This is a genomic window from Pseudomonas sp. GM50 (assembly GCF_000282375.1).
Lineage (GTDB): Bacteria > Pseudomonadota > Gammaproteobacteria > Pseudomonadales > Pseudomonadaceae > Aquipseudomonas.
Window position 1 is genome coordinate 55,867 of record NZ_AKJK01000041.1, and the last position, 55,287, is coordinate 111,153.

A 55,287-nucleotide genomic window follows, 5' to 3' on the forward strand; every position below is an offset into this window, starting at 1 on the left:
ATCGGGCTGAAACCCGAATATACGCCGTAGGCCAGGCCACGTTTCTCGCGCACTTCGCTCATCAATCGGGTGCCAAAGCCACCGCCGCCAAGGATCTGATTGCCCAGCGACAGCGCTGCGTAATCCGGATCGTCACGGTCGATGCCCAGTTGCGCGATCATCAGGTTGGTTTGCTTGGACGGAAACTCGATGTGGCCGATGCTGGACTTGGGGTCGGTCGGTTGTTCGATTTTCGCCAGGGCCGGCCCTTTGGGCAGGTCGGCGGACACTTGTGCGGCAACCGCTTCGGCCTCGGCGCGCGACAAGTCGCCCACCAGTGCAATCACCACGTTGCCAGCAGCGTAGGCTTTCTGATGGAAGGCCCGCAACTGCGCCAGGGTGATCGGTGGAATGCTTTTCGCCGTGCCATCGCTGGAATGCGCGTACGGGTGATCGCCATACAAGCGGTTCATCAGCTCCAGGCTGGCAAGTTTGCCGGGGTTCTGTTTCTGGTATTCGAAGCCGGCCAGCATCTGGTTCTTGATGCGGGCAAACGAGTCGGCGGGGAAGGTCGGTTTGCCGACGACTTCAGCGAACAGCTTCAAGGCAGGCTCGCGTTTGTCCGCGGCACTGAGGCTGCGCAGCGAGGCAATCGCCATGTCTTTATAGGCGCCGTTACCGAAGTCGGCCCCCAGGCCTTCGAAGCCCTGAGCGATAGCGCTGACATCTTTACCGGCCACACCTTCGTTGAGCATTGCGTTGGTCAACAGTGCCAGGCCGGATGCATCGCCGTCCTGGCTGCTGCCTGCGGCGAAGATCAGGCGCATATCGAACATCGGCAGCTCACGGGCTTCGACGAACAGCACCTTGGCGCCTTCGGCGGTGTTCCAGGTCTGCACGTTCAGTGAGCGATGGCTTGGGGCCTTGCCGTCGAGTTCCGCCAACGATTGCAGTTTCTGGCTCGCCTTGGCTTTGTCGAGGGCTTCGCTGGCACTGGTTTCGTCAGACTTGGACAAATAGAAGGCGGCAGCCCCGAGCAGTGCAATGACGACCAGACCGATCAGGGCCAGGCGCGGTTTTTTACGCTCACTCATGAGTCGTCTCCTCTGGCAGTACATGGGCGACGCTGAGACGTGCGCGGGTGAAATACAGCTTGGCGGCCTTCTGGATGTCTTGCGGGGTCACGTTTTCCAGTTCGGCGAGTTCGGTGTCCATCAGTTTCCAGGACAGCCCGACGGTTTCCAGTTGGCCGATGGCGGTGGCCTGGCTGGTGATCGAGTCACGCTCGTAGACCAGGCCGGCAATGACCTGCGCTCGCACGCGCTCCAGCTCTTCAGTGGACGGCGCGGTGGTTTTCAGCTGTTCGAGCAGTTTCCACAGGCCGGCTTCCGCCTGGGCCATGGTTTTTTTCTTCTGGGTGTTCGGCGTGGCCGACAAAGTGAACAGGCTGTCACCACGGGTGTAGGCGTCGTAGCTCGACGAACCGCCAGACACCAGCTCTTCGCCGCGTTCCAGTTGCGTCGGGATCCGGCCGCTGTAGCCGCCGTCGAGCAGTGCGGAGATCAGGCGCAGAGCGTTCACCGAGCGCTTGTCTTCGGCGGTAGCGATGCTCGGCACGTTGAAGGCCAGCATCAGGCTCGGCAATTGGGTCTGCACATGCAGGGTGATCTTCCGTTCGCCGGGCTCGGCCAGCTCCAGCGGGATTTTCGCGGGTGGCACGTCACGCTTGGCGATAGGGCCGAAGTAACGCTGGGCCAGGGTTTTGACTTCGTCCGGGGTCACGTCACCGACCACCACCAGGGTGGCGTTGTTCGGCACATACCAGGATTGATACCAGTGGCGCAGTTCTTCGACCTTCATGCGGTCGAGGTCCGCCATCCAGCCGATGGTCGGCGTGTGATAGCCGCTGGCGGGGTAGGCCATGGCCATGAAGCGTTCGTAAGCCTTGGACATCGGCTTGTCGTCGGTGCGCAGGCGACGTTCTTCCTTGATCACCTCGATCTCGCGGGTGAATTCGTCGGCTGGCAGGCGCAGATTGGCCATGCGGTCGGCTTCCAGTTCGAAGGCCACGCCCAGGCGATCACGGGCCAGCACTTGGTAATACGCGGTGAAGTCGTCGCTGGTGAAGGCGTTCTCTTCGGCACCGAGGTCGCGCAGGATCAGCGACGCTTCGCCGGGGCCGACTTTCTTGCTGCCCTTGAACATCATGTGTTCCAGCGCGTGGGACAGCCCGGTCTGGCCCGGGGTCTCATAGCTTGAGCCGACCTTGTACCAGACCTGGGAAACGACGACCGGCGCACGATGGTCTTCGCGCACAACGACCTTCAGGCCATTGTCGAGGGTGAATTCGTGGGTGGGTTGTGGATCGGCAGCCAGGGCTGAAAGTGGCAGACAAACTGTGCTGAACAGCAGGCCTGCAGCGCGGCGGGCTAGAGCATTCATTCGTTTTTAAACCTGTTGGGCTGCCCGCTTGGTCTTAGCGTCGGCGGGCGAGAGGGTGCTAGGATACTGATCCGTTTTACTGGCGGCCACGCCTATCAGGCCTTTGATCGGTCAGTAGGTTGTTTGGGTTTGCGGCTTGGGCTTTGAGTTTGTCGGCTAAACTCTGCGTTTTCGCCGACGATGCCGTTCCAGTCCTTCGTATTAATCAACCTTTGAGGTGCCGTTGGTACCTCGACAAAATGTTGCGCGTGAACAAGCTGGATGAATCGCAGTCTGTTCTGCATCGAATTATTTATTGCCGAGGCGCCCTTTGGCGCGTCGCTACCGTGAGATAGCCGTCCTCCATGTTTGGTTCCAACGACGACAAGAAGACCCCAGCTGCGGCTGGCGAGAAGAAAAGCCTGTTCGGATGGCTGCGCAAAAAGCCGCAGGAACCCGTTGTCGAACAGCCACAGCCACTTCCTGAGCCAACACCTGCGCCGGTCATGGAGCAAGAGCCTGCGCCGGTTGTCCTGCCGATCGCCGAGCCGGTGCTGCAACCCGCGGCCGAGCCTGCGCCTGAGCCTGAAACCGTAGTCGTGGCCCCGTTGCCGCTGACACCAGCCGCCGAGCCGTGGCTGACGTTGCCGGTGGCGGAAGAGCCGGTGGCGTTGGTCGAAGATGAGCAAGCGCCGCACATTACCCCACCGATTCCAGCCCCGACCGCGTTTGCTCCTGAGCCGGTTCGCGCACCAGTGGTTGAACCGGTCGTTGAACCTGTGTTTGTGGCCGAGCCTGTGCTGGTTGCTCCAGAGCCTGAAGTGCCGGCATTGGTTGCTCCGGTTGCTCAAGTGCCAGAGCGTGCACCTGCACCTGCACCTGCACCTGCACCTGCACCTGCACCTGCACCTGCACCTGCACCTGCACCTGCACCTGCACCGGTTATCGCTCCTGTCGCCACCACGCCCATTGCTCCCGTTGAAACACCGGTCGAGCCTGTGCGTACCGAGGAGACCAAAGCCGGCTTCTTCGCTCGTCTCAAACAAGGCTTGTCCAAGACCAGCGCCAGCATTGGCGAGGGCATGGCCAGCCTGTTCCTCGGCAAGAAAATCATTGATGACGAGTTGCTCGAAGACATCGAAACCCGTCTGCTGACCGCCGATGTCGGCGTCGAAGCGACCTCGGTGATCATTCAGCGCCTGACTCAGAAAGTCGCCCGCAAAGAGCTGGCCGATGCCGACGCGTTGTACAAATCCCTGCAAGCCGAGCTGGCAGCGATGCTCAAGCCCGTCGAGCAACCGCTGAAAATCACCTCGCAGAACAAGCCGTTCGTGATTCTGGTGGTGGGCGTCAACGGCGCCGGCAAGACCACCACCATCGGCAAACTGGCGAAGAAACTGCAGCTGGAAGGCAAGAAAGTCATGCTTGCCGCCGGTGACACCTTCCGCGCCGCCGCGGTGGAGCAATTGCAGGTCTGGGGTGAGCGCAACAAGATCCCGGTGATCGCCCAGCACACCGGCGCCGACTCGGCTTCGGTCATCTTCGATGCCGTGCAGGCCGCCAAGGCCCGTGGTATTGACGTGCTGATCGCCGACACCGCCGGTCGTTTGCACACCAAAGACAACCTGATGGAAGAACTGAAAAAGGTTCGCCGGGTGATCGGCAAGCTCGACGCCGATGCGCCGCACGAAGTGCTGTTGGTGCTCGACGCCGGTACCGGCCAGAACGCCATCAACCAGGCCAAGCAATTCAACCAGACCGTCGAATTGACCGGCCTGGCGCTGACCAAGCTCGACGGCACCGCCAAGGGCGGGGTGATTTTCGCCCTGGCCAAGCAGTTTGGCTTGCCGATTCGTTACATCGGTGTCGGCGAAGGCATCGACGATTTGCGTACTTTTGAAGCAGAACCCTTTGTCCAGGCATTGTTTGCCGAGCGGGAGCGTTCATGATTCGTTTCGAGCAGGTCGGTAAACGCTACCCGAATGGTCACGTCGGCTTGCATGAGCTGAGCTTTCGAGTCCGTCGGGGCGAATTCTTGTTTGTTACCGGCCATTCTGGCGCCGGTAAAAGCACCTTGTTGCGCCTGCTGCTGGCGATGGAGCGTCCGACCACCGGCAAATTGCTGCTGGCAGGGCAAGACCTGAGCACCATCAGCAATGCACAAATCCCCTTCCTGCGGCGGCAAATCGGCGTGGTGTTTCAGAACCACCAGCTGCTGTTCGATCGCACGGTGTTCAACAACGTCGCGTTGCCGCTGCAGATCCTTGGCCTGTCGAAGGCCGAAGTCGCCAAGCGCGTGGACTCGGCCCTGGAGCGCGTGGCGCTCTCGGACAAAACCGATCTCTACCCCGGCGACCTGTCCACCGGCCAGCAACAACGCGTCGGTATCGCTCGCGCCATCGTTCACCGTCCAGCCTTGCTGCTGGCGGACGAACCCACCGGTAACCTTGATCCGCGTCTGGCGGCAGAAATCATGGGTGTGTTCGAAGACATCAATCGTCTGGGCACCAGCGTGCTGATCGCCAGTCACGATCTGGCACTGATTGCCCGCATGCGTCATCGCATGCTCACCCTGCAGCGTGGCCGATTGATCGGCGACGGGGAGGCTGGCGTATGAGTGCAACACGTAGCCCCAAGGTTTCCGAGCGCGTGGCCCCGAAAGCCGCCGATCCGCAACCGCAGTCGCAGAAGAAAAAGCGCGACGATGACGATGGCCCGGATTTCCCTACGCTGTTCCGCGCCTGGATCGAAAGCCATCGCGCCAGTCTGCTGGACAGCTTGCGCCGCTTGGGCAAGCACCCGATTGGCAGCTTTTTCACCTGCATGGTGATGGCTGTAGCCCTGAGTTTGCCGATGGGCCTGTCACTTTTGCTAAGTAACGTCGAGCGTCTCGGCGGTTCCTGGCAGCGTGCGGCGCAGATTTCCCTGTACCTGCAACTCGATGCCAGCCCTGAACAGGGCGAGTCGTTGCGCGAACAGATCAAGGGCATACCGGGCGTGGCCGACGCCGAATACGTGGGTCGCGATCAGGCGCTGGAAGAGTTCCAGCAGCAGTCCGGGCTGGGCGAAGCGCTCAAGGAACTCCCGGAAAACCCGCTGCCGGGCGTGGTCCTGGTGACCCCGAACGAGGTCGACAAGCCCGCGCTTGAAGCATTGAGACAAAAACTTTCCGAATTACCGAAGGTACAACAGGCGCAACTTGATCTAGTCTGGGTCGAGCGTCTGGCAGCCATCCTCAAGCTGGGCGACCGATTTGTCTTCGGTCTGACCGTGCTTTTGGTTTCTGCATTACTTTTGGTGATAGGCAATACCATTCGTCTTCATATTGAAAACCGCCGCACAGAGATAGAAGTGATTAAACTCGTCGGCGGCACTGACAGCTATGTGCGCAGGCCCTTTCTGTATATGGGTGCGCTTTATGGCTTTGGTGCGGGGATTCTTTCCTGGGGTGTATTGGCGTTCGGCCTGAACTGGCTGAACGACGCGGTGGTTGGACTGGCCGGTTTGTACGGCAGTGATTTTGCGCTGGCCGGAGTGCCAGTTGCCGACGGTCTATCGCTCTTGCTTGGCGCGGTGCTGTTGGGGTATATCGGTGCATGGATTGCAGTCGCACGCCACCTGCGGGAGCTTGCGCCAAAGTAATATCATTTTGCTCGTATTGACCTTTCAGCGTTTATGGGAACTTGTTTTTTGGTTTCCGGTCAATTTTCGCAGTGCTGAACTGCACGAGTTATGTAAGTCGGAGGTTTTTTCGTATGACCAATTCTTTGCAGCCTGCATATGCTCTGGTCCCGGGTGCGAACCTGGAGGCCTATGTGCACACGGTGAACAGCATTCCATTGCTGACACCGGAGCAGGAGCGTGAACTGGCCGAGAGTCTCTATTATGAGCAGGATTTGGGGGCGGCTCGGCAGATGGTGCTCGCCCACCTGCGTTTTGTCGTACACATTGCCCGTAGCTATTCCGGCTACGGCCTGGCCCAGGCTGACCTGATCCAGGAAGGCAACGTCGGCCTGATGAAAGCGGTCAAGCGTTTCAACCCGGAAATGGGTGTACGCCTGGTGTCCTTTGCGGTGCACTGGATCAAGGCGGAAATCCACGAGTTCATCCTGCGCAACTGGCGGATCGTGAAAGTCGCGACCACCAAGGCCCAGCGCAAGCTGTTCTTCAACCTGCGCAGCCAGAAGAAACGTCTGGCCTGGCTGAACAACGAGGAAGTCCATCGCGTGGCGGAAAGCCTCGGCGTAGAGCCGCGGGAAGTGCGCGAGATGGAAAGTCGCCTGACCGGCCATGACATGGCTTTCGACCCGGCCGCGGAAGCGGACGACGACAGTGCATTCCAGTCGCCGGCCAACTATCTGGAAGACCACCGGTACGATCCGGCCCGTCAACTGGAAGACGCCGACTGGAGCGACAACTCCAACCACAACCTGCATGAAGCGCTTGAAGTGCTGGACGACCGCAGCCGCGACATCCTCTACCAGCGCTGGCTGGCAGAAGAAAAAGCCACGCTGCACGACCTGGCGCAGAAGTACAACGTGTCGGCCGAGCGTATTCGTCAGCTCGAGAAGAGCGCGATGAACAAGCTCAAGTTGTCGATCGCTGCGTAACCTGCGCGCCGGCAATAAAAAACGCCCCGATCATTGATCGGGGCGTTTTTGTTGGTGCCCGCTTACACCGACCCCTTGTAGGAGCGAGGCTTGCCCGCGAAGGCGGTGTGTCAGACACATCACTGCTGAATGACACACCGCCTTCGCGGGCAAGCCTCGCTCCTACAGGTTCTGCGTCGAGTTACTGAGACCAAGGTGCCCGGCGCGAATCGTTGAGCCCGAGCAGATAGCTATCCCCGCCCAATTGACTCATCTGCTGGCGAATCCACCCGGCCCGTCTTGCAACGTAAGAGGTTGGATGACTGGCGCTCCACACCCGCGGGTTCGGCAGTACCGCAGCCAGCAAACTTGCCTGCTGTCGGGATATCGAGCGAGCGCCCACACCAAAGTGATGCCGAGCCGCCGCTTCGGCGCCAAACACCCCTTCATCCCACTCGACGCTGTTGAGGTACACCTCAAGAATCCGCTGCTTGGGCCAGAACACCTCGATCAGCCCGGTAAACCAGACCTCCAGGCCTTTGCGCAGCCAGCTGCGGCCAGACCACAGAAACAGGTTCTTCGACACCTGCTGGCTCAGGGTGCTGGCGCCACGAATCGAGCCACCGCGTTCGTTATGCGCAAACGCCGCCTGAATCGCGCCGATATCAAAGCCCCAATGCTCGGGAAACTTCTGATCTTCGCCGGCAATCACTGCGACTTTCAGGTCGTCGGAGATTTCATCCCAGGGTTTCCAGGTGCGTTGCAGGTCAATGGGTTCGCCGTCGAACCAGGATTCGACCTTGCGCTCGACCATCAACGCGGTCCCCGGTGGCGGTATCACGCGAAAGATCAGCACCAGCAATACGCTGCCACCCGCGAACCAGAGCAGGGCCTTCGTGAAACGACGGAAAATTAACTGCAACATAGAGAGCTTGGCCGAACCCGTTGAGCCGGCCATTATACAGACCCTGTTGATCGAGTCTGACTGGAGTTCTTCATGTTGCGTGGCTTCCTGATGCTGGCTGCTTTTTTCGGCTTCACCGGTGTTGCCTTGGGCGCATTCGCCGCCCATGGCCTGAAAAGCCGCCTGAGCGCTGAGTACCTGGCGATTTTCCATACGGGCGTCACCTATCAACTGGTGCACACCCTGGCGTTGCTGGGTGTAGCGCTGCTGGCCACGCAGATTCCCGGTCGACTGATCACCTGGGCCGGCGCATCCTTTGCTATCGGCATTCTGTTGTTTTCCGGCAGCCTGTACCTGCTGACGGTGACAGGTATCAGCAAGCTCGGGATCGTTACGCCCTTCGGTGGCCTGGCGTTCCTGGTCGGCTGGGTTTGCCTGGGGCTTGCCGCCTGGCGGGCGTAGGAGCGAGGCTTGCCCGCGAAGGCGGTGTGTCATTCGGAAATGATGTCGACTGACACACCGCCTTCGCGGGCAAGTCGGATCGCCGCATCGCTCGCTCCTACGGGATCTGGTTTCAAGACGAATGGCTTGGGTCGGCCTGACTGATCGGGCTAGAATGCCAGCCCCTAAAAATGATGGCGGCATTCGGTATGCGCATTCAATTGAACGGCGAATCCCTTGAACTGCCCGACGGTGAAACCGTTGCGGCCCTGCTGACCCGTCTGGAACTGACCGGGCGCCGGGTGGCGGTCGAGCTCAATCTGGATATCGTCCCGCGCAGCCAGCACGCTGAAACCACGCTGAACGACGGCGATTCCGTTGAAGTGGTACACGCCATCGGCGGCGGCTAGTCGCCCGGCCCTGATGGGCACAGAATTCTGCAAGAACCTCACCCCTACAGAGGATTTCCCATGAGCATCGTTCGTAGCGACAAGCCTTTCGTCCTGGCCGGTCGTACTTACCAGTCGCGTTTGCTGGTAGGTACTGGCAAGTACCGCGACATGGAAGAAACCCGCCTGGCCATCGAAGCCTCGGGTGCCGAGATCGTCACCTTCGCCGTGCGCCGCACCAACCTCGGCCAGAACCCGGGCGAACCAAACCTGCTCGAAGTCCTGTCGCCGGATCGCTACACCTTCCTGCCTAACACCGCCGGCTGCTTCGACGCTACCGAGGCTGTGCGCACCTGCCGCCTGGCCCGTGAGCTGCTCGGCGGCCACAACCTGGTGAAGCTGGAAGTGCTGGCGGACCAGAAAACCCTGTTCCCCAACGTGATCGAAACCCTCAAGGCCGCCGAAGTGCTGGTCAAGGAAGGTTTCGACGTGATGGTTTACACCAGCGATGATCCGATCATTGCCCGTCAACTGGCGGAAATCGGTTGCATCGCGGTGATGCCGCTGGCCGGTTTGATCGGCACGGGCCTGGGGATCTGCAACCCGTACAACCTGCAGATCATCCTCGAAGAAGCCAAGATCCCGGTGTTGGTAGATGCCGGTGTCGGTACCGCCTCCGACGCCACCATTGCCATGGAACTGGGTTGCGAAGCGGTGCTGATGAATTCGGCCATCGCCCATGCCCAGCAGCCGATCATGATGGCTGAAGCCATGAAACACGCCATCGTTGCAGGTCGCTTGGCCTACCTCGCCGGCCGCATGCCGAAAAAACTCTATGCCAGCGCCTCCTCGCCGCTGGATGGTCTGATCAAGTAAGAGCCATTGATGACTGAATCAAACGACACGCCAATCCAGACGGAAGAAGGCGACGAGCGTCAACACCGCCGCATTAAGAGTTTCGTGATGCGCGCCGGGCGCATGACTGAAGGCCAGCAACGTGGTCTGGACCAAGGTACGCCGCTGTTCGTACTGCCTTTGGCCGATGCGCCGGTGGACTTCGATCAGGTGTTCGGTCGCTCAGCGCCGCGCTCGCTGGAAATCGGCTTCGGCATGGGTCATTCGCTGCTGGAAATGGCCGCGGCCTCGCCGGAGCAGGATTTCATTGGCGTTGAGGTTCACCGTCCGGGTGTCGGTGCGCTGCTCAATGGCGTGCTGACTCAGGGCCTGACCAACCTGCGCGTCTACGATTGCGATGCGATCGAAGTGCTCAACCGTTGCATCGCCGACAACAGCCTCGATCGCCTGATGCTGTTTTTCCCGGACCCTTGGCACAAGAGCCGTCACCACAAGCGTCGTATCGTTCAGGCATCGTTCGCTGAGCTGGTGCGTAGCAAGTTGAAGGTCGGCGGTGTGTTGCACATGGCCACCGACTGGGAACCGTACGCCGAGTACATGCTGGAAGTGATGAGCGTCGCGCCGGGTTACCGCAACCTCGCCGAAGACGGCAAATGCGTCCCGCGCCCGACCGAACGCCCGATCACCAAGTTTGAACGCCGCGGCGAACGCCTTGGGCATGGCGTGTGGGATCTGAAGTTCGAAAAACAGTCTTAAGTACAACGCTGTAAAAACTGTGGGAGCGAGCCTGCTCGCGATAGCGGTCTGACAGTCAACAAAGATGTTGAATGTTATGACGCCATCGCGAGCAGGCTCGCTCCCACAGTTGTTTTCGGTTGTAACTGAGATCAGCGGCGGTCTGCCACAACCCCGATCAACACCAGCACCACCAACAACACCGGCGCCAGGCTGTAGTTGTTGAACTGGCTCAGGCCTTTGATGATCCATGGCGTTGCATAGATCAGCGCCACGCCGCTGCCGACCATGCACAGCAGGGCCATCAGCGGGACGCGCAAGGCGCCGGCGATGCTGCCCAGGCGTTGGTCGACCCAACCTTTGATGTCGGCGCCAAACAGCACCAGCAAGCAGCCCACCAGTGCCAGAGAGATTTCCGACAGATTGCTACGGCTCCAGCGGGACACGGTGGCGAGCAGGTCGAGTACCAGATCCATTCGATTTCCTTATGTCAGAAATTTTTGCAGCAAGTCATTGAGAAAGAGTTGTCCGCGCATCGTGGCCGCCAGACGTGACGGTTCGACCTGCAACAAGCCACTTTGTTCGGCCTCGCGGCGAGCTTCGGCGAGGCTTTCCAGGGGCAGCCCGGTGCGCTCTGGGTACAACCGCGCTTCGACGCCCTCGGTCAGGCGCAAGGCGTTCATCAGGAACTCGAACGGCAGCTCTTCGTTGGTCAGGGCTTTCTCGCCGGCCTGGAAGCTTTTGGCCGGGTTGAGATAGTCCTTTGGCAGACGGGTCTTCCAGGTACGGACGATGCGCCCGTCCGGATGGCTGAGCTTGCCGTGAGCCCCGGCACCGATGCCGATGAAGTCGCCGAAACTCCAGTAATTGAGGTTATGCCGAGCCGGACGACCGGGCAGGGCATAGGCCGAGACTTCGTATTGTGCGTAACCGTGTTCGGCCAACAGCGCCTGACCGGCCTCTTGAATGTCCCACAGGGTGTCGTCTTCCGGCAGCGTTGGCGGCTGGTTCCAGAACACCGTGTTCGGTTCCAGCGTCAGCTGATACCAGGACAGGTGCGTCGGCTTCAGGGCAATGGCCTGGCGCAGGTCGTTCAGGGCGTCGTCCAGGGACTGATCGGGCAAACCATGCATCAGGTCCAGATTGAAGTTGTCGAAGCCGGCCTGACGGGCCATGCCGGCGGCACGCACGGCTTCATCACCGTTGTGAATCCGCCCCAGGGCCTTGAGTTTCTCTTCCTGAAAGCTCTGGATGCCGATCGACAGGCGATTGATGCCCAGCGCCCGGTAGGCACGGAATTTCTCCTGCTCGAAGGTTCCGGGGTTGGCTTCCAGGGTGATTTCGATGTCGCTGGCAAACGGAATTCGTTGCTCGACGCCCTTGAGCAGGCGACCCAGGGCCTCGGCACTGAACAGACTCGGCGTACCGCCACCGAAGAAGATCGAGCTCAGCTCGCGGCCATAGACTGCATGCAGGTCTTGATCGAGGTCGGCCAGCAAGGCATCCACATACTCTTCTTCCGGCAACACCGGGCTGGCGGTGTGGGAGTTGAAGTCGCAATAAGGGCATTTGCGTACACACCACGGGATGTGGATGTACAGCGCCAGGGGCGGCAGCACGGGCAGGGCCGCTCGAGGCGATTGGGCGGCGCCGCCGAAGATCAGCGGCGACGCGGAGGAGTCATGGATCATTTCAGGCCCAGACGCTGGCGCAGCAGATCCATTGCACGGGCGCGGTGACTGATCTGGTTCTTGTCGCTGGGCTTAAGCTCGGCGCTGGAGCATTCACGCTCCGGGACCCAGAACAGCGGGTCGTAGCCAAAACCGTGTTCGCCGCTGGCCTGGGTCAGGATGCGCCCATGCCACAGGCCTTCGCAGAGAATCGGCAACGGATCGTCGGCATGACGCACCAGCGCCAGCACACAGACGAATTGCGCGCCGCGCTCGGCTTGCGGCACGTCTTTCAAGACGTCGAGCAGTTTGGCGTTGTTCGCCGCATCGCCTTTACCGTCGGCGTAACGGGCCGAATAAATGCCCGGCGCACCGCCGAGGAAATCCACCGCCAGCCCCGAATCGTCGGCCAAGGCTGGCAGCCCGGAAATGCGCGAGGCATTGCGGGCCTTGAGAATGGCGTTCTCGACGAACGACAGGCCGGTTTCTTCAGGCTCGACGCTGCTGAACTCGCCGATCGAGCGCAAGTGCACTGATTCGCCGAGCATGGCCTGGAGTTCCTTGAGTTTGCCGGCGTTGTGGCTGGCCAGTACGAGTTGGGTGAAATTCATCATTGGCCGGGGAAAAGCTCTTGTTGGAAACTGATGGTGTTGGTTTTGTCGCCAGTCTGCACCTTGATGTCAAAGGTGCGGATTTCCTGCTGATCCACCGGGAACTGGGCGATGTAGTACACCGCGCCTGTTTCAGTGATCTGTTTGAACTTCAACGGGATGCTTTGGCTGGTCAGGTCTTTGACCGTGCCGCTGACGTTGGAGACCAGCGGTTTGCCGTCCTTGATCACCGAGACATTGATCACGCCCTGATTCTTGCTGCGGGTCAGCTCGGCCGCCTTGGCGATCTCCGGCGTCAGGAAAGTGGAGTTGAAGGTGTTGTAATGCACCGTCACGTCGCCAAAGGTTTCCTTGCGCTCGCCCTTGATGACATCGGCGGCCATGGCGGTGACGCTCAGGCAGGCAGTAAGTAAAAACAGCGCTAGACGACCCATGATCGTTCTCCTCGAAATGTCGTGATTCAGACCGCGACCTTGTGGTCCTGCAGCCCGGGGCTGCTGACTCGGTAAATACCGATTTCACCTAACAGATTAGGCCATAGCTTACTGGCCCACCCGTGCCGATGCTGTTGATCCACGGCAAGCCGATCAATGACCTTGGCTTCACGTTCGCGACACAGCGCTTCAAAGTCTTCGAAAGTGCAGAAGTGGATGTTCGGCGTGTTGTACCAGGTGTACGGCAGAAAATCCGAAACCGGCATCCGGCCCTTGCTCGCCAGGTACCAGCGGCAGCGCCAGTGACCGAAGTTGGGGAAGGTGATGATGCACTGGCGACCGACCCGCAGCATTTCGTCGAGGATCTTGTCCGGGTAGTGCACGGCTTGCAGGGCCTGGGTCATGACCACGATGTCGAAGCTGTTACTGGCGAAGTTGCCCAGACCCTTGTCCAGATCTTGCTCGATGACGTTGATGCCCTTGGCCACGCACTCGGCAATGTTGTCCGGGTCGTTTTCCAGGCCATAGCCGGTGACCTGTTTGTGGTCGCGCAGCCAGGTCAGCAACTCGCCGTCACCGCAACCGAGGTCGAGCACGCGGCTGCCGGCGGGGATCCATTCCTGGATGATTTCCAGATCGGCTCTCATGTCTTCCTCAAAGCGCTATACGGTTCATGTAATTGCTGAAGGCCTGCAAGTAACGCGGGATCGGAATCAGGAAGGCGTCGTGGCCTTGCGGAGCATCGATCTCCAGGTAGCAGACGTCTTTCCTGGCCGCCATCAGCGCGTCCACCAGTTCCCGCGAGCGGGCAGGGGAGAAGCGCCAATCGGTGGTGAAGGACATCACGCAGAACCTGGCCTGGGCATTGGCGAAGGTTTTCGCCAGGTCATCGTCGAAGTTTGCCGCCGGGTCGAAGTAGTCCAGTGCCTTGGTCATCAGCAGGTAGGTGTTGGCGTCGAAACGTCCGGAAAACTCTTCGCCCTGATAGCGCAGGTAGCTTTCGACCTGAAACTCGACGCTGTGGAAGTCGTAGTTGAGCTTTTCGCTCTTCAGGCCGCGACCGAATTTCTCGCCCATGGAGTCGTCGGACAGGTACGTGATGTGTCCGACCATCCGCGCCAGCATCAGCCCGCGTTTGGGGATCACGCCCGCTTCCTGGAACGAGCCGCCGTGGAACTCAGGGTCGGTGAGGATCGCCTGGCGTGCGACTTCGTTGAACGCGATGTTCTGCGCCGACAGCTTCGGGGCCGAGGCGATGGCCAGGCAGTGCCGCACGCGGTCCGGGTAAGTGATGGTCCACTGCAAGGCCTGCATGCCGCCGAGGCTGCCGCCGATTACCGCCGCCCATTGGCGGATGCCGAGCAGGTCGGCGAGGCGTGCCTGGCTGTGGACCCAGTCTTCCACGGTCAGTACCGGGAAATCGGCGCCGAATGGCTTACCGGTTTCCGGATTGACGCTGCTGGGGCCGGTGGAGCCGTTGCAACCGCCGAGGTTGTTGAGGCTGACCACGAAGAACTTGTTGGTGTCGATCGGCTTGCCGGGGCCGATGCAGCTGTCCCACCAACCGGGTTTGCGGTCGTCGGGGCTGTGGAAACCGGCGGCGTGATGGTGACCGGACAAGGCGTGGCAGATCAGCACGGCGTTGCTCGCCGTGGCGTTCAGCGCGCCGTAGGTTTCGTAGATCAGGTCATAAGCGGGCAGCGAGCGTCCGCAGGCCAAGGCCAGGGGTTCACTGAAGTGCGCCAGTTGCGGCGTCACCAGACCAACAGAATCGGGGGGGAAGGCAGCTGGCATCGACCCTGCTCTCATTGAAATGAGGCGTAAGTCTAAAGACCGCTGTGGCTAGCGGCAAGCAAAGGCCGGGCCTGATTTTTTCCTGTGAGACCGAGGCGTGACCATCGCGGGCAAGCCACGCTCCCACATTGGAATGCGTACCCCTGTGGGAGCGTGGCTTGCCCGCGATGAACGATGACACGGTTAGCCCGCCGGGCGAAGCAGATCCGGCAAATCCGGCAGCTTCTTCGGCGAACAGATCCGCACCCGCTTCTGCCGGTTCAGCTCCCCGCTGATCAAACTCACCTGACTCTTGGAAACCCCGAATGCCTTGGCCAGAAACGCCATCAAATACGCATTGGCCTTGCCTTCAACCGGCGGTGCGGTCAGGCGGATCTTCAGGCGATCGCCATGCAACCCGCAGAAATCATCGCTGCGGGCCGCAGGTTGCAGGTGACATTCCAGAATCAGGTCATCACCGTCCCAGCGAAAGTAGCTCATCAGCTCAGGCCGAGCAGCCCCATCGGCATGAGGGCGAAGTTCGCAAGGCGCGGGATCAGCCAGCTTTGCAGTAACTGGATCACGATGAACGCGAAGATCGGCGAGATATCGAGGCCGCCCAGGTTCGGAATGATCCGACGGAACGGGGCGAGTACCGGTTCAGTGATCTGAGCAACCAGCTCTGCACCCGGGTTATGGCTCCCCGGGGCGACCCAGGACAGAATCACGCTGATGATCATCGCCCAGAAAATAATATTCAAAAACAGCGAGAAGAGCGCGATCAGCGCCCACGGCACCAGGAACAGCCAGTCGACCATGAAGCCTTTGAGCAGCAGGATCACCCCAATCAGCAGCATCTGAATGATCAGCGCCAGTACCAGTGATGACATGTCCAGCCCGAACATGCTCGGGATGACCCGGCGCAGCGGCTTGAGCAGCGGTTGAGTGGCTTTCACGGCGAACTGGCAGAGCGGGTTGTAGAAGTTCGCCCGCACCAGTTGCAGGATGAAGCGCATGAGCACGATCAGCAGGTACAAGCTGCCCAGGGTTTTAATTATGAAAATGGCAGCGTCATTGAGTCCAAGCATCATTGATTCCTTTGTAAGAGCTGATTAGCGGCCAAGTTGCTCAGCCATCTCAGCCGAGCGGTGCGCAGCGGCGCCGAGGGCTTTTTCGACCAGCGCTTCGAAGCCGCCGGCCTGGAACGACTTGATTGCAGCTTCGGTGGTGCCCGCAGGCGACGTCACGCGACGACGCAATTCTGCTGCGTCGACATCGCTGGCAACCGCCATGTGCGCGGCGCCCAGCGCGGTTTGCACCGTCAGTTGGGCGGCGATGTCCGCAGGCAGGCCAAGCTTCACACCGGCAGCGGTCATGGCTTCGATCAGCAGGAAGAAGTACGCCGGGCCGGAGCCGGAAACGGCGGTGACCGCGTCCAGTTGCTGCTCTTCGTTCAGCCACAGGGCAATGCCGACGGCCGACAACAGCTCTTCAGCTTGCTGGCGCTGTTCAGCATTCACTTCGTTCGTGGCAAACAACCCGCTCACGCCCTGACGCAGCAGCGCCGGGGTGTTGGGCATGCAGCGCACGATAGGCTGGGCGCCAAGCCAGTTGTTCATGCTGGCGCAGGTGATGCCGGCCGCAATCGAAACCACCAGTTGATTCGGCGCAAGGCTTGGGCGCAGGGCTTCGCAAACGACTTTCATCGCCTGGGGTTTGACTGCCAGCACGATCACGTCCACGCCCTGGATGGCTTCGGCGTTGTCGGCGAACATTTCGATGCCGTGTTCGGCGCTTACGCGGGCACGGGTTTCTTCACCCGGATCACTGGCGCGGATCTGCGCGGCGTCCAGACCTTTGGCGCGCAGGCCGCCGATCAGGCTGGCGGCCATGTTGCCGGCTCCGATAAAGGCAATACGAGTCTTGCTCATGTCAGGTCCTTATAAAGAGAGGTGTCAGCCATTGTTTCAAGACTGGCCGTAGTCGCGGGCACCAAACAGGGCCGTACCGATACGGACCCAAGTGGCGCCCTGGGCGATGGCCGACTCAAGGTCGTGGCTCATGCCCATGGAAAGTGTGTCGAGCGGCAGGTTCAGGCTGGCTTGCAGGCTCTGCACGGCAGCAAAAGCGGCATCCTGGGCGGCGCGATCTTCAGTCGGCTCGGGAATCGCCATCAACCCGCGCAATTTCAGGCGCGGCAAAACACTAATGGCGTTGGCCAGTGCGGGCAGGTCGGCCGGGGTGCAGCCGGACTTGCTGGCTTCACCACTGACGTTGACCTGAATGCAGATGTTCAATGGAGGCAAATCGGCAGGGCGTTGTTCGGACAGGCGTTGTGCGATTTTCAAGCGATCCACGGAATGCACCCAGTCGAAATGCTCGGCGATAGCACGAGTCTTGTTCGATTGAATGGGGCCGATGAAGTGCCAGATCAAGGGCAGGTCGGCCAATTCGAGCTGTTTGCTCAGCGCTTCCTGCAAGTAGTTTTCGCCAAAATCGCGCAGGCCGGCGGCATACGCTTCACGCAGGGCTTCGGCGGGTTTGGTCTTGCTCACGGCCAGCAGCTGGATGCTGTTCTCATCGCGGTGGGCAGCTTTGGCTGCTGCCTGGATGCGTGAACTAACCTGAGCAATGTTGTCTGCTATCGTGGACATCAAGAGGCGCCAGCGGTCTGAAGGTTCGCGGCATTCTACTGGAATTGAGGAGCGCTATGGATATCACTGAACTGCTGGCTTTCAGCGCCAAACAGGGAGCGTCCGACCTGCACCTGTCCGCTGGCCTGCCGCCAATGATCCGTGTCGACGGCGATGTGCGACGCATCAACCTGCCGGCCCTGGACCATAAGGAAGTGCATGACCTGATCTACGACATCATGAACGACCTCCAGCGGGTGGACTTCGAGAAGCATCTTGAAACCGACTTTTCCTTCGAAGTGCCCGGCGTGGCGCGTTTTCGGGTCAATGCCTTCAACCAGAATCGTGGTGCGGGCGCGGTATTCCGGACCATCCCTTCCAAGGTCCTGAGCATGGATGACCTGGAGATGGGGGAAGTGTTTCGCAAGATTACCGAAGCGCCCCGGGGCCTGGTGCTGGTGACCGGCCCGACCGGTTCCGGCAAGTCCACCACGTTGGCGGCGATGATCGATTACCTGAACAACCATCGCCATCACCACATCCTCACCATCGAAGACCCGATCGAATTCGTCCATGAATCGCGCAAATGCCTGATCAATCAGCGCGAAGTCCATCGTGATACCCGCAGTTTCGCCACGGCGTTGCGCTCGGCCCTGCGCGAAGACCCGGACGTGATTCTGGTAGGGGAAATGCGTGATCTGGAGACTATTCGGCTGGCGTTGACTGCCGCCGAAACGGGTCACCTGGTATTCGGCACGCTGCACACCACGTCGGCGGCGAAAACCATCGACCGGGTGGTGGATGTGTTTCCGGGCGACGAGAAATCGATGGTGCGTTCAATGCTCTCCGAGTCATTGCTGGCGGTGGTGTCGCAGACATTGATCAAGAAAATCGGCGGCGGGCGAATTGCCGCCCACGAAATCATGCTCGGCACTTCGGCGATCCGTAACCTGATCCGCGAAGACAAGGTGGCGCAGATGTACTCGTCGATTCAGACCGGAGGGTCGCTGGGGATGCAGACGCTGGATATGTGCCTGAAGGAGTTGGTGGCCAAGGGCGTGATCAGTCGCGAGCATGCGCGGGAGAAGGCGCGCTCGCCAGATAATTTTTGAGGAGAGCAGCGCGGGACCTGTGGCGAGGGGGCTTGCCCCCGTTCGACTGCGAAGCAGTCGCAAGCTCGGGCAATGCGGTCTTTCTGATAAAACTTGGTAGCGGGTATTGGGGCCGCTTCGCAGCCCAACGGGGGCAAGCCCCCTCGCCACAATCAAATCAGCGCTGAACAACCCGCAATTCGTTCTGTTCTTTCGGCAGAACCCGCTTGGCAACCACGTAGTGGCTTTCCCAGTACGGTTTCTTCAGGGTGTCGATGGTCACCGACTTGCCACGGCGTGGTGCGTGGATGAAGCGGTCGTTGCCCAGGTATATGGCAACATGATTGACCCGACGGCTCTTGATGTTGAAGAAAATCAGGTCGCCTGGCTTCAGATCGTTGCGATCGACCTTCTCGCCATGACCGCTGGCCATGGCGTTGGATGTGCGTGGCAGGTCAAACGTGGCATCGTTGAACGCGTATTTCACCAGACCGCTGCAATCGAACCCTTTACTTGGGCTGCTGCCACCCCAACGATAAGGCGTACCGAGTACGTTTACCGCGCGGCTCAGCACGTTGCTGCTTTCCTTGGTCGCCATCGGCGGGACCAGCTTGCTGTTTACGCTGCTCAGTTGGCTGGAGCGTTTTACGGTCTGTTTGTTTTTGCTCGAAGGAGCAGAAACATGGGATTTTGGGGTGTAACCATTAACGTTAGGAAGACGTTGCTCACGATTGGTGGCGTGGGCGGCCAGGGGCAATAATAGGCAAATGGTTAGCCATGTCTTGAAAAATGGACGCATTAGGCAGGGCTCATATGGGTGAACGCGCAACTTTATAACAGCTTTTTTGGCCCTTCCGAGGCCGTTGGTCGATTCAGGCGGCGGGCCACGGAACTAAAAAAGCGGCAAAATTGACGCAGTTGTCGGACAAAAGTCAGGTATTACAAGGCTTTGGCAGGAATGAAGTTAGCATTTGCCGTATGTCGGCCGCCTGTAAAAAAGTCACAAAGAATTCAAGAATATTTCTCTATCGTGTGAGTCGAGGTCATCCATGAACACCTATCAACACCCCGTTTCAGAGCAAGACACACACAGCAAAGTGATTGGTTACCTGTTGTGGATTTTCGGTTTTACCGGGGCTCACCGCTTCTATTACGGCAAGCCGGTGACCGGGACAATCTGGTTTTTCACCTTCGGTTTGCTGGGTATCGGCTGGCTGATCGACGTGTTTCTGATTCCGGCCATGGATCGTGAAGCGGACCTGCGCTTTACCGCTGGCCCCATCGAATACAACGTTGCGTGGATTCTGCTGACGTTTCTGGGGGTGTTCGGTGTGCACCGGATGTATCAGGGGAAGTGGATCAGCGGGTTGCTGTACCTGGTGACGGGTGGGGTGTTCTTTCTGGGGGTGTTGTATGACTTCTGGACGTTGAATGACCAGGTGTCTATTCGCAACGCGCAGAACCGCTGATTAATTGTGGCGAGGGGGCTTGTCGGAACGCCGCACCGCCCCGTTCGGCTGCGTAGCAGTCGCAAATCAGCAATGGAGTTCTGTCTGAAGGAATCCGGTTGCCAATAATGGGGCCGCTTCGCAGCCCAACGGGGGCAAGCCCCCTCGCCACAGGTGTTAAGCCTGGTGGCTGATCCGCCCATCCACCAGGGTGTAACGCACCACGCCCGGCAGGCTGTGGCCAATGAACGGGCAGTTTTCGCCCTTCGACAGCCAGGTTTCACCGGCCACGGTCGAGGCCGCGGGGTCGAACAGCACGATATCTGCCGGCCCACCTACCGCCAGCTTGCCCGCCGGCAGACGCAATGCTTCGGCAGGGCCTGCGCCCAAGCGTGCGAGCAGCGTTGGCAGATCCAGCAAACCGTCTTCCACCAATGTCATCGCCAGCGGCAGCAGCAGTTCAACACTGCTGATGCCCGGCTCGGTGGCACCGAACGGTGCCAGTTTGGCATCGCGCTCATGGGGCTGGTGATGGCTGGAGATGGCCGAGACCACCCCCGACTTCACCGCTGCCCGCAGGCCGTCGCGGTCGGCGCGGGTGCGCAGTGGCGGCTGGACGTGATAGAGGCTGCTGAAGTCGATCAGCGCTTCGTCGGTGAGGATCAGCTGATACAACGCCACGTCCGCCGTGACCTTCAGGCCACGGGCCTGGGCTTGGGCGATCAGCGCCACGCCGCGGGCGCTGGTGAGCTGGCTGAAGTGCGCACGCACGCCGCTTTGCTCGACCAGCAGCAGATCGCGGGCCAGGGCTACGGTTTCAGCGGTTTCCGGAATGCCCGGCAAACCGAGGAAACTCGCAGTCGGGCCTTCGTGAGCCAAGCCACCTTCGGCCAGATCATGGTCCTGCGAGTTGAAAATCACCGTCAGGTCGAACGTCGCCGCGTATTCCAGCGCCCGGCACAGGGTGCGGGTGTTGCGGAAGCTCTCCAGACCGTTGCCGAAGGCCACGCAACCGGCATCGCGCAGCGCAACGAGTTCGGCCAGCTGTTCGCCATCCAGGCCTTTGCTCAGGGCGCCGATCGGGAAGACTTTGGTGTTGCCGGCTTCGCGGGCACGGTCGAGGATCAGTTCGGCCACGGCCGAGGTGTCCAACACCGGTTTGGTTTTCGGTGGGCAGCACAGGCTGGTCACGCCACCGGCAGCCGCTGCGCGGGTTTCGCTGGCGATCGAGCCTTTGCGGCTGTAGCCCGGCTCGCGCAGGGCAACGTTCAGGTCAACCAGGCCGGGGGCGGCCACCAGACCTTTGGCGTCGATGGTGTCTACTGCAACGAAACCCGCCGGAGCGGCGCCAAGGGCGACGATCTTGCAGGCTTCAACGTGGATATCAGTCACTTGATCCAGGCCGCTGGCCGGATCGATAACGCGTGCGCCGAGAATGCTGAGCTTCACTGGGCGTTCTCCTGCTCGAATTGGCGCTGGGCTGTTTGCCCGCTCATGGCCATGGACAGCACGGCCATACGAATCGCGATGCCGTAGGTTACCTGGTTGAGGATCACCGAGTGCGGGCCGTCGGCCACCGCTGACTCAATTTCCACCCCACGATTGATCGGCCCCGGGTGCATGACGATGCAATCCGGTTTGGCCCCGGCCAGGCGCGCGGTGGTCAGGCCGAACAGACGGTAGAACTCGCCTTCGCTCGGCAGCAGGCCGCCGGTCATGCGTTCACGCTGCAGGCGCAGCATGATCACCACGTCGACGTCTTTCAGGCCTTCGGTCATGTCGGTGTAGACCTTCACGCCGTATTGCTCGATGCCGATCGGCAGCAGGGTTTTCGGCGCGATCACGCGGATGTCCGGGCAGCCAAGGGTTTTCAGGGCCAGCATGTTCGAGCGCGCTACCCGCGAGTGCAGGATGTCGCCGACGATGGCCACCGAAAGGTTTTCGAAGCCGCCCTTGTGCCGACGGATAGTGAGCATGTCGAGCATGCCCTGGGTCGGGTGGGCGTGACGGCCGTCGCCACCGTTGATGATCGCCACTTGCGGGCAGACATGCTCGGCGATGAAGTGCGCCGCGCCGGAATCACCGTGACGCACGACGAACATGTCGGCGGCCATGGCTTCCAGGTTGCGCAGGGTGTCGAGCAGGGTTTCGCCCTTGCTCGCCGACGACGTCGACACGTTCAGGGTGATCACGTCGGCCGACAGCCGTTGGGCCGCCAGTTCGAAGGTGGTGCGGGTGCGGGTGGAGTTCTCGAAGAACACGTTGCACACGGTCTTGCCGCGCAGCAGCGGGACTTTCTTCACCGCCCGGGCGCCAACCTCGAGGAACGAGTCAGCGGTGTCGAGGATTTCCGTCAGCAGCTCGCGGCGCAAACCGTCGAGCGAGAGGAAGTGGCGCAGCTGGCCCTGATCATTGAGCTGCAGCGGGCGCTTGGTTTCTAGAGGCGTCATCGCGAGGGGGACTCTCAATAGGGCGAAATTAAAGGGCGAGGTCTTGAAGTTCGAGCTTGAGTTCCGGGCCGGACAGTTTCACTCGTTCGTGGGCCGCCAGCGACAGTGTCGCGCCAACCACGTTCGGGCGGATCGGCAGCTCACCGGCGTCCAGGTCCAGCAGGCATACCAGCGTCACACTGGCCGGACGGCCATAGTCGAAGAGTTCGTTCATCGCGGCGCGAATGGTCCGACCGCTCATCAGCACGTCATCGATCAGCACCAGGTGCTGGCCTTCGATCTCGAACGGCAGCGCCGATGGGCGTACTTGTGGGTGCAGGCCGTTCTGGCTGAAGTCGTCGCGGTAGAACGAAACGTCCAGGGTGCCCAGGGGCGAATCGCTGCCCAGTTCATCGAGCAATGCCTGAGCGACCCAGACGCCACCGGTCCGAATGCCGATATAGCGCGGTTCACTGATGCCACGGTTTTCCAGATAAGCCTTGAGACGGATCGCCATCTGGCTGATCAGTTCGGCGGGATTGGGCAGGCTCATGGTTTGCTCCTTCTTTGTCCCGAGCCGGATGCCGCTTGAGTGGTGGCTCGGGTTGTAGCTAAGGGAGACGCCGCAGCGACTCTTCAGAATTAGGTGCGGTCAGGATTCGAACAGCGCGCTGTTTTCGTCGAGCCAGCCTTGCAGCAGCAGGGCGGCGGCGATGGCATCGACCGGGTTGTCGCGGTAACTGCCTTTCTGGCCGCCCCGGACCAGGCGTTCGCCCTTGGCCTCGAAGGTGGTCAGGCGCTCGTCGTGAGTATAAAAGGGCAGGTTGTAGCGGCCGTTCAGGCGGCGGGCGAACTTCTCGGCCCGCAGGCACATGTCGCTCGGCGTGCCGTCCATGTTCAGCGGCAGGCCGACCACCACGGCGTCGGGTTTCCACTCTTTGATCAGGGCTTCGACCTGATTCCAGTCAGGAATGCCGTTTTGCGCCTTCAAGGTGCACAGCTCGCGGGCCTGACCGGTAATCACCTGACCGACCGCAACGCCGATCTGTTTGGTGCCGTAGTCGAAACCCAAAATCAACCGCAGGGCCATCAGGCGTGCCCCGCCTGGCTGGTGAGCAGGCTGAGATTGACGCCCAGGTGTTTGGCCGCCGCTTCAAGACGTAATTCGCTGCTGGTGTTGAACAGGATGTCGGCATCGAACGGGCAGGTCAGCCAGGCGTTGTCGGCCAGTTCGGCTTCCAATTGCCCGGCTTCCCAACCGGCGTAGCCGAGGGTGATCAGGCTTTTCGCGGGGCCGACGCCATCGGCGATGGCGAACAGCACGTCCTGGGAGGTCGACAGGGACAGCTCGCCTTCCAGATCAACGGTCGCCTGAAAAGATTTGCCCGATGGGTGCAGGACAAAACCGCGATCGGTTTGCACCGGGCCACCCATAAAGATCGGCACGTGCTGGCAGAGCACTGGCGGTTCGATATCGGGGCGCAATTGCTCGAGGATATCGGCCAGGTTCAGGTCCTGCGGGCGGTTGACCACCAGCCCCATGGCACCATTGGCCGTGTGCTCGACGATGTAGGTCAAGGTGTGCGCAAAGTTCGGGTCGGCCATGTGAGGCATGGCGATCAGGAAGTGATGCTTGAGGTAGCTGGGGCTGACGTTCTTCATGAGCGCTAGTGTGGCGTTGGAGGGGCGAACTGACAAGCCGAGGATGCCGCAATTTGGCAGTCGACACCGATCAAATGTGGGAGCGAGCCTGCTCGCGATGACGGCGGCACAGTCAAAATTAAAGTGTCAGACAGACCGCCATCGCGAGCAGGCTCGCTCCCACAAGGGATTTGCGATGGTCAGTTACTGGAGAGTCTGTCCCCACGCGCAAACTTCCACGTCCGAATAATTTCCAGTCGGTCGATATCTGACAGATCCCCGGTAAACGGTGCAAACGGTGCCGCGAGCCGCACGATGCGCTGCGCCGCCTGGTCCAGCAGCGGCTGGCCGGAAGACTCCAGCACCAGCACTTCATACAGCGAGCCGTCGCGGTTGATCGAGACCATCAGTCGCAAATTGCCGTAAATCTGTTTGCGTCGTGCCTCGTCGGGGTAGTTGAGGTTGCCGATGCGCTCGACCTTCTTGCGCCATTCATCCTTGTACCAGGCACCCTTGTCGCGCATGGTCGATGCGGCGCTCAAGCGGTGGATGCGCGGGCGCTTGGCGTACAGCTGTTGTTCGTTGGCCAGCTCGGCTTCCAGGCTGGCGATGTCGCTGGACAACTGCGAGCTGTCGAACGTCGGTGCCGCCACTTGGGGTTTGGCTTGGGGCTTGGGTTCTTCAGTCTTGGTTGCGGCTTTTTTCGGCTTCGGCGCGACGGTGGTCACAGACGCTTTGGGCGCGGCTTCCTGCACTTGAGGCTTGGCCGCCGGCGGTGGGGTGACTTGTTGCACCTTGTTGTCCTGGAATGGCGCGACCTCGGTGGTCTTGGGAATCGCCTTTTTATCCAGGGTGCCGCTGCCTTCCTGGTTTTCCTGGGCAAGAAAGTCTGCTTTCGCAGGCTTCTTTTCACTTTTGAACGTGGCGAGGGTGATTTCCAGGGTTTTGCTGATTTGCTGGGGTTCGACCATGGTGAACCCGACGCCCAACAACAAGGCCAAGTGAATCAACGCCGCCAGAAACAGGGTAAAACCGAGGCGATCGGCCGGGCGCACGCCGTGATGGGCGAGTTCAGCGGGCAGATCGGACGGGAGTGTCATAACAAGAAAACCAACATCGCGTTTTTTACAGGCCGGGGATGATAACGCAATGTTGGTTGTCTCTATCAACGAGCCTTGAGCTTCTGATCGATGGCATCCATCAGAAGGCCACCAATGTCGGTGCCGAACGCGTTGTCGATCTCGCGAATGCAGGTCGGGCTGGTGACGTTGATTTCGGTCAGATGTTCACCGATCACGTCGAGGCCGACGAACAGCAGGCCTTTCTCACGCAGGGTCGGGCCGACTTGCGCGGCGATCCAGCGATCTTTCTCGGTCAGCGGTCGGGCTTCGCCACGGCCACCGGCGGCGAGGTTGCCACGGGTTTCGCCTGCGGCCGGAATCCGGGCAAGGCAGTAATCTACCGGCTCGCCGTCGATCATCAGGATGCGTTTGTCGCCATCAACGATCGCCGGCAGGTAACCCTGGATCATGATCTGCTGCCGACCATGCAAGGTCAGGGTTTCGAGGATCACCGACAGGTTCGGGTGGCCAGCGGTGTGACGGAAGATCGACGAGCCGCCCATGCCGTCCAGCGGCTTGAGGATCACGTCACCGTGATGGTCGGCGAATTCACGCAACACGTCCGGGCGACGGCTGACGATGGTCGGCGGTGTGCACTGCGGGAACAGCGTGGCGAACAGCTTTTCGTTGCAGTCACGCAGGCTTTGCGGCTTGTTGACCACCAGTACGCCAGCATTTTCCGCTTGTTCCAGCAAATACGTGGAGTAGACGAACTCCATGTCGAACGGCGGATCCTTGCGCATCAGGATCACGTCCAGATCGCTTAGCAGCGCATCGCTTTCGGCACCCAGCTCAAACCATTTTTCCGGGTTGGCGAACACCTTCAGCGGACGCATCCGCGCGCGCGCTTCGCCTTCAGCCTGATACAAATCGCGCTGTTCCATATAGAACAGTTCCCAGCCACGCTTTTGCGCGGCCAGCAGCATGGCCAGCGAGCTATCCTTTTTATAGGAGATGCTGGCGATAGGATCCATGACAATCCCGACGCGAACGCTCATGGGGTTTTCCTCGAAATTGGGGTGGAAAGTGTTGTGAAAAAGTGGCGTCAGAGTGGCGCTGAGTGGGTTCCCGGTCAAGGAAAAACCACCGCCAGGGTCGCCCGATAGATTGGATGGGGAGACTGTGCTAAAAAGGCTGCCATGCCGTGTTGGCCCTTAAGTATCAAGGGTTTCGAGCCAACGGTGAGCGGCAAACGGACAAATTGATTCACAAAGGCGACGGTAGAGCCACTATGGAACAGCATTCCAGCGCCTTGAAGGTCATGGTGATCGATGATTCGAAAACGATTCGTCGCACCGCCGAAACGCTGTTGAAAAACGTGGGCTGTGAAGTCATCACCGCAATCGATGGTTTCGATGCCCTGGCCAAGATTGCCGACAATCACCCCGGCATCATCTTTGTCGACATCATGATGCCGCGTCTGGATGGTTATCAGACCTGCGCTTTAATCAAGAACAACAGTGCGTTCAAGTCCACGCCAGTGATTATGCTGTCGTCCAGGGACGGGTTGTTCGACAAGGCCAAAGGCCGGATCGTCGGTTCCGACCAGTTTTTGACCAAGCCTTTCAGCAAGGAAGAACTGCTGAACGCGATCCAGGCCCATGTACCGGGCTTCGCCGCCGTTTCGCCGCAGTAGGACACGCACAGTGACGCTCGGCCATGGGGCCCGGTGTCGACAAGAATGGGGAAGACCATGGCACGTATTCTGATCGTCGATGATTCGCCGACTGAAATGTACAAACTGACCGGCATGCTCGAAAAGCACGGTCATGAAGTGTTGAAAGCCGAAAACGGCGCCGACGGCGTGGCCCTGGCCCGTCAGGAAAAACCCGACGCGGTGCTGATGGACATCGTCATGCCCGGCCTCAACGGTTTCCAGGCGACCCGTCAGCTGACCAAAGACCCGGAAACCGGGCACATTCCGGTGATCATCATTACCACCAAGGATCAGGAAACCGACAAAGTCTGGGGCACGCGCCAGGGCGCCAAGGACTACCTGACCAAACCGGTCGACGAAGACACCCTGATCAAGACCCTGAACAACGTGCTGGCCGGTTGATCGTCCGGTCATGACCGAGTCGCTGACGGCTTTCGAACTGCTGCTGCAGATTGACCAACGCTGTCGTCTGCTGGCGGCGGACTTGCCGTCCCAACCGACCCGACAGGACAGCTGGAGCGGCATCGGCTTTCGCTTGGGCGAGCATTGGTACGTCGCGCCCATGGGCGAAGTCAGCGAAGTCCTGCACGAACCGCGCGTTACACAATTGCCGGGGGTCAAACCCTGGGTCAAGGGCGTGGCCAACCTGCGCGGGCGATTGCTGCCGATCATGGATTTGAGTGGCTTTATCGGTCATGAACTGTCGAATCTGCGTAAGCAGCGGCGGGTTTTGGTGGTGGAGCACAACGAGGTGTTTGCCGGGTTGCTGGTCGATGAAGTGTTCGGCTTGCAGCACTTTGCCCAGGACAGCCTGGAACCGGTAGATACCTTGAGCGGCCCGATTGCACCGTTCATCAAAGGCCGGTTTCAGCGTGAGCAGAGTTGGCAGGTGTTCAGCCCGTTTGCGTTGGCGCAATCACAGAGCTTCATGAACGTAGCTCGGGGCGACGCCGCAATCCTGTAGGAGCGAGGCTTGCCCGCGAAGAACGATAACGCGGTGTTCCTGCGGGACCGCAGCGCCTGCTTCGCGGGCAAGCCTCGCTCCTACAAGGGCATTGAGTGAATTGAGCAGGACAGGCGAGGACCGATGATAAAAGCTAAAACAGGCAAGCCAGAAGGGTCGCGCAGTCGGTCGCAGATCATCGTGCTGTTCATCGCGCTGATCGTCTTCATCATGCTGCTGTTCGCCAACTTCGCGTACCTCAACACCCAGGCGAATTACGACAAACAGTACATCGGCCACGCCGGTGAGCTGCGCGTGCTGTCCCAACGCATCGCCAAGAACGCCACCGAAGCCGCCGCCGGCAAGGCCGCGGCGTTCAAGTTGCTCAGCGATGCGCGCAACGACTTCGCCCAGCGTTGGGGCTATCTGAAGAAAGGCGATCCTTCCACCGGCCTGCCGCCGGCACCGTCCACCGTGCGCCCGGAAATGCGCGCTGTGCAGCTGGATTGGGAGCGTCTGCTGAAAAACACCGACGCCATCCTCTCCAGCGAGCAGACCGTGTTGTCTTTGCATCAAGTCGCCGCAACGCTGGCCGAAACCGTGCCGCAGTTGCAGGTCGAGTATGAGAAGGTCGTCGAAACCCTCCTGCAGCGTGGCGCCCCGGCCACCCAAGTGGCGATGGCCCAGCGTCAGTCGCTGCTGGCCGAGCGGATTCTTGGTGCGGTGAATACCGTGTTGTCCGGCGATGAAAATTCGCAGCAGGCGGCCGACGCTTTCGGTCGCGACGCGGCGCGTTTCGGCCTGGTGCTCAACGGCATGCTTCAGGGCAATGCGGCGCTGAAAATCAGCCAGGTCGAAGACCGTGATGCACGCGCCCGGTTGACCGAGATTTCCGAACTGTTCGAATTCGTATCGGGTTCGGTGGACGAAATCCTCGAAACCTCGCCGGAGCTGTTCAAGGTCCGCGAATCGGCCACCAACATCTTTACCCTGTCGCAAACCCTGCTCGATGAAGCCTCGCACCTGGCCAGCCGTTTCGAAAACCTCGCCGGCGGGCGCAACACCGATACCATCGGCGGCTATGTGCTGGGCTTGCTGGCGCTGATGTCGATCATCCTCATCGGCCTGGTGATGGTGCGTGAAACCAACCGTCAGCTGCGTGAAACCGCTGAGAAGAACGAGCGTAACCAGAACGCGATCATGCGTTTGCTGGACGAAATCGAAGACCTTGCCGACGGCGACCTGACCGTGACCGCCTCGGTGACCGAAGACTTCACCGGCACCATCGCCGACTCGATCAACTATTCCGTCGACCAACTGCGCGATCTGGTGGCGACCATCAACCTCACTGCCGGCCAGGTCGCCGCCGCCGTGCAGGAAACCCAGGCCACCGCCATGCACCTGGCCCAAGCCTCGGAGCATCAGGCGCAGCAGATTTCCGAAGCCTCCACGGCGATCAACGATATGGCTCAGTCCATCGATCAGGTCTCGGCCAACGCCGCCGAATCCTCAGCGGTGGCCGAACGCTCGGTGGAGATCGCTAACAAGGGCAACGAAGTGGTGCACAACACCATTCATGGCATGGACAATATTCGCGAGCAGATTCAGGACACCGCCAAGCGCATCAAGCGGCTGGGTGAGTCTTCTCAGGAAATTGGCGACATTGTCAGCCTGATCGATGACATTGCCGATCAGACCAACATCCTCGCCCTCAACGCGGCGATTCAGGCGTCCATGGCCGGTGACGCCGGGCGCGGTTTTGCGGTGGTGGCCGACGAAGTACAGCGTCTGGCCGAACGTTCATCCGCGGCGACCCGGCAGATCGAAACGCTGGTGCGGGCGATTCAGGCCGACACCAACGAAGCGGTGATTTCCATGGAACAGACCACCACCGAAGTGGTGCGCGGCGCGCGTCTGGCGCAGGATGCCGGGGTGGCCCTGGAAGAAATCGAAGGCGTATCGAAGACCCTCGCGGCATTGATCCAGAGTATTTCCAACGCCGCGCAGCAACAGACTTCGTCGGCCGGCCAGATTTCCCTGACGATGAACGTGATCCAGCAGATCACCACGCAGACCTCGTCCGGCTCCACCGCCACCGCCGAGAGCATTGGCAACCTGGCGAAAATGGCCAGCCAGCTGCGGCGTTCGGTGTCCGGTTTCACCTTGCCGGCCGCTAAAGCGCAGGCTGCGGACAAAGCTTGAACCGCCTCAGGGCGTATGCATTTGATTGGAGTAGTTATGGGTGATCGGCACGACTATGTGGCCCTCGAGTGGGTCAAAGGCGAGATTGCCGAAACGCTGAAACAGGCTCATCAGGCGATCGAAACCCTGATCGACGATCCACAGGCGACGCACGCCCTGAGTGAGTGTCTGGCCTGTGTCCATCAGGTTCACGGTAGCTTGCAGATGGTCGAGTTCTACGGCGCGGCCCTGCTCGCCGAAGAGATCGAGCAGTTGACCAGCGCCTTGCAGCAGAACCGCGTCAGCCATCGCGACGAGGCGATCCATCTGTTACTGCAAGCCCTGGGGCAATTGCCGACTTACCTCGACCGGGTGCAAGGCGCCCGTCGTGACTTACCGCTGGTGGTGTTGCCGCTGCTCAACGACCTGCGCAGCGCCCGTGGTGAAAGCCTGTTATCGGAAACCAGCCTGTTCAGCCCGCAGCTGCCGGAGCTGCTACCTCTGGGCCCAGAGGCCCTGGCGCTGCTGGAACCGTCCGACTTGCCGAACGTGCTGCGCAAATTGCGGCAGATGTTGCAGATGGCCCTGGTCGGCTTGTTGCGCGAGCAGGATGACGAAACCCACTTCGGTTATCTGGGCAGGGTTTTTACGCGCCTCGAAGCGCTGTGCGACAACGCGCCGCTGAGCCCGTTATGGCAAATCGCTTCGGCACTGGTCGAAGGCATGCGTAATGGCTCGATTGCCAACAGCCCGGCGTTGCGCAGTCTGTTCAAGGATGCCGATAAAGAGCTCAAGCGTCTGCTCGAACAAGGCATGTCCGCAATCAATCAACCGGCACCGCCGGAGCTGCTCAAGAGTTTGTTGTTCTATATTGCCAAGGCCGAACACCCCACCGGGCAGATGCTGACCATGAAAGATCGCTACTCACTTGACGATGCGCTACCCGACGGCGCGATGGTCGATGAAGAACGGGCAAGGCTGGCCGGCCCTGACCGCGACGCCATGCGTTCGGTATTGGCGGCGCTGTGCGAAGAGCTGGTGCGGGTCAAGGAGCGTCTGGACTTGTTCGTGCGCAGCGACCGTCAGCACACCTCGGACCTCGAAAGCCTGCTGGCGCCCCTGCGGCAAATCGCCGACACCTTGGCGGTGCTCGGTTTCGGCCAGCCGCGCAAGGTCATCATCGATCAACTGGCAGTGGTGCTGAGTCTCGCTCAGGGCCAGCGTGAACCCAACGACGCGACCCTCATGGACGTCGCCGGGGCCTTGCTTTACGTCGAAGCGACCCTGGCCGGCATGGTCGGTACCGTGGAGCCGGAAAGCCAGGAAGATAGCCGTCTGCCGACCACCGACCTGACGCAGATCCATCAGATCGTGATCAAGGAAGCGCGCATTTGCCTGCAACAGGCCAAGGACATGATCGTCGACTACATCGACGCCGACTGGGACCGCCAGCATTTGCAACCCTTGCCGGCGTTGCTGACCCAGGTGCGCGGTGCGTTGGCGATGATTCCGTTGGCCCGCGCGGCGAGCCTGGTCGAGACCTGCAACGGCTTCATCCGCGAACATCTGCTGGTGGACCCGGGCCAGCCCGGCTGGCAGCAACTGGACAGCCTGGCCGACGTCATCACCAGCATCGAGTATTACCTGGAGCGCCTCAGCGACGACCCCGAAGCACCGGGGGAACACCTGCTCGATGTCGCGGAAAAGGGCCTGGCCTCACTCGGCTTCTTCCCCAGCGAACAAAAGGTGCCGATGCTCAAGGATGTGCTCAGCCCCAGTGAAGCCCTGGTCATGCAGGACATGCAGGAATTGGACGACCCCGAAACCGTTCAGTCTCTGGCCGATGTGCTGGCTAGCCCGGTGTCGTCCGTCAACCCGCCAGCTCTGACCACGCCGGGCAGCCTGTTGCCGCCGCCCGCCGGTGAAGAACCGGTGGACGATGAACTGCGGGACGTCTTCCTCGAAGAGACTGACGAGGTGCTGGAAGTCCTCGAGGAGTATCTGCCGCGCTGGTCGGCCAGTCCCGACAGCACATCGGTCTTGAGTGAATTACGTCGCGCCTTCCACACCCTCAAAGGCAGTGGCCGGATGGTCCGTGCGCTGGTGCTGGGTGAGTTGGCCTGGGCGGTGGAAAACCTGCTCAATCGCGTGCTTGAACACAGCGTTGCACCTTCGCCTGCGGTGCAACAACTGGTGGGTGATGCGCTGAAGCTGTTGCCGGAACTGGTGGCCGAGTTCGCCGCCAATGCCCAGCGCCAACGCAACGATGTCGATCAATTGGCCGCCCGCGCCCATGCCCTCGCCAAGGGTAATAAGCCGGTGTCCGATGAGGACGTGCAGGATGTCGCGGCGCTCGATCCACTGTTGCTGGAGATCTTCCGCAACGAAGCCGAAACCCATTTGAGCAGCCTCAACCGCTTCCTCGACCAAGCCGCCGAGCACGTACCGCTTCAGGCCAGCGACGAGTTGCAGCGGGCATTGCACACCCTGAAGGGCAGCGCCTCGATGGCCGGCGTGCTGCCGATTGCCGAGCTGGCGGCGTCGCTGGATCAACTGGCCCGGGAGTACAAGGCGCACCGGATTGCCCTCGACCTGGACGAAGTTGAATTGCTGCTGGAAGCCGAAGGACTGTTCCGCCTTGGGCTGCGACAACTCAAGAGCGACCCGCTGGCTGAAATCCCCGACGCCCGCTCATTGATCGAGCGAACCCACGCAGTGCTGGCCGAGCGTCTGCAAAGCCTGTTGAGCGCGCCCAATACGAAGCTGCGCATCAAGCGCGATCCGCAACTGATCAACAACTTTCTTGCCCAGGGCATGGACATCCTGCTGGACGCCGAAAGCCTGTTGCAGCGCTGGCAGCAGCATCCCGGCGAGCGACAGGAACTCAGCGCGCTACTGGACGAACTGACCACCCTGGGCGAAGGCGCGCACCTGGCCGATCTGCATCCGGTGGATGAACTCTGCGAAGCATTGCTCGACCTCTATGGCGCTGTGGAAGAAAGCAGCCTGGCGGTCAGTGACAGGTTTTTCCACGAGGCACAAAGTGCCCATGAAGCGCTGATCAACATGCTCGACGAACTGGCCGCCGGCCAGGAAGTCACTGCGCAACCGCAGCGGGTGCAAGCCTTGCGCGACTTGCTCGATGAGAGTCTCGATCCATCCGCCATGGGCCTGATTCGCAGTGACGGCAGCCGTACCCTGAGCATCCGCGAACTGGGCAGTGCCACGACAGAGCTGGAACAGACCGCGACCCAGGTTGAGCTGGACGACGAAATCGTTTCGATCTTCCTTGAAGAGGCGGTGGATATCCTCGAGAGCGCTGGCCAGGCCTTGCAGCGCTGGCTGAGTGACCCGGACAACGCCGCGCCGCTGTTGTCCTTGCAGCGCGATTTGCACACCCTCAAGGGCGGTGCGCGGATGGCCGAGGTCGAACCGGTCGGTGATCTGGCCCATGAACTGGAAAGCCTTTACGAAGGCCTGGTGGACCGCCGTTACAGCCACAGCGAAGCGCTGGCGCAATTGCTGCAACAGAGCCATGACCGACTGGCCGCGTTCCTTGATCAGTTGCAGCACAACCGTCCATTGGGTGATCCGGGCGAGTTGATCGCGGCCATTCGTGAGTTTCGCCAGGGCAATGCCGGCAGCGCCGAGGTGATCGAACCAGCGGTCAGCCATGACTCGGCGGGCCATGATCCCGAGCTTCTGGAAATCTTCCTCGAGGAAGGTTTCGACATCATTGAAAACTCCGGCGCGGCACTGTTGCGCTGGCAGGCCGAGCCGTCGAATCGCCAGGAAATGGAAACCCTGCTGCGCGACTTGCACACCCTCAAGGGCGGCGCGCGAATGGTGGAGATTGCACCGATTGGCGACCTGGCCCATGAACTGGAATTTCTCTACGAAGGCTTGTCGGCGGGCGTGCTGCAACCCACCGCCGAGCTGTTCTCGCTGTTGCAACGCAGCCATGACCGACTGGCGCAGATGCTCGACGCCACCCGCGCCGGTCAGCCGTTGCCGCCGGCCGATCGGCTGATCGATGCGATCAAGAATTTCAGCCATCCGGCGGTGCCCGAGACATCGGCACCCGTGACGCTGCCCGTAGTGCCTAAAGCCGAGCCAACCGCGCTGCAACCGGAAGGCACCGACACGGTCAAGGTCTCGGCGGAATTGCTCGACGACCTGGTCAATCTGGCCGGGGAAACTTCAATCTTCCGTGGCCGCATCGAACAACAGGTCAACGACGCACGGGTGGCGCTGAGCGAGATGGAAACCACCATCGAGCGCATGCGCGACCAATTGCGCCGCCTCGATACCGAAACCCAGGGGCGGATTCTCAGCCGTCAGCAAGTCGAAGCCGAACGCCTGGGCTACGAAGAGTTCGACCCGCTGGAGATGGACCGTCACTCGCAGCTGCAACAGTTGTCACGAGCGCTGTTCGAGTCTGCCTCCGACCTGCTCGACCTCAAGGAAACCCTCGAGCGGCGCAATCACGACGCGGAAAACCTGCTGCAACAACAAGGCCGCATCAACACCGAATTGCAGGAAGGCCTGATGCGTACGCGCATGGTGCCGTTCGAGCGAATGCTGCCGCGTTTGAAGCGCATCGTTCGTCAGGTCTCCAGCGAACTGGGCAAGGACGTGGACTTCGTCGTCGGCAACGCCGAAGGCGAGATGGACCGCAACGTCCTCGAACGCATGGCCGCGCCACTGGAACACATGCTGCGCAACGCCGTCGACCATGGGCTGGAATCTGCCGAGGTGCGTATCGCGGCGGGTAAACCGGCCCAAGGCAAGATCACCCTCGACTTGTCCCGAGAGGGTGGCGACATCATTTTCGACATCCGCGATGACGGTGCCGGCGTGCCTTTGGACGCCGTGCGGCGCAAGGCGATCAAGCGCGGGTTGCTTGACCCGGACAGCGACATCAGCGACCGCGACGTGCTGCAATTCATCCTGCAACCGGGGTTCTCCACAGCCGAGAAAATCACTCAGATATCCGGGCGTGGCGTCGGCATGGATGTGGTTCACGAAGAAGTCCGGCAGCTCGGCGGCAGTATGACCATCGACTCTGTGCCGGGGCAGGGCGTGCATTTCCGGATTCGCCTGCCGTTCACCGTGTCGGTCAACCGTGCGCTGATGGTGCAGTGCGGGGAGGATCAATACGCGATCCCGCTGAACACCATCGACGGCATCGTGCGTGTATTGCCCAACGAACTCGAAGGGCATTACCGGCTCGATCCGCCGACCTACGAATACGCCGGGCAACGTTACGAGTTGTGCTATCTCGGTGAACTGCTGAAAACCAGTACCCGCCCGAAACTGCTGGGCCAGAGCCTGCCGTTGCCGGTGTTGCTGGTGCAATGCAACGAGCGGCATGTCGCGGTGCAGGTGGATGCCATGGCCGGCACCCGGGAAATCGTGGTCAAAAGCCTTGGCCCGCAGTTCGCCGCGGTGCAGGGTTTGTCCGGCGCGACGATTCTCGGTGATGGCCGGGTGGTACTGATTCTCGACTTGCTGGCGCCGATCCGCGCCATGCAAGCACAGGTGCCGAAGCGGCCTGTGACTCAAGACGTAGAGCCCGAGCCGCAACGGCCATTGCTGGTGCTGGTGGTCGACGATTCGGTCACCGTGCGCAAGGTCACCAGCCGTTTGCTGGAACGCCACGGCATGAACGTGCTGATCGCCAAGGACGGTGTCGACGCGATGTTGCTGCTCGAAGAACACATGCCCGACCTGATGCTGCTGGACATCGAAATGCCGCGCATGGACGGCTTCGAAGTGGCGACCCAGGTGCGCGCCGACGAGCGCTTGCGGCATCTGCCGATCATCATGATCACCTCCCGTACCGGCCAGAAACACCGCGACCGCGCCATGGCCATCGGCGTCAACGACTACCTCGGCAAGCCATACCAGGAATCGGTGCTGCTCGACAGCATCGCCCGGTGGAGCAAAACCCATGCATGAACACCGCTCCAGCAACCTCACTGGCCTGCTGCTGCCCCTGGCCGACCGCAACCTGATCCTGCCCAACGTCGCCGTCGCCGAACTCATCGATTACCAACCTGGCGCTTTCGATCTCGATACACCACCGTGGTACCTGGGACGGGTGACGTGGCGGGAACGACAGATTCCGTTGCTAAGTTTCGAATCGGCGTGTGGCAACAAAGTGGTGATCGGTGAGCGGGCGCGGATCGTCATCCTCAATGCCCTTGGCGGGCGGCCTGAGCTGAAGTTCATTGCGCTGCTGGTGCAGGGGATTCCGCGGTCTTACAAACTCGACAGTCAGTTGAGCTATGTGGATGTGCCGTTGTGTGCGCTGGAACAGGCGGCGGTGCAGGTGGGGGAGCAAGTGGCCAAGGTGCCGGATTTGTTGGCGCTGGAAGAATTGCTTGTGAGTGCTGGGTTGGTCTGACTGGCCCCTTCGCGGGCTAGCCTCGCTCCTACATTGGATCTGCGGCGTGCACAAAACCGTGTAGGAGCGAGGCTTGCCCGCGAAGGCGGCCTCCAACTTACCAAAGACCTGGCTGTTAAACCCCGGCCCGAGCCTTCATCTGCAACGACTCATGATGATCCAGCACTCGCTCCACCAACAACTGCACGCCATCGGCCAAACGGCTGAGCGCCAAGGCTACAGAGCGGCGTGAGCCTTCCACATCGTCCGCCAGATCGGCGGCAATGGCGCTGATGGACAGCAGGTCTTCGGAGGCATTGGCCAGAAGGGCTTCGGTGTCGATATCGGGGGAGACGGTGAAGAGCTGGGATTTACGGCGTTTGGCCGGTTTTTCGTGGGGTGACGGGAAGTAATGGGAGAGGGCGCGGTCGGCGGCTTCCTTCATTTTTTCTGCATCGAGGGATGCTTGGGAATCGGCGTCGGTTTCCGGGGGATTGGGAGTAGCTTTGAACATAGTGAAGCTCCATTTAATGAGTTTCAGCTGCTCCATCGGGTTCCAATCGAAGGGGTGGCAGCTGTACGCGGGCTGGAACCCGGGCAAACGGACAAAACCCGACAGACACTAAGGTCTCCCGCGCACAGCCGCCATAACGGAGTGCACACATTAAAGGTGCGCAAGCATACGTTATGAAAGGCGCTTTTGCCTCGTTAACACCACGGGGTTCCAATCCCGGTCGCTGAGTTTGCGGCGACCCCCAAACGATAAAGATCAACGCAAAACCGCACCAGTCGGCGGGTTCCGGCATTGCTGTAGGCAGTGACGCCAGACTGCGTAGCCTCTCACCGTTCCTGCGGACAAATTTTTAAACACAAAACCCCAAGCGGTCGGACCCTGTGGCGAGGGGGCTTGCCCCCGTTCGGCTGCGCAGCAGTCGTAAACCATTGTTCTCGGTGTACCTGATACACCTCGGTTGCAGGTTTTGGGGCTGCTTCGCAACCCAACGGGGGCAAGCCCCCTCGCCACAAAGGTTTCTGCGCCAGGTTGAAGATTCCCAAAAAGGGACCGATCGGTCCTATTTTGGGACTTATCGGTTGTTTGCTCTCTGCCATGAGCGACGAAATGCTTCGTCATCGAAAGCTGCGGGGATTGTTCTGGCCCCATCGCGAGCAGGCTCGCTCCCACAGGGATGACGCGTTCCAATGTGGGAGCGAGCCTGCTCGCGATGGCGTCGGCACGGCCAACCATTAACCTGACCGTAACAATCCAACACGCTGCTTGATTGATGCCCCCCACCCAACGCTCCTAAGGTGACTCCCACGACAGCGAACCCGTGGAGTGGTCATGACAACAACAATATCCCCCGACTCGCGATGGACGCGGCGGCGCAGCGAAAAGCAGCGGCGCCTCGAATTGGTGAAGGGGCTTGCCGACGGTGTGGTGTTGCCCACCGACAAGATCGTTGCGGCGCTGGAGGCATTGATCCTGCCCGGCGACCGTGTGGTGCTGGAGGGCAATAACCAGAAGCAGGCGGACTTCCTTTCCCGCTCCCTGGCCAAGGCCGATCCGGGCAAGCTGCATGACTTGCACATGATCATGCCCAGCGTCGGGCGTTCCGAGCACCTGGACCTGTTCGAGCGCGGCATTGCCCGCAAGCTCGACTTCTCTTTTGCCGGCACCCAAAGCCTGCGCATCAGTCAGTTGCTCGAAGACGGCCTGCTGGAAATCGGCGCGATCCACACCTACATCGAGCTCTATGCGCGGCTGGTGGTCGACTTGATCCCCAATGTCGTACTCTCGGCCGGTTTCATGGCCGACCGCGCCGGCAACATCTACACCGGCCCGAGCACCGAAGACACCCCCGCATTGATCGAACCGGCCGCCTTCAGCGACGGCATCGTCATCGTCCAGGTCAACCAATTGGTGGACGACGTCAGCGAACTGCCTCGCGTGGACATTCCCGCATCCTGGGTCGACTTCGTGGTGGTGGCGGACAAACCGTTCTACATCGAACCGCTGTTCACCCGCGACCCACGCCACATCAAGCCTGTGCATGTGTTGATGGCGATGATGGCGATCCGCGGCATCTACGAAAAACACAACGTTCAGTCGCTCAACCACGGCATCGGTTTCAACACCGCCGCCATCGAACTGATCCTGCCGACCTACGGCGAATCCCTCGGTTTGAAGGGCAAGATCTGCCGCAACTGGACGCTCAATCCTCACCCAACCCTGATCCCGGCCATCGAAAGCGGCTGGGTCGAAAGCGTGCATTGCTTTGGCACCGAACTGGGCATGGAAAACTACATCGCTGCCCGGCCTGATGTGTTTTTCACTGGCCGCGACGGCTCACTGCGCTCCAACCGGATGTTCTGCCAATTGGCAGGGCAATACGCGGTGGACCTGTTCATTGGTGCAACTCTGCAGGTCGACGGCGACGGTCATTCCTCCACCGTGACGCGCGGTCGCCTGGCCGGTTTCGGTGGTGCGCCGAACATGGGCCACGACCCGCGTGGTCGTCGCCATGGCACACCGGCCTGGCTCGACATGCGTCACGACGATGCGCCCGAAGCGCTGCTGGAGCGCGGTAAAAAACTTGTGGTGCAAATGGTCGAGACCTTCCAGGAGGGCGGCAAACCGACCTTCGTCGAAACCCTCGACGCGGTGGAAGTGGCGAAGAAAAGCGGCATGCCGCTGGCGCCGATCATGATCTATGGCGACGACGTCACCCACTTGCTGACCGAAGAAGGCATCGCCTATTTGTACAAGGCCCGTTCCCTTGAGGAACGTCAGGCGATGATCGCTGCCGTCGCTGGCGTGACCGCCATCGGCCTGCGCCACAACCCGAAAGACACCGCCCGCATGCGCCGCGAAGGCCTGATCGCCTTGCCCGAAGACCTCGGCATCCGCCGCACCGACGCCACCCGCGAGTTGCTCGCGGCCAAAAGCGTGGCCGATCTGGTGGAGTGGTCCGGTGGTCTCTACAACCCGCCCGCCAAGTTCAGGAGCTGGTAATGCACGCATTCAACCTGCAACCGAAACCTTTAACCCTGACTGAGCGGCTGGCGGATCTGGCGGTGGACGCGCTGATCGATGAAGCGGATCTGTCGCCGAAACCGGCGCTGGTGGATCGTCGCGGCAATGGCGCGCACACCGATTTACACCTGAGCCTGATGCACGCCTCGGCGCTGTCGTTGTGGCCGGCGTTCAAGGCAATGGCGGACGGGGCCAGCGAATTTGGCGAAGTCGGTTTACCCCTGCGCGAAGCCCTTGGGCGGATTGGTCGTGACGGTGAGCAAACGATGCTCGCCACCACCAACGGTGTGAATACTCATCGTGGGGCGATCTGGGCGTTGGGGCTGTTGGTCGCCGCCGCTGCGCTGGAACCTGAATCCAACACCGCCAGCGGCATCACGTTGCGCGCCGCACGCCTGGCCTTGCTCGACGACCGCTACGCCCCGCGCCCTCTAAGCCATGGCGCTCAAGTGGCCCAACGTTATGGCGCTCGCGGTGCCCGTGAAGAGGCGCAGCTTGGTTTTCCGGCGGTGATTCAACGCGCTTTGCCGCAACTCAAACGCAGCCGCGCCGCCGGCCATGGCGAACAGAACGCCCGGCTCGATGCCTTGCTGGCGATCATGACGACACTGGCCGACACCTGCGTGCTCTACCGCGCAGGCGAAACCGGCCTGCACACCATGCAACTCGGCGCGCAAGCGGTGCTCGATGCCGGCGGCAGTGCGAGCCTGGCCGGTCGCCGCCGTTTGCATGAGCTGGACCAACAATTAATCGCATTGAATGCCTCGCCCGGCGGCGCTGCGGACTTGCTCGCAGCCTGCCTGTTTATCGACCGCATCGAGTCGGGCGCCGGCGTCCTCCAGGGAGCGTTTTGATGGAAACCTTATCCTTTGAATTCCCCGCCGGGCAGCCGTCACGGGGCAGGGCGCTGGTGGGCTGCGTGGGCTCGGGCGATCTGGAAGTGCTGATCGAACCGGGGCTGGCCGGCAAGCTGACGATCCAGGTGCAGACCTCGGTCAACGGCAGCGAACAACGCTGGCAGCATCTGTTCGCGCGGATGTTCGACGGCCAGACACCGCTCGCGATGGCGATCGATATCCACGATTTCGGCGCCACTCCCGGCGTGGTGCGCTTGCGCCTGGAACAAGGCTTCGAGGAGATCAGCCATGACTGACAGCACAGCGCTTCTCAACAAACATAGCTTCGTCGAACTCGGCGCCCGGCAACGAGCGAAAGCCTTGCTCGACGCCGGGACCTTCCGCGAACTGCTCGACCCGTTTCAGCGCGTCATGTCGCCATGGCTGTCGCGCCAGGGCGTGGTGCCGCAAGCCGATGACGGCGTGGTGATCGCCAAGGGCAGCCTCGGCGGATTGCCGGTGGTGATCGCGGCCATCGAAGGCGCGTTTCAGGGCGGTAGCCTCGGTGAAGTCGGCGGGGCGAAGATTGCCGGTGCGCTGGAACTGGCCGCCGAGGACAACCGCAAAGGCATCCCCACGCGCGCCGTGTTGCTGCTGGAAACCGGTGGTGTACGTTTGCAGGAGGCCAATCTGGGGCTGGCGGCGATTGCCGATATTCATGCGGCGATTGTCGATTTGCGCCAGTACCAACCGGTAGTTGGCGTGGTCGCCGGCAGCGTCGGTTGTTTTGGCGGCATGTCGATTGCCGCCGGGTTGTGCAGCTATTTGCTGGTGACTCAGGAAGCGCGCCTTGGCCTCAACGGGCCGCAGGTGATCGAGCAGGAAGCCGGTCTTGAGGAATACGACTCCCGGGATCGCCCGTTTATCTGGAGCCTGACCGGTGGCGAGCAACGTTTCGCCAGTGGTCTGGTGGACCGCTATGTCGCCGACGACGTGGCGCAGATTCAGCAGCAGGTCAGCGAATTGCTCAAGCAGGTTTTGCCGGCGCAGCAACGCAGCCGCCAGGCCGAATGGTTTCTGCAACGGCTGGCGCGTCTGGACGCTGAACCACAAATCGAGCCGGCGACGGTTCGCGATCTGTATCAAGGAGAGCGCTCATGAGTTCGTATTCCCTGAGAGGCTTGAACTGGTTCAACGCCTTGAGTGCCGGCGCGAAATCGGTCGCGGGCTTGCCGGCATCGTTGAAAGTCGCTGATGGTGTGCTGGGTGACCAGCCCGTGCGATTTATTGCGGTGGTGGCCGATCCCGACAACCGTTTCGTCCGCGCCCGCAATGGCGAGGTCGGTTTACTGGAAGGCTGGGGCCTGGCCAAAGCGGTGGATGAAGTCATTACCGCGGATAACGACAAACCTCAAAAACGCGCCCTGATCGCCATCGTCGATGTGCCGAGCCAGGCTTACGGTCGACGCGAAGAAGCCCTCGGCATTCATCAGGCCCTGGCCGGCGCGGCAGACAGTTATGCCCGTGCCCGACTGGCCGGGCATGCGGTGATCGGCTTGCTGGTGGGCAAAGCAATGTCCGGGGCCTTTCTCGCTCATGGCTATCAGGCCAACCGGCTGATCGCGCTACGCGATCCGGGCGTGATGGTGCATGCGATGGGCAAGGCGTCGGCGGCGCGGGTCACATTACGCAGTGTCGAAGAACTTGAAGCCTTGGCCGCCAGCGTGCCGCCGATGGCCTATGACATCGACAGCTTTGCCAGCCTGGGGCTGCTTTGGGAAACACTGTCGGTGGATCAGATCGAGCAGCCGACGACGGCGGATCTGGCGCGGATGAACGAGTGTCTGGTTCAGGCGATTGAAGATGTCGAGGCAGGTCGTCGCGATTTGAGCGGCCGCTTGGGTGCGCCCAACCGTGGCGCGTCGAGCAAGGTTCGCCAACTGCTAAGAGAGCAGTGGTGAATACGTTTCTGGCCCACGACCTGCTGTGGGGGATGACCCCGGAGCAGTTGCCTGCGGATGCGCCTGCGTGGGTGATCGAGTCGATCAGCGCGGGTCAGCCGGTGGTGGTTCGGCGTGCGATGACTGCGCCGGATCAGATCGCGGTCGGCGTGCGAGGACGCTTGCGCGAGCAGCGTTATGCAACGTCGATGGCGATCACGGCGATTTCACGTCGGGTAAGTCCGGAAGAGCTTTGTCATGTCGAGACGGTTCGGGATCTACCGGCTTTGCGAGCGCTGGCGCAGCTGCGGCCGATGCTCGACACCTGCGGTTGGGTGTGGGGTGTCAGCGGCAGTGCCGGGTTTGAATTGGCCAGTGGTTTTGCGGCGTTGCATGAGCGCAGCGATCTGGACTTGATTCTGCGTACACCGCAACCGTTGGGCCGTACTCAAGCGCAGGAATTGGTGACGCTTCTCGGCACCGCTGAATGTCTGGTCGACATGCAGTTGCAGACGCCGAATGGCGCGGTGGCCCTGCGCGAATGGGCCGGCCCGTCGCATAGGGTGCTGCTCAAAAACGCTCAGGTCGCCTGCCTGGTCACCGATCCGTGGAACCCGCAGGAGCAAGCAGCGTGAGCAGTTTGCTGGTGTTCCCCGGCCAGGGCGCGCAGCAACCGGGCATGCTCCATCGTTTGCCTCGGGAAACGCTGATCGAGGCGAGCGAGGTGCTGGGTGAAGATGTTTTGTTGCTCGATTCTGCCGAGGCGTTGCAGTCGACGAGGGCGGTTCAGTTATGCCTGCTGATCGCCGGAGTCGCCGCTTCACGCCAGTTGTCATTGAGCGCGGATTACGTGGCCGGACTGTCCATCGGCGCCTATCCGGCGGCGGTGGTCGCCGGCGCCTTGAGCTTCAGCGATGCGCTGCATCTGGTCAGCCTGCGCGGTGAGCTGATGCAGCAGGCTTATCCTCAGGGCTATGGCATGACCGCGATCATCGGTCTGGATCTGGCGACGGTGGAAGGTTTGCTGGCGCAGGTTCACAGCGTCGACACACCGGTTTACCTGGCCAACATCAACGCCGATAACCAAGTGGTCATCGCTGGCAGCGATGGTGCGATGAAAGCGGTTGCCGAGTTGGCGAAGGGGCGTGGCGCCGGGCTGGCCAAACGCCTGGCGGTCAGCGTGCCGTCCCATTGCCCGTTGCTGGATACACGGGCAAGAGCCTTGGCCGAAGCCTTCGCCAAGGTGCAATTGAAAACGCCGATTCTGGGTTATCTGAGCGGCAGTCGCGCACGGCCCGTTATCAATTCCGAGGCGTTACGCGACGACCTGGCGTTCAACATGTGCCGCGTGGTGGACTGGCGCGGCACGGTACAAAGCGCCTACGAGCGTGGCGTACGTCTACAGATCGAACTGCCGCCCGGTGCGGTGTTGACCGGGCTGGCGCGCCGGGTGTTCGAGCAGGGCACCGTGATTGCCTTCGACGGTGCGCGGCTCGACACCTTGCAGGCGCTGTTGCGTGAGGAGGGAAGCCGCCAACCCTAGATCACCGACTCAGGCTGCGAACTACAAAAACAACAATTCCGACGATGCACTTTGAGGACTACAACAATGATTATTTACGGTGTGGCGCTGTTGGCGATCTGTACGCTGGCAGGGGTGATCATGGGTGACATGCTCGGCGCATTGCTGGGTGTGAAATCCAATGTCGGCGGGGTCGGGATCGCGATGATCCTGCTGATTTGCGCGCGGTTATGGATGCAAAAACGTGGCGGCATGACCAAGGATTGCGAGATGGGCGTCGGCTTCTGGGGCGCCATGTACATTCCGGTGGTGGTGGCGATGGCCGCGCAACAGAACGTCGTTACTGCCCTGCACGGCGGCCCGGTGGCGGTTCTGGCGGCGATTGGTTCGGTGGTGCTCTGTGGTTGCACCATTGCCCTGATCAGCCGGACCCACAAAGGTGAACCCTTGCCCGATGAACCAACGGATATAACGTCGGTTGGCGCACCGGCAGGAGGTCGCTGATATGTGGGATCTCATCGAGAAAGGTCTGGAACATAACGGTCTGATCACGGCATTCGCGTTCGTTGGCGTGATCATGTGGGTGTCGGTGGTGTTGTCCAAACGCCTGACCTTCGGACGAATTCACGGCTCGGCGATTGCCATCGTCATCGGCCTGGTGCTGGCCTGGGTCGGCGGCACCATGACCGGCGGGCAGAAAGGCCTGGCGGATTTGTCGCTGTTCTCCGGTATTGGTTTGATGGGCGGAGCGATGTTGCGGGACTTCGCCATTGTCGCCACGGCGTTTGAGGTGCAGGCCACCGAAGCGAAAAAGGCCGGGATGATTGGTGTTATCGCGCTGCTGCTGGGCACGATTCTGCCGTTCATTGTCGGGGCGAGCATGGCCTGGGTGTTCGGTTATCGCGATGCGATCAGCATGACCACCATTGGCGCGGGCGCGGTGACGTACATCGTCGGGCCAGTGACCGGGGCCGCGATTGGTGCCACGTCCGATGTGATGGCGTTGTCGATTGCCACCGGGCTGATCAAGGCGATTCTGGTGATGGTCGGCACACCGATGGCAGCGCGCTGGATGGGGCTGGATAACCCGCGTTCGGCCATGGTATTTGGCGGCCTGGCCGGGACGGTGAGTGGGGTGACCGCAGGGCTGGCGGCGACGGATCGGCGGCTGGTGCCGTATGGCGCGTTGACCGCGACGTTCCACACCGGGCTTGGGTGCTTGCTTGGGCCTTCGTTGCTGTACTTCATTGTTCGGGGGATTGTGGGGTAGGGTCGAGAGTTGCGTCGCCTGTGATGACGCCTTCGTGGGCAAGCCTCGCTCCTACAGGTTATGTGTCGTGCCGCAAATCTGCGGCACTCCGAAATCCTGTAGGAGCGAGGCTTGCCCGCGAAGGGCGCGACGCGGTCTCAGACTTGCCGATTGGCATACATCCGGCACTCTGCCAGCAGCGCCAGCAAATTCGGGTCACGCTCCTTGGCTTTCAGAAACACCACCCCGATGTGCTGCTGTAACCGATACTTTTCCTGCAATGGAATCAGCTTCACCCGGTTCTCATACACCGCCGCAATCCTTCCCGGCAGCAATGCATAACCGACCCCCGAGCTGACCATGCTCAGCAGGGTGAAGATGTCGTTGACCTGCATCGCCACCTTCGGCTCGAACCCCGCCTGCTTGAACACCCGAATACCGTCCTGGTGCGTGGCGAAGCCTTGGGTCAAGGTGATGAATGTCTCGTCGCGCACCTCGGCCAGATCGACTTCGGTCCGCTGGGCAAAGGGCGAATCCGCCGGCGTGGCGAGGAAGATGTCATCGGAAAACAGCGGAATCTGCTCGCAGTCCGGGTCATTCACGCTGTCATCCAACGACACCAGGATCGCGTCGACTTCCATGTTCTTGAGCTTGTATAGCAGGTCAATGTTCGAGCCCAGGATCAGGTCGATATTGAGTTCGCTGCGGCGAATCTTCAGGCCCATGATCAGCTGCGGCACGGTCTTCACCGTCAACGAATACAGTGACCCGAGCTTGAAACGCTCAGCCGAGAACCCGGCCGCTTCGCGGGTCAGGCGCACGCTTTCGAGCACGTCCTGAATCAGCTTCTGCGCCCGCTCTTCCAGCACATAAGCGCTTTCGAGTGGGGTCAGGTTACGGCCTTCGTGTTTGAATAGCGGGCAACGCAGGGCACTTTCCAGAGAGTGGATGGCGCGGTGCACGCTGACGTTGCTGGTTTGCAACTCGGCAGCGGCGCGGGCCAGGTTGCCGGTGCGCATGAAGGCCAGGAACACCTCGAGTTTTTTCAGGGTCAACTCTTCATCGATCAGCATGGGCCAGACTCTTATTCGAATCCTTCGATTGTGCCCAATTGGCTGACGTTTGGCTCGATGGCTTTTGTAGGAGCAGCCTCGTTTCACTCGACAGCTCCTACAGGGGCTTTGTGTTTATGAATTTTGAGGTGAGCAATACATGTATCACGGGGAAAGATTGAACGCCTGGACGCATTTGGTCGGGGCGGTGGCGGCGTTTGTCGGCGGCGTGTGGCTGCTGGTGATTGCCAGTATGGATGGCAGTCCGTGGAAGATCGTCAGCGTGGCGATTTACGCGTTCACCTTGCTGGTGCTCTACAGCGCCTCGACCGTGTATCACAGCGTGCGCGGGCGCAAGAAAGCGATCATGCAGAAGGTCGATCACTTTTCGATCTACCTGCTGATTGCCGGCAGTTACACGCCATTCTGCCTGGTGACCCTGCGCGGGCCGTGGGGCTGGACGCTGTTCGGGATTGTCTGGGGGCTGGCGCTGATCGGCATCTTGCAAGAGATCAAACCGCGCTCGGAAGCGCGGATTCTGTCGATCGTGATTTACGCGGTGATGGGCTGGATCGTGCTGGTGGCGGTCAAGCCATTACTGGCGGCGCTGGGGCCAGTCGGCTTTACCTGGCTGGCGTCGGGCGGGGTGTTGTACACCGTGGGGATTATCTTTTTTGCCCTCGACCATCGTCTGCGCCATGCCCATGGGGTCTGGCATTTGTTTGTGATTTCCGGGAGCGTTCTGCACTTTGTGGCGATTCTGTTTTACGTCTTGTAGATCGCACTGCAGCTATTTGCAAAACCTGTAGGAGCGAGGCTTGCCCGCGAAGAACGATGACGCGGTGTACCTGATATACCGCGGGGCCTTGTTCGCGGGCAAGCCTCGCTCCTACAAGGGACACAGGTGATCCAGTTGCGCCTGCGCCCGTCGGCTGAACACCTGCAACAAGTCGCTCAAGGTGTGCGGCGGCGGTTCGTCGGCGCGGGTCACTGCGTACAGGGTGATCGGCAGCGCCGGTGCCAGGGGGCGAATTGCCGTGGTGGCGGGGGACGCGCCGAGCGCGGTGAACGGGTCGATCACCGCCAACCCGGCACCGGATTCAACCATTGCTCGCGCCAGTGAGTAGGTCTGCACCGCGATGCGTACCTTTGGCGGCGGATTGACCGCTTCAAGGTAGCTGTCGAGCCTGGCGGCCAGCGGGTCGGCGCTGGACAAGCCAATCAGCGGCGCACCGGCCAGTTCGATCAACGGCAACGGTTTACCGTGAGTGTCGTCGGCCCAAAAGCCTTTCGGCGCCAGCGCCACCAGCATCCCACAGGCCAGGGCCTGCGCCTTCAGGCCTGGATGATCGGGCAGTTGCAGCGTCAGGGCGACATCCACTTCGCGCATCAACAGGTTTTGCATCAGCTCGCGGCTGTGGGCGCTGGACAGTTCGCAGGCGATTTGCGGGTAGCGTTGCGTCCATTCGTTGATCGCCGGCGGCAGCAGCGACAAGGCCAGCGCCGGGATCGCGCCGATCCGTACACTGTGGCCCGGCTCGCGGCGCAGGCTCTGGGCCAGGCGTCGCACGCCTTGCAGGCTTTCGGTGACCTTGTCGACCTCGCGCTCAAGCTCCAGGGCTTCGGGCGTCGGCTGCAATTTACCGCGCACCCGCAGGAATAACGCAAAGCCCAATTGCTGTTCGGCGTGTTGCAGCACTTTGCTCACCGCCGGCTGCGATACGTGCAGCAACTGGGCGGCGCCACTGACCGAACCGGTCTGGCGAATGGCCTGGAAAATTTCGATGTGTCGCAGTCGCATGGCAAGTCCATAACCTTTGTTTATGGCTCAGGCATCTTTATGCATTGTTCAACGTCTGTCACCTGGTCCTAAGCTGAGGGCACGTTTCAACAACGCTTAAGGACTGACATGGCTCAGCGGGTTTGCATCATCGGTGGCGGCGTCATCGGGCTGACAACGGCTTACGCACTGGTTCGCGACGGCATCGACGTGACGCTGATCGAGGCCCGGGATTCGTTTGCCAGCGAGACCAGTTTCGCCAACGGCGGCCAGTTGTCCTACCGCTACGTCGCGCCACTGGCCGATGCGGGCGTACCGTTGCAGGCGCTGGGCTGGATGTTGCGCGGTGACTCGCCCTTGAAGCTGCGCCCGCGTCTGGACCCGGCGCAATGGCGCTGGATGGTGTCCTTTCTGGCGGCCTGTCGGCGTTCGGTGAATCAGCGCAACGGCGCACATCTGCTGCGCCTGGCGCTGCTGAGCCAGGCCACGCTGCAAGGCTGGCGCGACGAAGACCGCCTCGACGGTTTCGACTGGCGGCGCAACGGCAAACTGGTGACGTTTCGTGAAGCTGCGAGTTTCGAGCATGCGCGACACGGGTTGGCTGATCCGCGACAGCAGCGGGTGTTGTCCCGGGCCGAGTGCGCACAGCTGGAGCCGGCGCTCGCCGAGGCACCGTTTGTAGGCGCGATCTATACGCCCGATGAAGAAGTCGCCGATTGCCATGCTTTCTGCCTGCAACTGGTGGCCCGGCTCAAGGCGTCGGGGCGTTGCGAGTTTTTGCCGGGTCGCACGGTCACCGGCATTCGCCACGGGGACAGCGCGGTGCAAGCCGTCGAAATGGGCGCGCAGGTATTGCCGGTTGAGCAATTGGTGATCGCTGCCGGGCATCGCAGCCCGGCGCTGGCGTTGCCGGGCATGAACCTGCCGCTGTACCCGCTCAAGGGCTACAGCCTGACCATGCCGATCCGCGCCGAACACCGCGCGCCAGAGCTGAGCATCACCGATTACAACCGCAAGATCGTTTACGCCCGCATTGGTGCACAACTGCGAGTGGCGGCGATGGTCGACATTGTCGGTTTCGACCCGGCACTCGATCCCAAGCGTCTGGCGCTGATCAAACGCCAGGCGCAGGAAACCTTGCCCAATGCCGGCGATTACGACGCCGCCATCGAATGGGCCGGCATGCGCCCGGCCACTCCCAGCGGCGTGCCGTTGATTGGCGCCACGGCGTACCGCAACCTCTGGCTCAACCTCGGCCATGGCGCCCTGGGTTTCACTTTGGCCTGCGGTAGCGCTCGGTTGCTGAGTGAGCTGATTGCCCGGCGCACACCCTCGATTGAAATGCAGGGCCTCGCCCCCCGCGTCGCCTGACTTGAAAAGGAAAAACCGATGAGCATCAAGCGTATCAACAGCAACAGCCGACTCTCTGGCGCGGTGACCTTTGGCGATCTGGTGTTTCTCTCGGGACAGGTTCCGGGTGACAGCACCGACGTCACCGGCCAAACCGCCGAAGTGCTGGCGAAGATCGATGCGTTGCTGGCCGAGGCTGGCAGCGACAAGGATCACTTGCTCAACGCGACCATTTACCTGAACGACATTGGCCGCGATTTCGCCGCCATGAACGAGGTCTGGTCGCAGTGGTTATCGCCGGACAAGGCGCCGACCCGCACCACCTTGCAGGCGCAACTGGCCCGTCCAGAGGTCCTGGTGGAAATCACCGTGATCGCCGCCCGCCGCTAATTCGATCTACCCACAACGGAGAATAACAATGCAAAAAATCACGTTGATCGGCTGCGCCCTCGGGCTACTGCTCGCCAGTCAGGTCCAGGCCAACGAAGCGCCTCTGACCGGCACGCTGAACAAGGTCGCCAATGCCAAGAGCATCACGCTGGGCTATCGCGATGCGTCGGTGCCGTTCTCTTACGTAGGTGACCACACGGGGCAGCCGATGGGCTATTCGGTGGACCTGGCGAGCAAGATTGTCGAGCGCATCAAGCAAAAGCTTGAACTGCCGGATCTGCAGGTGAAGTACAACCTGGTGACCTCGCAAACGCGTATTCCACTGGTGCAGAACGGCACCGTCGATCTTGAATGCGGCTCTACTGGCGTGACCGCCGAGCGCATGCAGCAAGTGGCGTTTTCCTATGGGTTCATCTACGTGAAGGGGCAATTGCTCACCGCGAAGGACAGCGGAATCAAGCGCTTCGCCGACCTGCGTGGCAAGAACGTCGTGACCACCGCCGGCACCACCAATGAGCGGTTTCTGAAGAGCTACAACGTCGATCACAAGATCGATATGTTTGTGATCAGCGCCAAGGACCACGGCGAAGCGTTCCAGATGCTGCAGTCAGGGCGGGCGGCGGCGTTCTATATGGATGATGCGCTGCTCTACGGTGAACGGGCCAAGGCTCGCGATCCGCATAAGTGGGTCGTGGTGGGCGAGGAGCAATCGCGGGAAATCTACAGCTGCATGGTGCGCAAGGGCGATCCGCAATTTCTCGAGTTGGTGAACTCGACGCTCGCCGATTTGTATAGCTCAGGGGAAATCAACGGCATCTACAACCGCTGGTTCCAGCAGCCGATTCCGCCTAAAGGTTTGAATCTTGAGTTTCCGATGACCAGCGAGTTGAAGGCGATCATTGCGAAGCCGGTGAGTGATCCGGTGCAGTAGTTCCTGAAAGATCAGATTCTGTTTTGTGTCTTGTAGATCGCGTCGCCGGCCTTCGCGAGCAAGCCCGCTCCCACACTTGATCTGTGTCGTTCAGAGATCAAATGTGGGAGCGGGCTTGCTCGCGAAGAGGCCCTAGAAGTCACCCCAAAGCTGTTGGGCCACCGCCAACGCCACCACCGGCGCGGTTTCGGTGCGCAACACGCGAGGCCCAAGCCGTGCGGCGTGGAAACCAGCCCCTTTGGCCTGCTCGACTTCAGCGTCGGACAACCCGCCTTCCGGGCCGATCAGAAACGCCAGTGTTGCCGGTTTCGCATGGCTCACCAGCGGCTCGGCCACCGGGTGCAGCACCAACTTCAATTCGGCCTCTGTCTGCTTCAACCAGTCAGCCAACAGCAGTGGCGGATGAATCACCGGTACCCGTGAACGCCCACACTGTTCGCAGGCGCTGATCGCCACCTGACGCCAGTGCATCAGGCGTTTGTCGGCGCGCTCGTCCTTGAGGCGGACTTCGCAGCGGTCGGTGAAGATCGGGGTGATTTCGCTGACGCCCAGTTCGGTGGCTTTCTGAATCGCCCAGTCCATCCGCTCGCCACGGGACAAGCCCTGGCCGAGATGGACCGCAAGCGACGACTCGACCTGCCCGGCGAAGCTTTCATCGATTTGCACCACGACGCGCTTCTTGCCGACTTCCGCCAGCGTGCCGCGAAACTCATGGCCCGAGCCGTCGAACAATTGCACCGCGTCACCCTCGGCCATGCGCAGCACGCGGCTGATGTAATGGGCCTGGGCCTCGGGAAGCTCGTGTTCGCCGGTGCTCAAGGGGGCGTCGATAAAGAAGCGGGACAGTCTCATCAATGGTCTCTGTAAAAAGTCGAATGTAGCTTGGCACTGATCTGCGGCAACGGCATTTGTGGCGAGGGGGCTTGCCCCCGTTCGGCTGCGCAGCAGTCGTAAATCTGGCTGATGCGTTTTAACTGACAAAATCCGGTAGCCGGTTTTAGGGCCGCTTCGCGACCCAACGGGGGCAAGCCCCCTCGCCACAGAAGCTCTTTCACACAGGAATTTGCATAAGGCTGTTAGCCCGGATCACGGTAGCCCGGATGAAAGTCCTTCGGCACCGCCACGCTGATGCTGTCACGGGTGGCGATGTCGATGCCTTCGCTGGCCACCTCGGCCAGAAAATCGATCTGCTCCGGGGTAATCACGTACGGCGGCAGGAAATACACCACGCTGCCCAACGGCCGCAGTAAAGCACCTCGCTCCAGCGCATGCTGGAACACCCTCAAACCACGACGTTCCTGCCACGGATAAGCTTCCTTGGTGGTCTTGTCCTTGACCATCTCGATGGCCAGCACCATACCGGTCTGGCGCACTTCGGCAACGTTCGGGTGATCGGCCAGGTGCGCGGTGGAGGAGGCCATGCGTTGAGCCAGAACCTTGTTGTTCTCGATGACGTTGTCTTCTTCGAAGATATCCAGCGTCGCCAATGCCGCCGCGCACGCCAGCGGATTGCCGGTGTAGCTGTGAGAGTGCAGGAAGGCGCGCAGGGTCGGGTAGTCGTCGTAGAAGGCGCTGTAGACCTCATCGGTGGTCAGCACCGCCGCCAACGGCAGGTAACCACCGGTCAAGGCCTTGGACAGGCAGAGGAAATCCGGACGGATGCCGGCCTGTTCGCAGGCGAACATCGTTCCGGTGCGGCCGAAACCGACGGCGATTTCATCGTGGATCAGGTGCACGCCATAACGATCACAGGCGTCGCGCAGCAACTTCAGGTACACCGGGTGATACATGCGCATGCCGCCGGCGCCCTGAATCAGCGGCTCCAGAATCACGGCGGCCACGGTGTCGTGGTTGTCGGCCAGGGTCTGCTCCATGGCGGCGAACATGTTGCGCGAGTGTTCTTCCCAGCTCATGCCCTCGGGGCGCAGGTAGCAATCGGGGCTCGGCACCTTGATGGTGTCCATCAGCAGGGCCTTGTAGGTTTCGGTGAACAGCGGCACGTCGCCCACCGCCATCGCCGCCATGGTCTCGCCGTGGTAACCGTTGGTGAGGGTGACGAAGCGCTTTTTGTTCGGCTGGCCGCGGTTGAGCCAGTAGTGAAAGCTCATTTTCAGTGCGACTTCGATGCACGACGAACCGTTATCGGCATAGAAGCACCGGGTCAGGCCTTCCGGCGTCATTTTCACCAGACGCTCCGACAGTTCAATCACCGGCTGATGGCTGAAACCGGCGAGGATCACGTGTTCCAGCTGATCGACCTGATCCTTGATGCGCTGGTTGATCCGCGGGTTGGCGTGGCCGAACACGTTGACCCACCAGGAGCTGACAGCGTCGAGGTAGCGTTTGCCTTCGAAGTCTTCCAGCCAGACGCCTTCGCCGCGCTTGATCGGGATCAGCGGCAGCTGTTCGTGGTCTTTCATCTGGGTGCAGGGATGCCACAACACCGCGAGATCGCGTTGCATCCACTGATTATTCAGGCCCATGTTCAGTCTCCTCGAGGCGGCTCGCTTGGTGCGCGGGCAAACAATCGCGCAAGCCTATGCAATGCGCGTCATCGGGACAACCCATTGTGTCGATTGAGCTACTTTGTATAAGGCGGTAGACGTCGCTGGCGGCGTTTTGATGGCTGACGTATTCTTCGCGGTTCTTTGAGTCGTCTGACTCGTAAAACCGCTATTTCCTCGTGTATTTCCGGAGTTCGCTGAATGTCTGCTGGTTGGCTGCGCGCCTGTGCGCTGGTGATGTTGGGGCTGTTCAGCGTTTCGGCGCTGGCCAAGGATAAAACGGCGATCGTGGTCGGCGGCGGGCTTTCGGGCCTCACCGCGGCGTACGAACTGCAGAACAAAGGCTGGCAGGTCACCCTGCTGGAAGCCAAGCCGACTTTGGGCGGTCGCTCCGGCATGGCCACCAGTGAGTGGATCGGCAACGACAAGACCCAACCGGTGCTGAACAAGTACGTCTCGACGTTCAAGCTGACCACCACGCCAGCCCCTGAATTCGTGCGGACTCCGGGCTACCTGATCGACGGTGAATATTTCACCGCCGCCGATCTGGCGACTAAACAGCCGGCCACCAGCGACGCGCTGAAACGCTACGAAAAGACTCTGGATGATCTGGCGCGTTCGATCGAAGACCCGCAGAACCCGGCCGCCAACAGCACACTGTTCGCCCTGGACCAGATCAACGTGTCCAACTGGCTCGATCGCTTGAATCTGCCAGCCACTGCGCGTCAGTTGGTGAATCAGCAGATTCGTACCCGCTATGACGAACCTTCGCGCCTGTCGCTGCTGTACTTCGCACAACAGAGCCGCGTTTACCGTGGCGTTGCCGACCGTGACCTGCGCGCCTCGCGTCTGCCTGGCGGCAGCCCGGTGCTGGCCCAGGCCTTCGTCAAACAACTGAAAACCATCAAGACCAGCTCGCCGGTTTCGTCCATTACTCAGGACAAGGACGGCGTGACCGTGAAGGTCGGCAGTGTTGGCTATCAGGCGGACTACGTCGTGCTGGCCGTGCCGTTGCGTGCACTGAACAAGATCCAGATGACCCCGGCGCTGGATGCCCAGCACATGGGCGCCATCAAAGGCACCAACTACGGCTGGCGTGACCAGATCATGCTGAAGTTCAAGACGCCGGTGTGGGAAAGCAAGGCGCGCATGTCCGGCGAGATCTACAGCAACACCGGCCTGGGCATGTTGTGGGTCGAGCCGGCCCTGAAAGGCGGCGCCAACGTGGTGATCAACCTGTCCGGCGACAATGCGCGCGTGATGCAGGCCTTCGGCGACAAGCAGATGGTCGATCAGGTACTGATTCGTCTGCACGCCTTTTATCCACAGGCACGCGGTTCGTTCACCGGTTATGAAATTCGTCGCTACAGCACCGACCCGTCGATGGGTGGCGCTTACCTGGCCTTCGGCCCGGGCCAGATCAGCAAGTACTGGCGCCTGTGGGAGCGTCCGCTGCAACGTGTAGCCTTTGCCGGCGAACACACCGACGCCTTGTACCCAGGCACTCTGGAAGGCGCATTGCGCACCGGTCAGCGTGCAGCCAGTCAGGTAGAAGACCTGGCGGCGGGCAAATCGTTTGAACCGGCGAAAGTTGTTCCGGCAACGACCGCAGCAGCGGCTGGTGCAGTGGCGGCGAAGAAAGGTAACTTCTTCACCAACCTGTTCGGCGGTTCTGACGACAAACCGGAACCGGCCAAGGCGCCAGCACCTGTGGCACCGGTTGCCCCGGCACCCGCCCCTGTACCTGCGCCGACTCCAGCGCCAGCACCGGTTGAGGCGCCGAAGCCTGCGGCACCGGTGAAAGCAGAGCCTGCCAAGAAAGCACCGGCCAAAGCGCCAGTGAAAAAGCCTGCTGCCAAAACCGAAGCCAAAAAAGCTCCGGTCAAGGCGACGGCGAAAAAAACCGAGCCGGCGAAGAAACCAGCGGTCAGTACCGCTGCCAAGACCCCGGCGACGACTGAAACCAAGACGCAGTAAGTCCTGGAATCAAAAAAAGCGCGGCAGTGATGCTGCGCTTTTTTTATGTCTTGCGTATGTCGCTGCTGATTTTGCTTTGACGCTAAGCTAGATCGACACTATGGACTTCGTCGCTTTGGTAGTCGCTGACATAGGCATGGTTATGTTGATCAAGAACCATGTCATACGGTTCGGAAGCACCAGGGATGGGCACCCGGCGAACGATTTCATACGTGGCGGTATTAATCTCCACGACTTCTTTTTTGACTTGATCAACGGCATAAGCGTTTTTTTCGCCGAACACTATTTTCCCTTCGCAAGTCACAAAATCGAAATGCCTGGTGGTCGATAACTTAGGGTCCAGTACGGTCAGTTTTTGAGCGTCCAGACACACGATATACACTTCTTTG

Annotated in this window: 57 protein-coding genes (2 of these 57 cut by a window edge); 30 read left to right on the plus strand and 27 right to left on the minus strand. The window is 60.9% G+C overall.

Going from position 1 to position 55,287, the window contains the following annotated elements; genetic code table 11:
• Both PMI30_RS22550 and PMI30_RS22545 read right to left on the minus strand, forming a co-directional pair.
• A protein-coding gene (locus PMI30_RS22550) for a M16 family metallopeptidase (RefSeq protein WP_008007396.1) crosses the window boundary here: on the minus strand, positions 1 to 1,073 show its 5' portion. 418 nt of this gene lie to the left of the window's left edge; only the first 1,073 of its 1,491 coding nucleotides appear in the window; it begins with the start codon at positions 1,071 to 1,073; its stop codon lies beyond the left edge, outside the window.
• Positions 1,066 to 2,421 (minus strand): M16 family metallopeptidase, encoded by a 1,356-nt coding sequence (locus PMI30_RS22545; RefSeq protein ID WP_008007398.1) that lies wholly within the window; start codon positions 2,419 to 2,421, stop codon positions 1,066 to 1,068. Before PMI30_RS22545 ends, PMI30_RS22550 begins: the two co-directional genes overlap by 8 nt.
• A gap of 344 nt (positions 2,422 to 2,765) precedes the next feature.
• On the opposite strand from PMI30_RS22545, the gene ftsY reads away from it, so the two are divergent.
• The 4 genes from ftsY (at position 2,766) to rpoH (ending at position 7,010) form a co-directional block, all read left to right on the plus strand.
• On the plus strand, positions 2,766 to 4,349 hold the full coding sequence (gene ftsY, locus PMI30_RS22540) for a signal recognition particle-docking protein FtsY (RefSeq protein WP_008007400.1): 1,584 nt from the start codon (positions 2,766 to 2,768) through the stop codon (positions 4,347 to 4,349).
• Complete coding sequence (gene ftsE, locus PMI30_RS22535) at positions 4,346 to 5,017, plus strand: cell division ATP-binding protein FtsE (protein ID WP_007897888.1); 672 nt, start codon at positions 4,346 to 4,348, stop codon at positions 5,015 to 5,017. The genes ftsY and ftsE overlap by 4 nt, the downstream gene beginning before the upstream one ends.
• Complete coding sequence (gene ftsX / locus PMI30_RS22530; protein WP_008007402.1) at positions 5,014 to 6,042, plus strand: permease-like cell division protein FtsX; 1,029 nt, start codon at positions 5,014 to 5,016, stop codon at positions 6,040 to 6,042. The genes ftsE and ftsX overlap by 4 nt, the downstream gene beginning before the upstream one ends.
• 113 nt (positions 6,043 to 6,155) lie before the next feature.
• On the plus strand, positions 6,156 to 7,010 hold the full coding sequence (gene rpoH, locus PMI30_RS22525; RefSeq protein ID WP_007897890.1) for an RNA polymerase sigma factor RpoH: 855 nt from the start codon (positions 6,156 to 6,158) through the stop codon (positions 7,008 to 7,010).
• 181 nt (positions 7,011 to 7,191) lie between these two features.
• Here the strand turns inward: rpoH and mtgA are convergent, their stop codons facing one another.
• The gene (mtgA, locus tag PMI30_RS22520; protein WP_032835050.1) at positions 7,192 to 7,914 is read right to left on the minus strand and encodes a monofunctional biosynthetic peptidoglycan transglycosylase; all 723 of its coding nucleotides are present in this window, start codon (positions 7,912 to 7,914) and stop codon (positions 7,192 to 7,194) included.
• 72 nt (positions 7,915 to 7,986) lie between these two features.
• Between mtgA and PMI30_RS22515 the strand changes: the two genes are divergently transcribed.
• The 4 genes from PMI30_RS22515 to trmB all read left to right on the plus strand — a co-directional run bounded on the left by PMI30_RS22515 (position 7,987) and on the right by trmB (position 10,334).
• Positions 7,987 to 8,355, plus strand: a complete 369-nt coding sequence (locus PMI30_RS22515; RefSeq protein WP_008007406.1) for a DUF423 domain-containing protein — start codon at positions 7,987 to 7,989, stop codon at positions 8,353 to 8,355.
• Between the two features lie 188 nt (positions 8,356 to 8,543).
• A complete protein-coding gene (gene thiS / locus PMI30_RS22510; protein WP_007897898.1) occupies positions 8,544 to 8,744 on the plus strand; it encodes a sulfur carrier protein ThiS in 201 nt (66 codons plus the stop codon).
• A gap of 60 nt (positions 8,745 to 8,804) precedes the next feature.
• The gene (locus PMI30_RS22505; RefSeq protein WP_007897902.1) at positions 8,805 to 9,599 is read left to right on the plus strand and encodes a thiazole synthase; all 795 of its coding nucleotides are present in this window, start codon (positions 8,805 to 8,807) and stop codon (positions 9,597 to 9,599) included.
• A 9-nt stretch (positions 9,600 to 9,608) separates the two neighbouring features.
• Positions 9,609 to 10,334 carry a tRNA (guanosine(46)-N7)-methyltransferase TrmB gene (trmB, locus tag PMI30_RS22500; protein ID WP_008007408.1) on the plus strand — a complete coding sequence of 242 codons (726 nt, stop codon included), beginning with the start codon at positions 9,609 to 9,611 and terminating at the stop codon, positions 10,332 to 10,334.
• Between the two features lie 131 nt (positions 10,335 to 10,465).
• Here trmB and PMI30_RS22495 read toward each other — a convergent pair whose 3' ends face one another.
• The 10 genes from PMI30_RS22495 to PMI30_RS22450 form a co-directional block, all read right to left on the minus strand.
• Positions 10,466 to 10,789 (minus strand): DUF3392 domain-containing protein, encoded by a 324-nt coding sequence (locus tag PMI30_RS22495; protein WP_007897907.1) that lies wholly within the window; start codon positions 10,787 to 10,789, stop codon positions 10,466 to 10,468.
• Between the two features lie 9 nt (positions 10,790 to 10,798).
• A complete protein-coding gene (hemW, locus tag PMI30_RS22490; RefSeq protein ID WP_008007410.1) occupies positions 10,799 to 12,004 on the minus strand; it encodes a radical SAM family heme chaperone HemW in 1,206 nt (401 codons plus the stop codon).
• Entirely contained in the window at positions 12,001 to 12,597 is a 597-nt protein-coding gene (rdgB, locus tag PMI30_RS22485; RefSeq protein WP_007897921.1) for an RdgB/HAM1 family non-canonical purine NTP pyrophosphatase, read from the minus strand. The genes hemW and rdgB overlap by 4 nt, the downstream gene beginning before the upstream one ends.
• A complete protein-coding gene (locus PMI30_RS22480; RefSeq protein ID WP_008007412.1) occupies positions 12,594 to 13,028 on the minus strand; it encodes a DUF4426 domain-containing protein in 435 nt (144 codons plus the stop codon). The genes rdgB and PMI30_RS22480 overlap by 4 nt, the downstream gene beginning before the upstream one ends.
• 26 nt (positions 13,029 to 13,054) lie before the next feature.
• Positions 13,055 to 13,675, minus strand: coding sequence for a methionine biosynthesis protein MetW (gene metW, locus PMI30_RS22475; RefSeq protein WP_008007414.1), 621 nt, complete (start codon positions 13,673 to 13,675; stop codon positions 13,055 to 13,057).
• Between the two features lie 7 nt (positions 13,676 to 13,682).
• Positions 13,683 to 14,822, minus strand: coding sequence for a homoserine O-succinyltransferase MetX (gene metX / locus PMI30_RS22470; protein ID WP_008007415.1), 1,140 nt, complete (start codon positions 14,820 to 14,822; stop codon positions 13,683 to 13,685).
• Positions 14,823 to 15,005: 183 nt separating this feature from the next.
• A complete protein-coding gene (locus tag PMI30_RS22465) occupies positions 15,006 to 15,302 on the minus strand; it encodes a DUF167 domain-containing protein (protein ID WP_008007416.1) in 297 nt (98 codons plus the stop codon).
• Positions 15,302 to 15,889 (minus strand): YggT family protein, encoded by a 588-nt coding sequence (locus PMI30_RS22460; RefSeq protein WP_008007417.1) that lies wholly within the window; start codon positions 15,887 to 15,889, stop codon positions 15,302 to 15,304. Before PMI30_RS22460 ends, PMI30_RS22465 begins: the two co-directional genes overlap by 1 nt.
• Before the next feature lie 24 nt (positions 15,890 to 15,913).
• Positions 15,914 to 16,732, minus strand: coding sequence for a pyrroline-5-carboxylate reductase (gene proC, locus PMI30_RS22455; protein WP_008007422.1), 819 nt, complete (start codon positions 16,730 to 16,732; stop codon positions 15,914 to 15,916).
• Between the two features lie 36 nt (positions 16,733 to 16,768).
• Positions 16,769 to 17,455: a YggS family pyridoxal phosphate-dependent enzyme gene (locus PMI30_RS22450; protein WP_008007424.1), complete on the minus strand. Its 687-nt coding sequence runs from the start codon at positions 17,453 to 17,455 to the stop codon at positions 16,769 to 16,771.
• A gap of 56 nt (positions 17,456 to 17,511) precedes the next feature.
• On the opposite strand from PMI30_RS22450, the gene PMI30_RS22445 reads away from it, so the two are divergent.
• The gene (locus tag PMI30_RS22445; protein WP_008007426.1) at positions 17,512 to 18,546 is read left to right on the plus strand and encodes a type IV pilus twitching motility protein PilT; all 1,035 of its coding nucleotides are present in this window, start codon (positions 17,512 to 17,514) and stop codon (positions 18,544 to 18,546) included.
• Between the two features lie 157 nt (positions 18,547 to 18,703).
• On the opposite strand, the gene PMI30_RS22440 is transcribed toward PMI30_RS22445, so the two are convergent.
• Positions 18,704 to 19,324: a C40 family peptidase gene (locus PMI30_RS22440; protein WP_008007429.1), complete on the minus strand. Its 621-nt coding sequence runs from the start codon at positions 19,322 to 19,324 to the stop codon at positions 18,704 to 18,706.
• 250 nt (positions 19,325 to 19,574) lie between these two features.
• Here PMI30_RS22440 and PMI30_RS22435 point away from each other — a divergent pair, with 250 nt between their 5' ends.
• Positions 19,575 to 19,994, plus strand: coding sequence for an NINE protein (locus tag PMI30_RS22435; RefSeq protein WP_008007431.1), 420 nt, complete (start codon positions 19,575 to 19,577; stop codon positions 19,992 to 19,994).
• A 156-nt stretch (positions 19,995 to 20,150) separates the two neighbouring features.
• Here the strand turns inward: PMI30_RS22435 and PMI30_RS22430 are convergent, their stop codons facing one another.
• The 7 genes from PMI30_RS22430 to gshB all read right to left on the minus strand — a co-directional run bounded on the left by PMI30_RS22430 (position 20,151) and on the right by gshB (position 26,162).
• Positions 20,151 to 21,422: a dihydroorotase gene (locus tag PMI30_RS22430; protein WP_008007433.1), complete on the minus strand. Its 1,272-nt coding sequence runs from the start codon at positions 21,420 to 21,422 to the stop codon at positions 20,151 to 20,153.
• Positions 21,419 to 22,423 (minus strand): aspartate carbamoyltransferase catalytic subunit, encoded by a 1,005-nt coding sequence (locus tag PMI30_RS22425; protein WP_007897943.1) that lies wholly within the window; start codon positions 22,421 to 22,423, stop codon positions 21,419 to 21,421. The genes PMI30_RS22430 and PMI30_RS22425 overlap by 4 nt, the downstream gene beginning before the upstream one ends.
• A 28-nt stretch (positions 22,424 to 22,451) precedes the next feature.
• On the minus strand, positions 22,452 to 22,955 hold the full coding sequence (pyrR, locus tag PMI30_RS22420) for a bifunctional pyr operon transcriptional regulator/uracil phosphoribosyltransferase PyrR (protein WP_007897945.1): 504 nt from the start codon (positions 22,953 to 22,955) through the stop codon (positions 22,452 to 22,454).
• Positions 22,956 to 23,054: 99 nt separating this feature from the next.
• The gene (gene ruvX, locus PMI30_RS22415; RefSeq protein WP_008007435.1) at positions 23,055 to 23,492 is read right to left on the minus strand and encodes a Holliday junction resolvase RuvX; all 438 of its coding nucleotides are present in this window, start codon (positions 23,490 to 23,492) and stop codon (positions 23,055 to 23,057) included.
• The gene (locus tag PMI30_RS22410; protein ID WP_007897948.1) at positions 23,492 to 24,064 is read right to left on the minus strand and encodes a YqgE/AlgH family protein; all 573 of its coding nucleotides are present in this window, start codon (positions 24,062 to 24,064) and stop codon (positions 23,492 to 23,494) included. The genes ruvX and PMI30_RS22410 overlap by 1 nt, the downstream gene beginning before the upstream one ends.
• Positions 24,065 to 24,243: 179 nt before the next feature.
• Complete coding sequence (locus tag PMI30_RS22405) at positions 24,244 to 25,143, minus strand: energy transducer TonB (protein WP_008007438.1); 900 nt, start codon at positions 25,141 to 25,143, stop codon at positions 24,244 to 24,246.
• Positions 25,144 to 25,208: 65 nt separating this feature from the next.
• Complete coding sequence (gene gshB / locus PMI30_RS22400) at positions 25,209 to 26,162, minus strand: glutathione synthase (RefSeq protein WP_008007440.1); 954 nt, start codon at positions 26,160 to 26,162, stop codon at positions 25,209 to 25,211.
• Between the two features lie 233 nt (positions 26,163 to 26,395).
• Between gshB and pilG the strand changes: the two genes are divergently transcribed.
• The 6 genes from pilG to PMI30_RS22370 all read left to right on the plus strand — a co-directional run bounded on the left by pilG (position 26,396) and on the right by PMI30_RS22370 (position 36,354).
• Positions 26,396 to 26,800, plus strand: coding sequence for a twitching motility response regulator PilG (gene pilG, locus PMI30_RS22395; protein WP_007939368.1), 405 nt, complete (start codon positions 26,396 to 26,398; stop codon positions 26,798 to 26,800).
• 57 nt (positions 26,801 to 26,857) lie between these two features.
• Positions 26,858 to 27,223 (plus strand): twitching motility response regulator PilH, encoded by a 366-nt coding sequence (gene pilH, locus PMI30_RS22390; RefSeq protein ID WP_007897961.1) that lies wholly within the window; start codon positions 26,858 to 26,860, stop codon positions 27,221 to 27,223.
• 10 nt (positions 27,224 to 27,233) lie between these two features.
• On the plus strand, positions 27,234 to 27,785 hold the full coding sequence (locus PMI30_RS22385) for a chemotaxis protein CheW (RefSeq protein WP_008007442.1): 552 nt from the start codon (positions 27,234 to 27,236) through the stop codon (positions 27,783 to 27,785).
• 123 nt (positions 27,786 to 27,908) lie between these two features.
• Positions 27,909 to 29,966 (plus strand): methyl-accepting chemotaxis protein, encoded by a 2,058-nt coding sequence (locus PMI30_RS22380; RefSeq protein ID WP_008007444.1) that lies wholly within the window; start codon positions 27,909 to 27,911, stop codon positions 29,964 to 29,966.
• Positions 29,967 to 30,002: 36 nt separating this feature from the next.
• Positions 30,003 to 35,906 (plus strand): Hpt domain-containing protein, encoded by a 5,904-nt coding sequence (locus tag PMI30_RS22375; protein WP_008007446.1) that lies wholly within the window; start codon positions 30,003 to 30,005, stop codon positions 35,904 to 35,906.
• Complete coding sequence (locus tag PMI30_RS22370) at positions 35,899 to 36,354, plus strand: chemotaxis protein CheW (protein WP_008007448.1); 456 nt, start codon at positions 35,899 to 35,901, stop codon at positions 36,352 to 36,354. The genes PMI30_RS22375 and PMI30_RS22370 overlap by 8 nt, the downstream gene beginning before the upstream one ends.
• A gap of 115 nt (positions 36,355 to 36,469) precedes the next feature.
• On the opposite strand, the gene PMI30_RS22365 is transcribed toward PMI30_RS22370, so the two are convergent.
• Positions 36,470 to 36,847 carry a DUF6124 family protein gene (locus PMI30_RS22365; protein WP_032835040.1) on the minus strand — a complete coding sequence of 126 codons (378 nt, stop codon included), beginning with the start codon at positions 36,845 to 36,847 and terminating at the stop codon, positions 36,470 to 36,472.
• Between the two features lie 828 nt (positions 36,848 to 37,675).
• Between PMI30_RS22365 and mdcA the strand changes: the two genes are divergently transcribed.
• The 9 genes from mdcA to madM all read left to right on the plus strand — a co-directional run bounded on the left by mdcA (position 37,676) and on the right by madM (position 44,935).
• Complete coding sequence (mdcA, locus tag PMI30_RS22360; RefSeq protein WP_008007455.1) at positions 37,676 to 39,346, plus strand: malonate decarboxylase subunit alpha; 1,671 nt, start codon at positions 37,676 to 37,678, stop codon at positions 39,344 to 39,346.
• On the plus strand, positions 39,346 to 40,221 hold the full coding sequence (locus PMI30_RS22355) for a triphosphoribosyl-dephospho-CoA synthase (RefSeq protein ID WP_008007457.1): 876 nt from the start codon (positions 39,346 to 39,348) through the stop codon (positions 40,219 to 40,221). Before mdcA ends, PMI30_RS22355 begins: the two co-directional genes overlap by 1 nt.
• A complete protein-coding gene (locus PMI30_RS22350) occupies positions 40,221 to 40,520 on the plus strand; it encodes a malonate decarboxylase subunit delta (RefSeq protein WP_008007459.1) in 300 nt (99 codons plus the stop codon). The genes PMI30_RS22355 and PMI30_RS22350 overlap by 1 nt, the downstream gene beginning before the upstream one ends.
• Complete coding sequence (locus PMI30_RS22345) at positions 40,513 to 41,364, plus strand: biotin-independent malonate decarboxylase subunit beta (RefSeq protein ID WP_008007461.1); 852 nt, start codon at positions 40,513 to 40,515, stop codon at positions 41,362 to 41,364. Before PMI30_RS22350 ends, PMI30_RS22345 begins: the two co-directional genes overlap by 8 nt.
• Positions 41,361 to 42,164 (plus strand): biotin-independent malonate decarboxylase subunit gamma, encoded by an 804-nt coding sequence (mdcE, locus tag PMI30_RS22340; protein WP_008007463.1) that lies wholly within the window; start codon positions 41,361 to 41,363, stop codon positions 42,162 to 42,164. Before PMI30_RS22345 ends, mdcE begins: the two co-directional genes overlap by 4 nt.
• Entirely contained in the window at positions 42,158 to 42,778 is a 621-nt protein-coding gene (locus tag PMI30_RS22335; RefSeq protein WP_032835042.1) for a malonate decarboxylase holo-ACP synthase, read from the plus strand. The genes mdcE and PMI30_RS22335 overlap by 7 nt, the downstream gene beginning before the upstream one ends.
• Entirely contained in the window at positions 42,775 to 43,686 is a 912-nt protein-coding gene (gene mdcH / locus PMI30_RS22330; RefSeq protein ID WP_008007469.1) for a malonate decarboxylase subunit epsilon, read from the plus strand. Before PMI30_RS22335 ends, mdcH begins: the two co-directional genes overlap by 4 nt.
• Positions 43,687 to 43,752: 66 nt before the next feature.
• Positions 43,753 to 44,169 carry a malonate transporter subunit MadL gene (madL, locus tag PMI30_RS22325; protein WP_008007471.1) on the plus strand — a complete coding sequence of 139 codons (417 nt, stop codon included), beginning with the start codon at positions 43,753 to 43,755 and terminating at the stop codon, positions 44,167 to 44,169.
• A 1-nt stretch (position 44,170) separates the two neighbouring features.
• Complete coding sequence (gene madM / locus PMI30_RS22320) at positions 44,171 to 44,935, plus strand: malonate transporter subunit MadM (protein ID WP_008007473.1); 765 nt, start codon at positions 44,171 to 44,173, stop codon at positions 44,933 to 44,935.
• 137 nt (positions 44,936 to 45,072) lie between these two features.
• Here the strand turns inward: madM and PMI30_RS22315 are convergent, their stop codons facing one another.
• Entirely contained in the window at positions 45,073 to 45,987 is a 915-nt protein-coding gene (locus PMI30_RS22315; RefSeq protein ID WP_008007476.1) for a LysR family transcriptional regulator, read from the minus strand.
• A gap of 139 nt (positions 45,988 to 46,126) precedes the next feature.
• Here PMI30_RS22315 and trhA point away from each other — a divergent pair, with 139 nt between their 5' ends.
• Positions 46,127 to 46,744, plus strand: coding sequence for a PAQR family membrane homeostasis protein TrhA (gene trhA / locus PMI30_RS22310; RefSeq protein ID WP_008007477.1), 618 nt, complete (start codon positions 46,127 to 46,129; stop codon positions 46,742 to 46,744).
• Between the two features lie 111 nt (positions 46,745 to 46,855).
• On the opposite strand, the gene PMI30_RS22305 is transcribed toward trhA, so the two are convergent.
• A complete protein-coding gene (locus tag PMI30_RS22305) occupies positions 46,856 to 47,767 on the minus strand; it encodes a LysR family transcriptional regulator (protein ID WP_008007479.1) in 912 nt (303 codons plus the stop codon).
• 108 nt (positions 47,768 to 47,875) lie between these two features.
• Here PMI30_RS22305 and PMI30_RS22300 point away from each other — a divergent pair, with 108 nt between their 5' ends.
• The 3 genes from PMI30_RS22300 to PMI30_RS22290 are packed head-to-tail and all read left to right on the plus strand — an operon-like array spanning position 47,876 to position 50,417.
• A complete protein-coding gene (locus tag PMI30_RS22300) occupies positions 47,876 to 49,117 on the plus strand; it encodes a D-amino acid dehydrogenase (RefSeq protein WP_008007481.1) in 1,242 nt (413 codons plus the stop codon).
• Between the two features lie 18 nt (positions 49,118 to 49,135).
• Entirely contained in the window at positions 49,136 to 49,486 is a 351-nt protein-coding gene (locus PMI30_RS22295) for a RidA family protein (protein WP_008007483.1), read from the plus strand.
• A gap of 28 nt (positions 49,487 to 49,514) precedes the next feature.
• A complete protein-coding gene (locus PMI30_RS22290) occupies positions 49,515 to 50,417 on the plus strand; it encodes a transporter substrate-binding domain-containing protein (RefSeq protein WP_008007485.1) in 903 nt (300 codons plus the stop codon).
• A gap of 132 nt (positions 50,418 to 50,549) precedes the next feature.
• Here PMI30_RS22290 and PMI30_RS22285 read toward each other — a convergent pair whose 3' ends face one another.
• Positions 50,550 to 51,269, minus strand: coding sequence for a 16S rRNA (uracil(1498)-N(3))-methyltransferase (locus PMI30_RS22285; protein ID WP_008007488.1), 720 nt, complete (start codon positions 51,267 to 51,269; stop codon positions 50,550 to 50,552).
• A 224-nt stretch (positions 51,270 to 51,493) separates the two neighbouring features.
• Complete coding sequence (locus tag PMI30_RS22280; protein ID WP_008007490.1) at positions 51,494 to 52,900, minus strand: adenosylmethionine--8-amino-7-oxononanoate transaminase; 1,407 nt, start codon at positions 52,898 to 52,900, stop codon at positions 51,494 to 51,496.
• 222 nt (positions 52,901 to 53,122) lie between these two features.
• Here PMI30_RS22280 and PMI30_RS22275 point away from each other — a divergent pair, with 222 nt between their 5' ends.
• Complete coding sequence (locus tag PMI30_RS22275) at positions 53,123 to 54,898, plus strand: flavin monoamine oxidase family protein (RefSeq protein WP_008007492.1); 1,776 nt, start codon at positions 53,123 to 53,125, stop codon at positions 54,896 to 54,898.
• Positions 54,899 to 54,980: 82 nt separating this feature from the next.
• On the opposite strand, the gene PMI30_RS22270 is transcribed toward PMI30_RS22275, so the two are convergent.
• On the minus strand, positions 54,981 to 55,287 hold the 3' end of the coding sequence (locus PMI30_RS22270) for a YncE family protein (RefSeq protein WP_008007494.1). 623 nt of this gene lie beyond the right edge of the window; only the last 307 of its 930 coding nucleotides appear in the window; the start codon falls outside the window, past its right edge; its stop codon occupies positions 54,981 to 54,983.

Coding starts and splice junctions, on each gene's coding strand:
- PMI30_RS22545 (WP_008007398.1), bottom strand. CDS start 2,421: ATGAATGCTCTAGCCCGCCGCGCTGCAGGCCTGCTGTTCAGCACAGTT.
- ftsY (WP_008007400.1), top strand. CDS start 2,766: ATGTTTGGTTCCAACGACGACAAGAAGACCCCAGCTGCGGCTGGCGAG.
- ftsE (WP_007897888.1), top strand. CDS start 4,346: ATGATTCGTTTCGAGCAGGTCGGTAAACGCTACCCGAATGGTCACGTC.
- ftsX (WP_008007402.1), top strand. CDS start 5,014: ATGAGTGCAACACGTAGCCCCAAGGTTTCCGAGCGCGTGGCCCCGAAA.
- rpoH (WP_007897890.1), top strand. CDS start 6,156: ATGACCAATTCTTTGCAGCCTGCATATGCTCTGGTCCCGGGTGCGAAC.
- mtgA (WP_032835050.1), bottom strand. CDS start 7,914: ATGTTGCAGTTAATTTTCCGTCGTTTCACGAAGGCCCTGCTCTGGTTC.
- PMI30_RS22515 (WP_008007406.1), top strand. CDS start 7,987: ATGTTGCGTGGCTTCCTGATGCTGGCTGCTTTTTTCGGCTTCACCGGT.
- thiS (WP_007897898.1), top strand. CDS start 8,544: ATGCGCATTCAATTGAACGGCGAATCCCTTGAACTGCCCGACGGTGAA.
- PMI30_RS22505 (WP_007897902.1), top strand. CDS start 8,805: ATGAGCATCGTTCGTAGCGACAAGCCTTTCGTCCTGGCCGGTCGTACT.
- trmB (WP_008007408.1), top strand. CDS start 9,609: ATGACTGAATCAAACGACACGCCAATCCAGACGGAAGAAGGCGACGAG.
- PMI30_RS22495 (WP_007897907.1), bottom strand. CDS start 10,789: ATGGATCTGGTACTCGACCTGCTCGCCACCGTGTCCCGCTGGAGCCGT.
- hemW (WP_008007410.1), bottom strand. CDS start 12,004: ATGATCCATGACTCCTCCGCGTCGCCGCTGATCTTCGGCGGCGCCGCC.
- rdgB (WP_007897921.1), bottom strand. CDS start 12,597: ATGATGAATTTCACCCAACTCGTACTGGCCAGCCACAACGCCGGCAAA.
- PMI30_RS22480 (WP_008007412.1), bottom strand. CDS start 13,028: ATGGGTCGTCTAGCGCTGTTTTTACTTACTGCCTGCCTGAGCGTCACC.
- metW (WP_008007414.1), bottom strand. CDS start 13,675: ATGAGAGCCGATCTGGAAATCATCCAGGAATGGATCCCCGCCGGCAGC.
- metX (WP_008007415.1), bottom strand. CDS start 14,822: ATGCCAGCTGCCTTCCCCCCCGATTCTGTTGGTCTGGTGACGCCGCAA.
- PMI30_RS22465 (WP_008007416.1), bottom strand. CDS start 15,302: ATGAGCTACTTTCGCTGGGACGGTGATGACCTGATTCTGGAATGTCAC.
- PMI30_RS22460 (WP_008007417.1), bottom strand. CDS start 15,889: ATGCTTGGACTCAATGACGCTGCCATTTTCATAATTAAAACCCTGGGC.
- proC (WP_008007422.1), bottom strand. CDS start 16,732: ATGAGCAAGACTCGTATTGCCTTTATCGGAGCCGGCAACATGGCCGCC.
- PMI30_RS22450 (WP_008007424.1), bottom strand. CDS start 17,455: ATGTCCACGATAGCAGACAACATTGCTCAGGTTAGTTCACGCATCCAG.
- PMI30_RS22445 (WP_008007426.1), top strand. CDS start 17,512: ATGGATATCACTGAACTGCTGGCTTTCAGCGCCAAACAGGGAGCGTCC.
- PMI30_RS22440 (WP_008007429.1), bottom strand. CDS start 19,324: ATGCGTCCATTTTTCAAGACATGGCTAACCATTTGCCTATTATTGCCC.
- PMI30_RS22435 (WP_008007431.1), top strand. CDS start 19,575: ATGAACACCTATCAACACCCCGTTTCAGAGCAAGACACACACAGCAAA.
- PMI30_RS22425 (WP_007897943.1), bottom strand. CDS start 22,423: ATGACGCCTCTAGAAACCAAGCGCCCGCTGCAGCTCAATGATCAGGGC.
- pyrR (WP_007897945.1), bottom strand. CDS start 22,955: ATGAGCCTGCCCAATCCCGCCGAACTGATCAGCCAGATGGCGATCCGT.
- ruvX (WP_008007435.1), bottom strand. CDS start 23,492: ATGGCCCTGCGGTTGATTTTGGGTTTCGACTACGGCACCAAACAGATC.
- PMI30_RS22410 (WP_007897948.1), bottom strand. CDS start 24,064: ATGAAGAACGTCAGCCCCAGCTACCTCAAGCATCACTTCCTGATCGCC.
- PMI30_RS22405 (WP_008007438.1), bottom strand. CDS start 25,143: ATGACACTCCCGTCCGATCTGCCCGCTGAACTCGCCCATCACGGCGTG.
- gshB (WP_008007440.1), bottom strand. CDS start 26,162: ATGAGCGTTCGCGTCGGGATTGTCATGGATCCTATCGCCAGCATCTCC.
- pilG (WP_007939368.1), top strand. CDS start 26,396: ATGGAACAGCATTCCAGCGCCTTGAAGGTCATGGTGATCGATGATTCG.
- pilH (WP_007897961.1), top strand. CDS start 26,858: ATGGCACGTATTCTGATCGTCGATGATTCGCCGACTGAAATGTACAAA.
- PMI30_RS22385 (WP_008007442.1), top strand. CDS start 27,234: ATGACCGAGTCGCTGACGGCTTTCGAACTGCTGCTGCAGATTGACCAA.
- PMI30_RS22380 (WP_008007444.1), top strand. CDS start 27,909: ATGATAAAAGCTAAAACAGGCAAGCCAGAAGGGTCGCGCAGTCGGTCG.
- PMI30_RS22375 (WP_008007446.1), top strand. CDS start 30,003: ATGGGTGATCGGCACGACTATGTGGCCCTCGAGTGGGTCAAAGGCGAG.
- PMI30_RS22370 (WP_008007448.1), top strand. CDS start 35,899: ATGCATGAACACCGCTCCAGCAACCTCACTGGCCTGCTGCTGCCCCTG.
- PMI30_RS22365 (WP_032835040.1), bottom strand. CDS start 36,847: ATGTTCAAAGCTACTCCCAATCCCCCGGAAACCGACGCCGATTCCCAA.
- mdcA (WP_008007455.1), top strand. CDS start 37,676: ATGACAACAACAATATCCCCCGACTCGCGATGGACGCGGCGGCGCAGC.
- PMI30_RS22355 (WP_008007457.1), top strand. CDS start 39,346: ATGCACGCATTCAACCTGCAACCGAAACCTTTAACCCTGACTGAGCGG.
- PMI30_RS22350 (WP_008007459.1), top strand. CDS start 40,221: ATGGAAACCTTATCCTTTGAATTCCCCGCCGGGCAGCCGTCACGGGGC.
- PMI30_RS22345 (WP_008007461.1), top strand. CDS start 40,513: ATGACTGACAGCACAGCGCTTCTCAACAAACATAGCTTCGTCGAACTC.
- mdcE (WP_008007463.1), top strand. CDS start 41,361: ATGAGTTCGTATTCCCTGAGAGGCTTGAACTGGTTCAACGCCTTGAGT.
- madL (WP_008007471.1), top strand. CDS start 43,753: ATGATTATTTACGGTGTGGCGCTGTTGGCGATCTGTACGCTGGCAGGG.
- madM (WP_008007473.1), top strand. CDS start 44,171: ATGTGGGATCTCATCGAGAAAGGTCTGGAACATAACGGTCTGATCACG.
- PMI30_RS22315 (WP_008007476.1), bottom strand. CDS start 45,987: ATGCTGATCGATGAAGAGTTGACCCTGAAAAAACTCGAGGTGTTCCTG.
- trhA (WP_008007477.1), top strand. CDS start 46,127: ATGTATCACGGGGAAAGATTGAACGCCTGGACGCATTTGGTCGGGGCG.
- PMI30_RS22305 (WP_008007479.1), bottom strand. CDS start 47,767: ATGCGACTGCGACACATCGAAATTTTCCAGGCCATTCGCCAGACCGGT.
- PMI30_RS22300 (WP_008007481.1), top strand. CDS start 47,876: ATGGCTCAGCGGGTTTGCATCATCGGTGGCGGCGTCATCGGGCTGACA.
- PMI30_RS22295 (WP_008007483.1), top strand. CDS start 49,136: ATGAGCATCAAGCGTATCAACAGCAACAGCCGACTCTCTGGCGCGGTG.
- PMI30_RS22290 (WP_008007485.1), top strand. CDS start 49,515: ATGCAAAAAATCACGTTGATCGGCTGCGCCCTCGGGCTACTGCTCGCC.
- PMI30_RS22285 (WP_008007488.1), bottom strand. CDS start 51,269: ATGAGACTGTCCCGCTTCTTTATCGACGCCCCCTTGAGCACCGGCGAA.
- PMI30_RS22280 (WP_008007490.1), bottom strand. CDS start 52,900: ATGGGCCTGAATAATCAGTGGATGCAACGCGATCTCGCGGTGTTGTGG.
- PMI30_RS22275 (WP_008007492.1), top strand. CDS start 53,123: ATGTCTGCTGGTTGGCTGCGCGCCTGTGCGCTGGTGATGTTGGGGCTG.